Consider the following 55,264-nt stretch of genomic DNA (forward strand, 5'->3'; position numbering starts at 1 on the left):
TGCTTCGGCTAGGATGTCGCAGATCGGCCAGAAGCGGACATTGGGCAAATGCAAATACGCAACCAACTATCTCAACTTGAAAGCGAATGGCTAGCGGAGTTGCTTGCTGAGTCGAAGCGGGATCTGGTATTTCTCTTCAACATTGAAGCTGGAGATTTTGGCGGTCCTAAGAACTTGCCTGAGCGTGATCGGTTGATGCAGGTGGAGCGCATGATTCGGGCGCTCTTAAACTCCGGTTGCGTAGTTGGCTACGGCGATCCAAAAAAGTCCACTTGGAGCGCTGTGCCAGGGCTAGAGGTGGCTCATGTCGACCTTCCTGAGGCGATCATGAAACTGAGGCGACTGGAGCCGGAACAATACAAGTTCCTGACACTCACGTGCACTTGACTTGCACACCTTAGGTCAGCTTTGGGTCCGGAGGAGACGTCCGTCCACCAGCGCTAGCACCTAAGGACTGACGAACTCTTCTTCTGGCGGCCTAGATCTCGTTTGAGGCCTGGCACGCACCTATTTTCAGTTTGACGAAGTGCGACACGACAAGCCAGTGCACTGCAGCTGCAGGAAGCAATAGCGCGAGTAAGGCGTACGTCATCGCGTAATTCTTGTCTTGGAAGAGGTTGGCAATTGTCCAGGCGCATAGGTACAAAGGAATCGTCAGGACCAAAGTCTCCACGAAACTCACACATTTGATGTCGCTCATCAATCGGATGTCGCAGTGCCCACAACTCAAGGCCGATTGAAAATAGGCTCGAAGAGAACGGGCACCACAAACTGGGCAGGTAAGCATCTTCAAGATGACACCTTTTGGCGTTCAAGCAGTGCCGAACGTCTGCTTCTGGCCGATCTGCCACATCCTAGCCGAGGTCAAAACCGCAACGTCTTGCCAAGCAGTGTTCAGCGCTTGCGAGCTACACACCTGACCAGGAAGCGGTCTACCTGCCTTCGCAACAACCGGCACCAAGACCTCGGTCGGTCGCGCGAGTTCGTGAACTTCAGCTGACGCCCAGCGCTTGCCGCACAGCCGCCGCAATCAAGGGCCCGCAGCGCTCGATATCCGCCAGCGGCGCGTACCCGTAGCCGATCACCAGACCGCTCAAGTCACTGCGCGCAAGGCAGTAGGCCGACAGCGGCCGCACCGTGAGGCCTTGCTGCGCGAGGCGCTGCGCCAGCGCGTGGTCGTTCACGTCGGGCGGCAGGCGCAGACACAGGTGCAGGCCCTGTTCCGCGCCGCTGATGCTGGGGCCTTCGGGGGTGTCGCGCAGCACGGGTTTGAGCGCTTCCAGCAGGCACTGGCGGCGCTCGCCGTAGTTCTGGCGTGCGCGGCGCAGTGCACTGGCGAAGTGGCCCATCTCGATGAACTCGGCGAGCGCGGCCTGCACCGGCATCTGGCCCGGGCGGTTCAGGTCGTAGTGGGCCTGCTTGAACGCGGCCACGAGTGGCTTGGGCACCACGAGGTAGCCGATCTTCAGCCCCGGGTAGAGCACCTTGGAGAAGGTGCCCATGTAGAACACGCGGCCATCTGTATCGAGGCCTTCGAGGCTGGAGATCGGCGGGCCGCTGAAGCGGTACTCGCTGTCGTAGTCGTCTTCGAGCACCCAGGCGTCGTGCGCGCGGGCGGTGGCCAGCAGCTGGTGGCGCCGGGGCAGCGACATCACGGCGCCGGTGGGGTACTGGTGCGATGGCGTCACATAGATCAGGCGCGGCGGCTTCGCGTTGTCGGCCGTGCTCGGGTTGATGCCCTGCTCGTCCACCGCCACCGGGTGCAGCGACAGGCCGGTGGCCATGAAGGCTTTGACCGCACCCCAGTAGGCCGGGTCTTCCACCCACACGGTGTCGCCGTGATCGGCCAGCAGGCGGGCGCAGAGCTCGAGCGACTGCTGGGTGCCGGTGGTGATGACGACCTGGTCGGCCTCCAGGTGCACGCTGCGAAACACGCGCAAATAGTCGGCCACGGCCCGGCGCAGAGGTGCGTAGCCGCCGGAGTCGTTGTAGTCGAGCATGTCCGGGTAGGTCATGCGCCAATGCTTGTTCTGCAGGCGCTGCCAGAGCGTGACCGGGAAGGCGCTGAAGTCGGCGATGCCGGGTGTGAAGGGCTGCACCTCCAGTTCGGTGGCGCAGTAGGTGGTGGCCAGCGCCTGGCCGCGCGTTGACAGGCGCCGGGCCTGCGGGCTGGCTGCCTGGCCACCGCTGCTGCGGGCCGTGCGTCCCGGCGTGGCGCGTGGCACGTTGTCGTTGACATAGGTGCCGCTGCCTACGCGGCTGGCGAGGTAGCCCTCCACGCTGAGCTGGTTGATGGCGGCCACCACGGTGTTGCGGGAAAGGTCGAGATCTTGCGAGAGGTCCCGGCTGGAAGGCAGGCGCTCCCCCGCGCCGAGCTTGCCGTCGAGCATGGCGCGGCGGAGCGCCTCGTAGAGCTGCCGGTGCAGGGGCAGGGCTCCCTGTGCGCCGAGTCGGCTCATTTCGGCCAGGAGAAATTCGGAGAGCATGGGGAAGTGGCACCAGATGGTGGGTCGAATTGGCTCTCATTGTGATCCAATTGGCCCTCCACAATGAAGGCCATTGTCTGGAGTCATTCATGAACAAGCCGCCGCCTTGCATGGTCTGGCTGCCTGCGGATCACCGCCTGATGGGCGATCACGGGCATCAGATGCCCTTTTTGCTGCTGGGTGACAAATACGCCCGCGCGGTGAAGGTGGGGGCCCAGGCCCAGCCCGTGATGTTCCCGCTGGCCGACACGGGCCAGATCAGCGAGCTGCTCGCGCTGGTCGACGGGGTGATGCTGACCGGCTCGCCTTCCAACGTGCATCCCTCCCATTTCGATGAAGACGTGGCCGATCCCAGCCTGCCGCTGGATGCCGACCGCGATCTGCTGACGCTCGCCCTCGTGAAGGCCTGCGTGCACGAAGGCATCCCCTTGCTGGGCATCTGCCGCGGGTTCCAGGAAATCAACGTGGCGCTAGGCGGCACGCTGCACCAGCGGGTGCACGATGTGCCCGGCCTGATGGACCACCGCGAGCCCAAGACCGCGCCGCCCGACGAGCAGTACGCGCCGCGCCACAGCATCCGGCTGGTGCCGGGCAGCGTGTTCGAGGAATGGGCCGGTGGCCCCGAGGCCGAGGTGAATTCGCTGCACGGCCAGGGCATCAACCGGCTGGCGCCCGGGCTGGAGGCGCTGGCACACGCGCCCGATGGCGTGGTGGAGGCCTTTGGCGTGCGCGGCGCGCGCACGTTTGCCTACGCGGTGCAGTTCCATCCCGAATGGCGCTGCTGGGAAACGCCGTTTTATGCCGCGATTTTTGAAGCCTTCGGGCGCGCCTGCCGCCAGCGCACCAGCCAGCGCCTGCAGGCGGCCGACCTCGCCCGCAGCGTTGTGCAGCCCTGACATCCACCCCCCTACCCACACCGGAGACGGCACATGACAGCCCCCCCCAAGAAGACGATGAACTTCAACGACCTGGAGAACTGGCTCAACCAGCACCGGGTGACCGAGGTCGAGTGCCTGGTGCCCGACCTGACCGGCGTGGCGCGCGGCAAGATCCTGCCGCGCGAGAAGTTCACCGAGGACCGGGGGATGCGCCTGCCGCAGGCGATTGTGGCCATGGGCGTGACGGGCGAGTTTCCCGAGAGCGGGCCGTACTACGACGTGATCGAGCCGACCGACCGCGACATGCAGCTGCGCCCGGACCCGACCACGGTGCGCATCGTGCCCTGGGCCACCGACCCCACGGCGCAGGTGATCCACGACTGCTTCGACCACTCAGGCAAGCTGGTGCCCTTTGCGCCGCGCAGCGTGCTGCGCCATGTGTGCGAGCTGTTTGATGCCGAGGGCCTCGATCCCGTGGTGGCACCCGAGCTGGAGTTCTACCTGACGGCGCGCAACACCGACCCGAACACACTGCTGAAGCCGCCCATCGGCCGCAGCGGCCGCGCCGAGACCTCGCGCCAGGCCTACAGCATCGACGCGGTGAACGAGTTCGACCCGCTGTTCGAGGAGATCTACGACTACTGCGACAAGATGCAGCTCAACGTGGACACGCTGATCCACGAGGTGGGCGCGGGGCAGATGGAAATCAACTTCTTCCACGCCCACCCGCTGGGCCTGGCCGACGAGGTGTTCTTCTTCAAGCGCACGGTGCGCGAAGCCGCGCTGCGGCACGACATGTACGCCACCTTCATGGCCAAGCCCATTGCGGGCGAGCCGGGCTCGGCCATGCACGTGCACCAGAGCATCCTGGACAAGGCCACCGGCAAGAACATCTTCAGCAACGAAGACGGCACGCCGTCCGAATCGTTCTACCACTACATCGGCGGCATGCAGCGCTACATTCCGGCGGCCATGGTGCTGGTGGCGCCGTACGTGAACAGCTACCGCCGCCTTTCGCGCCACACCGCCGCGCCCATCAACATCGAATGGGGCCATGACAACCGCACGGTGGGCATTCGCTCGCCGATCTCCAGCCCTGCTGCGCGTCGGGTGGAGAACCGCGTGATCGGCGCCGACGCCAACCCCTACGTGGCCATGGCCATGACGCTGGCCTGCGGCTACCTGGGCCTGAAGAACAAGATCAAGCCCAAGCCCGAGATGAAGGGCGATGCCTACCTGGCGCCGTACTCGCTGCCGCGCAGCCTGGGCGAGGCGCTCGACTGGCTGCGCCGCGAACCCGACCTGCACGAGGTGCTGGGCAAGGAGTTCATCACCATCTACACCGAGATCAAGGAGCTGGAGTTCGACGAGTTCATGAAGGTGATCTCGCCCTGGGAACGCGAGCACCTCCTTCTGCATGTCTGAACACGCCATTCAAGTACGCACGCCATGAACACCTCCACCCTCATCGCTCCCCCCGCTCTGGTGCGCCGCGCCGAGCAGCACGACACCAAGGCCATCCAGGCGCTCGACAGCGCGCACTACCTGCACCCGTTCACCGACCACGGCGACCTGGCGACGCGCGGGGCTCGCGTGATCACACGGGCCGACAACATCTATGTGTGGGATTCGGAAGGCAAGCAGATCCTGGACGGCATGAGCGGTCTGTGGTGCGTGAACGCGGGCTACGGGCGCAAGGAGCTGGCCGACGCCGCCTACCAGCAGATGATGACGCTGCCGTTCTACAACAGCTTCTTCCAGACCACCAACGTGCCGGCGGTTCAGCTGGCCGCCAAGCTCGCGCAGATCGCGCCGAAGGTCGGCGGCAGAAAGTTCGAGCACGTGTTCTTCAGCTCCAGCGGCAGCGAGAGCAACGACACCAACGTGCGCATGGTGCGCCGCTACTGGGACCTCTTGGGCCAGCCGCAGCGCAAGGTGATCATCAGCCGGAACAACGCCTACCACGGCAGCACCATGGCCGGCGCCTCGCTGGGTGGCATGAGCGGCATGCACGCGCAGGGCGACCTGCCGATTCCCGACATCACGCACATCGAGCAGCCCTACTACTACGAACACGCGCAGCCGGGCGAAACCCCAGCGGCGTTCGGCGTGCGCGCTGCGCGCTGGCTGGAAGAAAAAATCCTCGCGGTGGGCGCCGGGCGGGTGGCCGCTTTCATTGCCGAGCCTGTGCAGGGCGCGGGTGGCGTGATCATTCCGCCCGAGACCTACTGGCCCGAGATCCAGCGCATCGTGGACAAGCACGGCATCCTGCTGATTTCGGACGAAGTCATCTGCGCCTTCGGCCGGCTGGGCCACTGGTTCGCCTACGAGAAGTTCGGCATGCGGCCCGATCTGGTGACCTTCGCCAAAGGCGTGACCAGCGGCTACATCCCCCTGGGCGGCGTGATGGTGGGCGACCGCGTGGCGAAGGTGCTGGTGGAGAAGGGCGGCGAGTTCAACCACGGCTACACCTACAGCGGCCACCCGGTGGCCTGCGCGGTGGCGCTGGCCAACATCGAACTCATGGAGCGGGAGAACCTGGTGGGCCGCGTGAAGGACGACACCGGCCCGTACCTCGCCGAGCGTTTCACCGAGCTGGCCGCCCACCCGCTCGTGGGCGCGGCCGAGACCTGCGGCTTCGTGGCCGGCCTGGTGCTGGTGAAGAACAAGGCCAGGCGCGAGATGTTCGACGAGGCACTGGGCGTGGGCATGAAGTGCCGCGCCCACTGTTTCAAGAACGGCCTGATCATGCGCGCCGTGGGCGACCGCATGATCATTGCGCCGCCGCTGGTGATGACCCGGGCTCAGATCGACGAGATGATGGAACTGATCCGGCGCTGCCTGGACGCCACCCTGGAGGAATTGCGCGCAGCAGGCCAGCTGGCTTGAATAGAATGGCCGCTGCAGCGCTCCGCCGGTCGCTTTTTCGTCCGCGCGTGCCCGCATTGGGTCTGAAAATTGCTAGTCTTGCGCATGCGTTTTCAGCCCCACCCGGTTGAGTTCAAACGGTCATTAACTTCCTTGGAGTGAGCAACACCATGAAAAAGCACGTCTTGGTTCTCGCGATGTCAGCCGTCCTGCTGGCCGCTTGCGGAAAGAAAGAAGAGCCGGCTTCCGCACCCGCCGCGCCAGCGCCGGTGGCCGCAGCCCCGGCCGCTCCCGCGCCGCCTCCCGGCCCGGTGATGGACGATGAAAAAGTCCTGAACGTCTACAACTGGCCCGACTACATCACCGAGACCCTGGTCGCCGACTTCGAGAAGGAATACGGCATCAAGGTGAACTACGACACCTTCGAGAACAACGAAGCGCTGCACGCCAAGCTGGTGGCCGGCAACTCGGGCTACGACATCGTGATCCCCACCGCCGGCTTCGCCAAGAAGCAGATTGATGGCGGGCTCTACCAGCCGATCGACAAGAGCAAGATCCCGAACTACGCCAACCTCGACACCGACTTCATGGCCAAGATCGCTGGCGTGGACCCGGAGAACAAGCACCTGGTGCCTTGGGCCTGGGGCTTCACCACCGTGGGCATCAACAAGCAGAAGGTTGAAAAGGCGCTGGGTGGCATGCCCATGCCTGAAAACGCCTGGGACCTCGTGTTCAAGCCTGAGTACTCCAGCAAGCTGCGTTCGTGCGGCATCGCCTACCTCGATTCGCCCAGCGAAATCCTGCCGGTGGCGCTGCACTACGTGGGCAAGCCGCCCTACAGCGAGAACCCGGAAGACTTCAAGCTCGCCGGTGAAATGCTGAAGAAGGTGCGCAAGGACGTGCGCCTGTTCTCCAGCACCATGATCGACGACATCGCTGGTGGCAAGGCCTGCGCGTTCATCGGCTGGTCGGGCGACATCAACATCGCTGGCGACCGCGTGAAGGAAACCGGCGGCAAGGACGAGATCATCCCGCTGCTGCCCACCGGCGGTGGCCTGGTGTTCATCGACACCATGGCAATCCCCAAGGATGCCAAGCACCCGAACAACGCGCACCTGTTCATGGACTTCTACCTTCGCGCGGCCAACGGCGCGGCCATGGCCAACGAGCTGAACTACCCCACCGGCAACAAGGCAGCGCTCGCCGACATCAAGGACGAAGTCAAGGGCAACAAGACCATCTTCCTGAGCCCGGAAGACACCGCTCGCCTGATCCCCACCGGCGGCTTCTCCAACGAGGCCTCGGGCGTGCTCAACGAGACCTACAACGCGTTCAAGCGCGGCAAGTAAGCAACGCATCCGATACCGATCGGGCGCACCAAGGGCTGTTCTTCCTCCGGGTCGAACAGCCCTTTTCATTGGGCAGGTGAAGCAAGAGAAACGGACTTCAAGATGGCAGATACATCGGGTTTCCTGGTGACCGAAAAACTGGTCAAACGGTTCGATGAGGCGGTGGCGGTGGACGAGGTGTCGCTCTCCATCGGCAAGGGCGAGATCTTTGCCTTGCTGGGCAGTTCGGGCTGCGGCAAATCGACCCTGCTGCGCATGCTGGCGGGCTTCGAGAAGCCCACATCGGGCCGCATCCTGCTCGGCGGGCAGGACGTGGCGGCCATGCCGCCCTACGAGCGGCCAGTGAACATGATGTTCCAGTCGTACGCGCTGTTCCCGCACCTCAACATCTGGGAGAACGTGGCCTTCGGGCTCAAGCGCGAAGGCCTTCCGAAAGCCGAAGTCCAGCAGCGCACGGATGAAATGCTCGGCCTCGTGCAGCTTACGCCGTACGCCCAGCGCAAGCCCCACCAGCTCTCGGGTGGGCAGCAGCAGCGCGTGGCGCTGGCGCGCAGCCTGGCCAAGCGACCCAAGATGTTGCTGCTCGACGAACCGCTGGGCGCGCTCGACAAGAAGCTGCGCGAGCAAACGCAATTCGAGCTGGTGAACATCATCGAGAAGGTGGGCGTGACGGTGGTGATGGTGACGCACGATCAGGAAGAGGCCATGACGATGGCCAGCCGCATCGCCATCATGAGCAAGGGCCGCGTGCTGCAGGTGGGCACGCCGGAGGAAATCTACGAGCACCCCACCAACCGCTTCGTCGCCGACTTCATCGGCAACGTCAACCTGTTCGAGGGCAAGTTGAGCGTGGACGAAGCCGACCGCTGCGCGGCATCCACGCCCATCGGCGAGATCCACGTGGGCCATGGCGTGAGCGGCACGCTGAACATGCCGGTGGCGATTGCCGTGCGGCCCGAGAAGCTGGAGATCAGCAAACAGCGGCCACCCGCCGATGCCGGCCCGAACGTGTTCACCGGCAAGGTCAAGGAAATCGCGTACTTCGGCTCGTACAACACCTACATCGTGGTGGCCAGCGACGGCTCCAAGGTGAAGATCACCGAAGCCAACACCTCGCGTCACGACCTGTCCGACATCACCTGGGAAGACAACGTGTTCTTCTGGTGGAGCGACAGCGCTGGCGTGGTGCTGAGGGATTGATCATGGCCGCACCCATTCCCATCCCCGGCAAACGCTTCGTCATCGGTGTGCCCTATGTGTGGCTGCTGGTGTTCTTCTTCCTGCCGTTTCTCATCCTGCTCTACATCAGCTTCGTGGACATGGGCGGCGACATCAGCCCGTTCAAGCCGATCTGGGATCCGGTCACCGGCATCCTGAGTCTGAAGTACGAGAACTACCTGGCGATCTTCCGGGTGGCCGAGGGCGAACCCTGGTTCCGCACGCTCTACATCGACGCCTACGTGCGATCGATCTTTTACGCGCTGTGCACCGCGGTGCTCTGCCTGGCCATCGGTTACCCGTTCGCCTACTTCATCGCCCGCTCGCCGGCCAGCGTGCGCCCCGCGCTGCTGCTCATGGTGATGCTGCCGTTCTGGACTTCGTTCCTGCTGCGCGTGTACGCCTGGAAGGGCATCCTGGCCGATCAGGGCGTGCTCAACCGGCTGATGATGTCCATCGGGTTGATCAACGAGCCCATTCCCATGCTGTACACCAATGTGTCCATGTTGATCGGCATGACGTATGTGTACCTGCCGTTCATGGTGCTGCCGCTTTACGCGAACCTGGTGAAGATGGACTTTCGCCTGCTCGAGGCCGCCTACGACCTGGGCACCACACCGTTCAAGGCGTTCTGGCTGGTCACCGTGCCGCTGTCCAAGGCCGGCATCATCGCCGGCTTCATGCTGGTGTTCATCCCCTGCGTGGGCGAGTTCGTGATTCCCTCGCTGCTGGGCGGGCCGGAGAACCTGATGATCGGGCGCGTGGTGTGGGACGAGATGTTCACCGCCAACGACTGGCCACGCGCCACCGCGCTCGCCGTGGTGATGATCGCGATCATCGTGATCCCGCTGGCGTTCTACTACCGCTCGGCCAGTGAACGCGCAGAAGGAGGCAAGGCATGAAACCCTTCCTGGAAAAACACTTCGGCAAGGCGTGGCTCGCGCTGGTGTTCGCCTTCCTGTACCTGCCGCTGCTGTTCATGATCGTGTTCTCGTTCAACAGCACCCGGCAGGACGCGCGCTTCACCGGCTTCTCCCTGCGCTGGTACGAGGCGCTCACGCGCGACACCAAGATCGTCGAAGGCTTCTGGCTCTCGCTCAAGGTGGCCACCATCACCGGCCTGCTCTCGGCCGTGCTCGCCACCTTTGCAGCCTTCGTGCTGGTGCGCTACCGGCGCTTCCTGGGCCGCACTATCTTCAGCGGCATGGTGAACGCGCCGCTGGTGATGCCCGAGGTGATCATCGGCCTGTCGCTGCTGCTGCTGGCGGTGGGTGCGCAGAACCTGTTCGGCTGGCCGCAGCGCGGCATGCTCACCATCATTCTCGGCCACACGCTGCTCGGCATGGCGTACGGCATGGTGGTGATCCAGTCGCGCCTGCTGGAGATGGACCGCTCCATTGAAGAAGCCGCCATGGACCTCGGCGCAAGGCCGCACCAGGTGTTCTTTCTCATCACGCTGCCCAACATCTTCCAGGCCCTGCTGGCGGCCTTTCTGCTCGCCTTCACGCTGTCGTTCGACGACGTGGTGATCTCCGAATTCCTCTCCGGCCCGGGCGTGAACACGCTGCCGCAGGTGATCTTCGGCTACGCCCGGCGCGGCATCAACCCCACCATCTACGCCGCGGCCACGCTGCTGATCGTGACGGTGACGATCGTGATCGTGAGCTACGCCATCTGGGTGGCGCGGGCGACGCGCAAACGCGAGCGCGAGATTGCGGCGGCGGCGAAGAGTTGACAGGGTGAGCCCGTTCGGGGTGCAAAACCCGACAGTTTCGGTAAAATTCGATACTCACACCCCGGACGCAGCATGAACAAGACCACAGCCCAACATCGCAAAATGCCAAGCCAGAAGGCGGTGTTGCGGGCGGTGGCCAGCTCCACCGCCGTGGAGACTGGCCGTAGCGTCGAGCAACTGGAGCAGCGGTTGCAGCAACCGACCGGGCGTTTCCCTCACATCAAGCTGGCCCGCTGAGGCTCGCGTCACCAGCGGCCATGGCCTCGGCCACAAACTGGCGCATGGGGCCGTAGTCCCCCGAGAACCCCGCGTGGATGGCGCCGATGTAAGCCGCCTTTTGCTGCTCCCAACTGCTGTAGTCCAATGGCTCGTGGCCGGCTTGCACAGCCATGACATCGGCGAGCAAGCGAGACAAGCGTCCATTGCCTTCGCGGAACGGGTGAATCACGATCAGTTCCACATGGGTGACTGCAATCGCATTCACCATTTCGTCGGGCGCAAGATTTCCGCATGGCGTCCACGGCCTCAAGAATTTCCGCTCAAATTCATCCAGCAAGCCCGGTAGCAGCCTGGCGGCGGCGAACTGGAAGCCACCCTTGCCCAGGTTGACCGAACGAGTCAGCCCCGCCCAGGGATACACATTGCCCAGCCACAGGTGGTGCCAGTGTTTGAGGTCCGCCACCGTCAGAGCGCGGTCCTGCAGATTCTGAAGCAGCACCTCGTCATACAGTTCGCCCAGCAGCCGCAGTTCCAGCTCATCCATGTCGTCAGGCGAGGTGATACCCACAAAGTTGCGCAACACCTGCTCGTTCGAGCCGGGTTCGAATTCGCCCTCGGCCCCGGCGATCTGGTAGCGGTTGTTCATTGGCAGTGAGGAGGTGGCTAGGTTCTGGCGATGCGACTGTGCGTTGAATCTTTTTTGAGTATCGCCGCTTGTGGGCCTCCGTTTTGCTTGGATCGAGCGCGTGAAAACCCCGACTGGATCGATGCCGGCTGGATAAAGTGGCTTTGGAACGGGCAATGCTTCGGGCGTAGCATGAGGCCACTTGTTCATCCCCTACGCTCGGGACCACCAGCATGACCACCCTCTCGCCCCAGGCCTCATCCCTCACCTTCGACGGCCGCGCCTTCATCAACGGCGAGCGCATTGCCGCGCGCGACGGCCAGACCTTTGACTGTCTCTCGCCGGTGGACGGCCGGTTGTTGACGGCGGTGGCGCGTTGCGGGGAAGCGGATATCGACGCCGCCGTGATGGCCGCACGTGCCGCCTTCGAGGACCACCGCTGGAGCGGCATGGCGCCAGCGCAGCGCAAGCGGGTGATGATCAAGTTTGCCGAGCAGCTCATTGCCCACGCCGATGAGCTGGCACTGACCGAGACGCTGGACATGGGCAAGCCTATCCGGTACGCCAAGAGTGTGGACGTGAACAGCGCGGCCAACTGCATTCGCTGGTATGGCGAGGCGGTGGACAAGGTGTACGACGAGATCGCGCCCACGGGCCGCAACGCGCTGGCGCTGATCACGCGCGAGCCGGTGGGTGTGGTGGGCGTGATCGTGCCTTGGAACTACCCCATGATCATGGCGGCGTGGAAGATCGCGCCGGCGCTGGCGGCTGGCAACTCGGTGGTGTTGAAGCCGAGCGAAAAGAGCCCGCTGACCGCGCTGCGCCTGGCCGAGCTGGCGCTGGCCGCCGGCATTCCGCCTGGCGTGTTCAACGTGGTGCCGGGCTATGGCCCCGAGGCGGGCTCACCGCTGGCGCTGCACATGGACGTGGACTGCATCGCCTTCACGGGTTCTACGCGCGTGGGCAAGCAGATTCACGTGATGGCCGGGCAGAGCAACCTGAAGCGCGCCTGGACCGAGCTGGGCGGCAAGTCGCCCAACATCGTGTTCGCCGATTGCCCCGATCTGGACAAGGCGGTGGAAGCCGCAGTGGGCAGCATCTTCTTCAACCAGGGCGAGAGCTGCAACGCGCCTTCGCGCCTGTTCGTGGAGGCGTCGATCAAGGACGCTTTTCTGGAAAAGGCGCTCAAGCTGGTGCCGCAGTACCAGCCGGGTAACCCGCTGGACAAAGGCACGGTGATGGGCGCCATCGTCGACCAGGTACAGAAGGACAACGTGATGCGCTACATCGGCCTGGGCAAGAGCGAAGGCGCGACGCTGCTGGCCGGTGGTGAATCGACGGAGCCGGTGAAGGGGGGGCACTACGTTCTGCCCACCATCTTCGACGGCGTGACGCCGCAGATGACGATTGCGCGCGAAGAGATTTTTGGCCCGGTGCTCTCGGTGCTGTCGTTCACCGATGCGGCCGACGTGGTGAAGCAGGCCAACAGCAGCGTGTATGGCCTGCAGGCGGCGGTGTGGACGCGCGACATCAACAAGGCGCATGGTGTGGCGCGTGCGCTGCGGGCCGGTACGGTGCATGTGAACCAGTACGACGAAGACGACATCACCGTGCCTTTCGGTGGCTTCAAGCAGAGCGGCGTGGGGCGCGACAAGTCGCTGCACGCGTTTGACAAGTACACCGAGACGAAAACAACCTGGATCCGGATTGACAGTCCTGTTTAAGGAGACCGACATGAACGCACCGCAAAAGTCCGAGCAACTGAACGCACCGCACACCAACGCCGCCTGGCACGCGCGCCGGCTCGCCGCTACGCCGCGGGGTGTGGGCGTGATGGGTGATTTCTTCATCGAGCGGGCGAAGAACGCGGAGTTCTGGGACATCGAGGGCCGCCGCTTCATCGACTTCGCGGGCGGCATCGCGGTGCTCAACACCGGCCACGTGCACCCCAGGGTGCAGGCCGCCATCGCGGCGCAATTGCAGCGCTTCACGCACAGCTGCTACCAGGTGGTGCCGTACACCGAATACGTGGCGCTGGCCGAGCGCATCAACGAGCTGGTGCCGATCGACGGGCCGGTGAAGACGGCGTTTTTCTCCACCGGTGCGGAGGCGATCGAGAACGCGATGAAGATCGCGCGCAGCAGCACTGGTCGCAGCGGCGTCATCGCCTTCGGTGGTGCGTTCCACGGTCGCAGCATGTTCTCGGTGGCGCTCACTGGCAAGGTGCAGCCCTACAAAGCGGGCTTCGGCCCGTTCCCGCCCGAGATCTACCACGTGCCGTTTCCCTGCCATTGCAGTTCGCTCGACGACACGAAGCGCGCCATGGAGCAGCTCTTCAAGTGCGACATCGAGCCCTCGCGCGTGGCGGCCATTGTGTTCGAGCCGGTGCAGGGCGAAGGTGGTTTCAATGTGATCCAGCCAGCGGCCGTGAAGTGGCTGCGCGAGCTGTGCGACCAGCACGGCATTCTGCTGGTGGCGGACGAGGTGCAAACCGGCTTTGCGCGCACGGGGAAGATGTTTGCGCTGGAGCATTTCGGCGTGAGCCCCGACCTGATGACCATGGCCAAGAGCATGGCCGGCGGCACCACGCTCTCGGCCGTGAGCGGCAAGGCCGCCATCATGGACGGCCCTGCGCCGGGCGGCCTGGGCGGCACCTATGCGGGCAACCCGCTGGCCATTGCGGCGTCGCACGCGGTGCTGGACGTGATGCTGGAAGAGAAGTTGCCCGAGCGCGCGCAGCTGCTGGGCGATCGCCTCATCGCCCACCTGAACGCGGCCAAGGCCAAATACCACCGCATCGGCGACGTGCGCGGCCTGGGCGCCATGGTGGCCTGCGAGTTCAACGACCCCACCACCGGCTCGCCCGATGCCGACATCACCAAGCGTGTGCAGGCAGCGGCCCTCAAGCGCGGCCTGCTGCTGCTGACCTGCGGCGTCTACGCCAATGTGATCCGTTTCCTGTTCCCGCTGACGATCGAGGACGCGGTGTTCGACGAGGCGCTGACGGTGCTGGACGCGGCCATGGCCGAGGTGCTGGCTTGAGCCGGGCGCCGCTGCTGGAGGAGCGCATCGCCGCGCTGCGCGCGCAGGGCATTCATTCGGTGCTTGCCACTTTCACCGATCTGCTGGGCGTGCCCAAAGGCAAGCTGGTGCCGCTCTCGGGTCTGGCGGGCGCTGTGGAGCACGGTGCGGGGTTTTCCGGGCCCAGCATTGCGGGCACCGGACTGCCTCGCATGGGCGCGCGCAGCGAGTACATGGGGCGTGTGCGGCCCGAGAGTCTGCGCCCGCTGCCCTTCATGCCGGGCGTGGCGCATGCGGTGTGCGATGGCTTTGCCGGTGGCGAACCGCTGGACACCTGCCCGCGCCAGGTGCTGCTACGCCAGGTGGCGCGCCTGAAGGCGCTGGGCTGGACGCTGTGGGTCGGCATCGAGCCCGAGTTCTTTCTGCTGCGGCGCGAGGCACAAGAGAATGGGCACGGTCGCTGGCGGGTGGCCGACGCGGATGACCGGCTGGCCAAACCTTCGTACGACCTGTCGGCCATCGGCCGCAACTTCGGCTTTCTCGACGCCATGCGCCAGACGCTGGACGCACTGGGCTTCGAGCTCCAGCAGACGGACCACGAGGACGCGAGTGGCCAGTACGAGATCAACTACCGGCACGACGACGCGCTGGCTGCGGCCGACCGCTACCAGCTCTTCAAACTCGCCACGCAGACAGTGGCGCAGCAGCACGGGCTGGTGTTCTCCACCATGCCCAAGCCGCTGGCGCATGCGCCGGGCAGTGGCCTGCACTTTCACCTGAGCCTCACCGACGCGAACGACAGGCCGCTGATGGCCGACTCTTCAGGCACGCTCGGCCTGAGCCAGATCGGCCAGCAGTTTGCCGCTGGCTTGCTCCACCACGCCGATGCGCTGGCCGCCCTGTGCGCGCCCACCGTGAACAGCTACAAGCGCCTGGCGGCAAGCGCCAGCGCTTCAGGCACCACCTGGTCGCCGGTGTGGAAAGCCGTCGGCGACAACAACCGCACCTGCCTCGTGCGCACCGTGGCCGGGCGTCTCGAATGGCGCCTGCCCGATCCCTCGTGCAACGTCTACGCCGCCATCGCGGCCACGCTGGCCGCCGGGCTTTCGGGCATCGAGCAAGCGCTGCCGATGCCGACACCGTGCGAGCACGACTTGTACGAGCGCCATGCGCGCGGTGAAACCATGCCGCCCCGGCTTCCACGCGACCTGCATGCCGCGCTCGATGCGCTGCAGGGCGATGCTGCCCTGCGCGAAGCGATTGGCGCGGGTTTTTGCGAACAGTTCCTGACCCTCAAGCGCGCCGAATGGGACAGCTGGAGCCAGCAGGTCGGCGACTGGGAATTGGACCGCTACGCCGACGCTGGATAATCGGCCCCGTTGAACCCGCCCAACTCCGCCCTCAAGACCTGGACCAAGACCGCCGATCGGCCCCTGCGCAGCCTGCGCAAGTCGATGAGCATCTGGCTGTTCGCCCATTTCGTGGGCGTGCCGGTGCCTTGGCGCGCGGTGCGCCAGACCGATGGTGTGGCGCTGCTCGCCTACGAGCATGAGAGGCTGCGCGCACTGGCGGCGGCCGATGAACACGTGCCGCCCGTGCTGGCCTTCGATGGCCAGGCGCTCACCACGGGCGATGTGGGTGACACGCTGGACCACCAGTTGCACCGCCTGCCCGAGACCGAGTGGCTTACGCTGATGTGCGCTGCCAGCGCCGACCTGGCGGCCTTTCACGCGCGTGGGCAGTGGCACGGCGGCGCGCAGATCCGCAACATCACCTGGGACGGTGAGCGCTTCGCCCGGCTCGATTTCGAGGAACGCCTGCAACCCGGCATGGCACTGGCCACCGTGCAGGTCTACGACATGCTGCAGTTGCTGCTGTCGCTGGCGCGCTACCTGCAGCCGCTGGGGCCGGGCGCGGTGCAGGCCGTGCTGCAGGCCTACGACGACGCGGCGCCCGAGGGGCACGCCCTGCGCGCCTACATCGCCCACTTGCTGCCGCGCCTGCAGCGGGTGTCGCGGCTGGCAGCGTGGTCAACCCGGCTCGACGGTTCGCGCGAACTGGTGCGGTTGCGGACGGTGCTTGAAGGCATGGCCGCCTTCGTGAACCCGAGCCAGCAGCTCAGGTCCTGAAACCCGGATCCAGCCGCTCGGCCTTGCGAAGCAGCGCGGGCCAGGCCAGCTGGGCGCCCTGACCCGCGGTGGCCACGCGCATCACGTCGGCCATGCCCGCGATGATGGCGGGGTTCACCTGAGTGAGCTCGCCACCACCGGCCTGTGCGTCGATCTGGATGCGGCAGGTGTTCTCCAGCGTGTACATGTGCAGGAACGCATCGGCAATGGTGCGGCCCAAGGTGAGCATGCCGTGGTTGCGCAGCACGAGGTAGTTGGCGCTGCCCAGATCGGCCTGCAGCCGCACCTTTTCTTCGGTCCGCAGCGCAACGCCTTCGTAGTCGTGGTACGCCAGCGAATGCAGCACAAAGGTGCTCTGCTGGCTGATGGGGAGGATGCCGGCCTTCTGCGCGCTCACGCCCACCCCCGCACGGGTGTGCGTGTGCAGCACACAACCGGCTTCGGGCCGCGCCTCGTGTACCGCGCTGTGGATCACGAAGCCGGCCGGGTTCACGGGGAAGGGCGAGTCGTGCAGCTTGTTGCAGGCCATGTCGACCTTGACCAGGCTGCTTGCCGTGATCTCGTCGAACATGAGGCCGTAGGGGTTGATGAGGAACTGGTGCTCACCGCCAGTCACGCTGTCGGGCAGCTTGGCGCTGATGTGGGTGAAGACCAGATCGCTCCAGCCGTAGGCCGCCACCAGCCGGTAGCAGGCGGCGAGGTCGCAGCGCAGCGCCCATTCTTCGGCGCTGACCACTTCTCTGAGGGACGGGATGTGCATGGTGTGTCTCCTGTGCCGCGTGGGGCCAGGGTGGCGGGCGGCTGGCACCAATGTAGGCGCAAGCCGCGAGCTTGTGTTGTCGCTGCGAGGACAGCGCGACCTATGGCACGCGTGTGAGCGTCCAGTTGCCGCCGGGCACGTTGCCCGCGCCACTGTGCGTGCCCGACATGGTCTGGCCACCTGGGGCGATGGTGCCGGTGAAGGTGGCCTGGCCGCTCAGGTTGAAGCCCAGGCCAAACTGGATCTGGCTGCCATTGATCGTTCCCTGGGCCTGTCCGGTTTGGCCGAAGGCGGCTCCGGAGCCCAGCACCTGGTTGCCGCAGAAGCGCAGCTGCGCGGTGAGACCGGATGTGAACGGGCCACCGGTGGCGGTGCCCGACCAGTTGACCAGCGGGCAAGGCACGGCCGCGCCGATCTCCAGAGGAAACACGCCCAGGCCGGGGAACCGTGTTTCGACGAAGGCGTGGAACTCACTCACCGACCCCGGGCCGGGCGCCACGAAGGGAAACACGAACTCGGTGGCGCCCACGGCGGCGGTCTGGCTGGCGATGTCCACCGTGGTTCCGCCGGTGCGGCGCACCAGCAGCACACGTTGCACGTTGTACGGACCGACGCCAGGCCCGAAGTTCACGGTGTCGGGTGTCAGGTTGACGCGGAAGTCGATCGCTTCGCCGCTGACGAAGTCCGCATTGTTCGAACTCACGGTGCCCTTGGGCGTTGAAGCGAGCGGCAGGCTCTGCTGCACGGCCACGGCCGATGCCACGGCGGGAAGTCCGAGCAGGTTCAGCACGCTGTCGAGGTCGCTGGCCAGTCCCGCGTTGAATTCGAGGCTGACCTTGTAGTCGGAGACGTAGGCGGTGTCGAGGATCTGCGCCGTCTGCAGCGCCAGACTGGTAGCCAGCTTGGCGCCCACCTTGGCCTGCACCGCGCTGAACTGCAGCGACTGGAGGAATGGGTTGCCAATGGCCAGTTCAACGAACGCAAAGCCGTCGAGCGAAGGCTCCAGCCGCAGGTCGCCCAGGCTGGGTGCGTTGAACGTGGGTGTGGTGGTGTTGGTGAAGTTGTTGATCTCTGCGTTGAAGCCGCAGGCAACGCTGGCCGGGCACACCAGGCCGGCCTGTGCGAGGGCGCGGGTGGTGTTGGCCACGCCGATGCCGATGTCGGCCACCGCGACCCGGCCACCGATCTCGAAGCCGAAGCCCACGGGCAAGACCCCACCGACAAAGAAGGAGATCGCACCTCCCACTGGAAGCTTGAAGGAGAACACGCGGGTCTTGCAGGTCACCTTGCCTTCGAACGCAGCGGTCGCGGTGATCGAGCCCCTCAGATCGACCTGAGGTTCCGCCAGCAACACCACGCGCTGCTCACCCTCGCCCAGGCTCAGGTCGAGCGAAGGCTTGATCGCCAGCGAGAACACAGGCGGTGCCGACATGGTGATGGGCAAGGGAACTTCGGGGGACGTACCCGTGAAGCTGGTTTCGCAGCCTTCGTTGAAGGCGAACGTGCCCACGGGCGTGGCGGCCTGCGGCTGCAGCCTGCCGGCCGGCGGCGCAAGCGGCGCGGCGCGTGGCGTGAACACGAAGCGGTCGCCGGTTTGCGCCACGGCGTAAGCCGCAGCGATGTCGGGCGCCAGATCGGCCAGGCTGGGCACCGTTTCCAGTCGCTCTTCGATGCGCAGCCCGGGCAGCAGCTCGGTGAGCGGCACCAGCACGAACGTGACCTCGAAGCCATCGGGCACGGGCTGCACGGCCTGCACCTCGCCCGCCACAGCGCGCGAACCGGTGCTGAAGAAGCGCTCCCCCACCACAGGGGCCACGCGCGCCGCCAGCGTGACGCGGTAGGTGTTGGTGTCACTGGGCGCGGCCGTGGGGTCGGTGTCCACCGGGTTGCTCAGCACATCCACATCGTCCACCAGCCTCACGCCGGGCGCGGGCGCCGCCACCAGGCCGAGCAGCGGCGCCGAGCGCACGCCTTCGGCCGTGGCCACGATCTGCGCCGAGCCGCTGGCGGACGCCGCGCGCACCAGACCGTTGCCGTCCACTGCCAACGCAGCGGTGCGCGAGGACGACCAGCTGATGGCCCGATCGATGCGCTCACCGCGGGCGTTGAACGCGATGGCCTGGAGTTGCCGCGTCTGGCCGGTGGTGCCCAGCAGCAGTCCGGTCTGCACGATTTCCACGCGCGCCACGCTGTCCTGGCCGGTGTCACCGGCGTCGCCGCCGCCACCACACGAGGCGATGAGACCGAGTGCGCACACCACAATCCACCAGCGGGCGCGCCGCCAGCACGACATGAAAACGAAATGGACAGGGTGTTGAAGTGCAGCGTTCATGCGGGCTCCGGCGGCGTGGGGTTTTTGTTGGCGGCACCCGGTTTTTGCCACTATCCTGAAAAAAGCGACATGCCCAAATTGGGCAGACGCCTCTTCACCCCAGGGAGTTGCGATGCAGATTCGCCTGCTCGATCACGCCGATGTGCGCGCCTGTCTGGAGCGCTGGCCGCTGCCGGGCGTGGAGAGCGAGCTGGCGCTTCGTGTGGTCTCGCGTGGTGTGGCCGAACACCGCTTGCGCGGCGCGCTGATCCGCGATCCCGCCACGGGGCAGGTGTTGGGTTATGGGGTGTCGGGTTTTTCGCGCAGCGCCTTCACCGAGCGCATGCTCGAAGGCGAAGCGCCGCTGGTGGCGAGCCATCTGCATGCCGAAGCGGCGGGCACGCAGATTTACCTGAGGCCTGATGAGCTGAGCGCCGCGCAGCGCCAGGGCGACCTGCAGCTGGTGGTGCTGGCGTATCAGCAGCACACCTTTGCGGTGGAAGACCCGCGCTCACACGAGCTGCTGGATGCCGGCCACGCCGCTTACCGCCTGCTTCACGAAGGCTATGCGCTGCGCGGCGTGTGGCAGGAAGGGCACGAGAGCGATGCGCCCTGGATGCATGCGGGAGGCTATCTGTCCAAACGCCGCTATGCACCCACGGCGCAGGGCCAGCGTGTGCTCTACGGCACGCTGCGGCACGAGATCGGTCCGTCCTGGCCGAGCCACACGGTGAGCTTTCTGTTTCGAGAGCACACGCACCGCCTGCACCTGAGTCGCATGCAGCGCCGCGTGGCCGAGCTCGCGTTGTGGCACCTGAGCGATGAACAGGTGGCGCAGCGCCTGTCGATTTCCACCGCCACGGTGCGCCGGCATTGGCGCGGGATTTTCGAGCGCCTGGAAGACAGCCATGCGCACCTGATGGATGCGCACGCTTCGGCCGAGCCCGGGCTGCGGCGCGGCCCGGAGAAGCGGGGACGCGTGCTGGAGTTCCTGCGGGTCAATCTGCACGAGGTGCGGCCCTGAACAGGACACGCCAAAGGCGGAACGGTGGGAGAATCGCAGGCTGCCCGGTACCCTCCACGCCGGGCTTCTGAAGCGATCTCCACCATGTTGTACCCCCAGGAATTCGATGTCATCGTCGTTGGCGGTGGCCACGCCGGCACCGAGGCCGCGCTGGCCGCTGCGCGCATGGGCTGCACCACGCTGCTGCTCACGCACAACATCGAGACACTGGGGCAGATGAGCTGCAACCCCAGCATCGGCGGCATTGGCAAGGGCCACCTGGTGAAAGAAGTGGACGCACTGGGCGGCGCCATGGCGCTGGCCACCGACGAAGGCGGCATTCAGTTCCGCATCCTCAACAGCTCCAAGGGGCCGGCGGTGCGCGCCACGCGGGCGCAGGCCGACCGCGTTCTGTACAAGGCGGCGATCCGCCGCACCCTGGAAAACCAGCCCAACCTGTGGCTCTTTCAGCAGGCGGTGGACGACCTGATGATTGAAGGTGACCGTGTGACGGGGGCTGTGACGCAAGTGGGCGTACGCTTCCGTGGGCGTACCGTGGTGTTGACGGCCGGTACGTTCCTTGACGGCAAGATCCATGTGGGCCTGAACAACTACGCCGCCGGCCGGGCGGGCGACCCGCCTGCGATTTCGCTCTCGGCGCGTTTGAAAGAGCTGAAACTACCGCAGGGCCGGTTGAAAACCGGCACGCCACCCCGCCTGGATGGACGCAGCATCGACTACACGAGGTGCACCGAACAGCCCGGCGACGGCGTGCCCGGCGGCATGAATGCCGACAAGCCGGTGCCCGTGTTCAGCTTCATGGGCAACACCGCCATGCACCCGCGCCAGGTGCCATGCTGGATCACGCACACCAACGAGCGCACGCACGAGATCATCCGCTCCGGCTTCGACCGCAGCCCCATGTTCACCGGCAAGATCGAGGGCGTGGGCCCGCGTTATTGCCCCAGCGTGGAAGACAAGGTCAACCGCTTTGCCGACAAGGACAGCCACCAGATTTTCCTGGAGCCCGAGGGGCTGACCACCAACGAGGTGTACCCCAACGGCATCTCCACCAGCCTGCCGTTCGATATTCAGCTCGCGCTGGTGCGCAGCATGCCGGGGCTGGAGAACGCTCACATTCTGCGGCCGGGCTACGCGATCGAATACGACTACTTCGACCCGCGCTCCCTCAAGAACAGCTTCGAGACCAAGCAGATTGCCGGCCTGTTTTTCGCCGGGCAGATCAACGGCACGACGGGATATGAGGAGGCGGCAGCGCAGGGCTTGTTTGCCGGCATCAACGCGGCGCTCCAGTGTCGCGAAGAGGGCGCCTGGCTGCCGCGACGCGACGAAGCTTACCTGGGCGTGCTCGTGGACGACCTTGTCACGCAGGGCGTGACCGAGCCTTACCGCATGTTCACCAGCCGGGCCGAGTTCCGCCTGCAGCTGCGTGAAGACAACGCCGACATGCGCCTGACCGAAGCCGGGCGTCGCCTGGGGCTGGTCGGGGATGCGCAGTGGGATGCTTTCTGCCGCAAGCGGGACGCGGTTTCACGTGAAACCGAACGCTTGAAGGCGACCTGGGTGAATCCGCGCAACCTTCCGGTGGAAGACAGCGAGCGCGTCTTGGGCAAGGCCATCGAGCACGAACACAACCTGTTCGACCTGCTGCGCCGCCCGGGCGTGGCTTATTCGGCGATCGTGGGCATGGATGGGGGCAAGTACGCCACGCCGGGTGTTTCACGTGAAACATTGGCCGAGTTGCTGGAGCCGGTGGTGGAGCAGGTGGAAATTGCGGCCAAGTACGCGGGTTACATCGACCGCCAGAAGAGCGAGGTGGAGCGTGCAGCCCACTACGAAGGCTTGAAGCTGCCGGCCGATCTGGACTATTTGCAGGTGACGGCGCTTTCTTTCGAGGCCCGCCAGAAGCTGGCCAAGCACCGCCCCGAAACGCTGGGCCAGGCTTCGCGCATTTCCGGCATCACACCCGCGAGCATCTCGCTGTTGTTGATTCATTTGAAAAAGGGCGGCTTCAAAGGGTTTGCCACGCTGCCAGTGGCTGCCGAACTGGCGTCATGAGCGAGCCGCGCGCCACCCTGCAGGCGGGGCTGCAGTCGCTCCAGCTCGAACTCGATTCGCACCAGGTGGACCTGATGCTCGACTTCCTCGCCTTGCTCCAGAAGTGGAACAAGGTCTACAACCTCACGGCCGTGCGTGACCCGGCCGAGATGATGACGCACCACCTGCTCGACAGCCTGGCGGTGGTGAGACCCTTGTTGAAGCAGGTCGGTGCGCGCCCCATCAAGCTGCTCGACGTCGGTTCCGGCGGCGGCTTGCCCGGGGTGGTGATCGCCATCGCTTGCCCTCAGATCGATGTGACTTGCGTGGACACGGTGGCCAAAAAGGCCGCCTTCATCCAGCAGGCCGCCGCTACGCTCAAGCTGCCCAACCTGCATGGGCTGCACGCCCGGGTGGAAACGCTCAATGCCTTGTCCGGGCCGGCCTACGACGTGGTTGCCGCGCGGGCTTTTGCCTCGTTGCTGGATTTCAGCCGGTGGTCGCGCGAGGCGCTGGGCCCGGGCGGTATCTGGATGGCCATGAAGGGCAAGCACCCGGGAGATGAGCTGGAAACCCTCTCCACGGAGGGTGGGGCGGTGGATGTGTTTCACGTGGAACAGTTGCACGTGCCCGGCCTCGGGGCCGAGCGTTGCATCGTCTGGATGCGTCCTGGCCCCCGTTCTGTGGCCTGAGCATCACAGCGCGCGCAAAGCGGCGCGAGTCGGCAAATCCGTCACGTAAACTCGACCCTCCACTTCCCGGGGGTCTTTCATGTTCGGCATTGCGGATTACGGCGCGTTCGTCGCGGCCATCATCGTTTTTCTGCTCATTCCCGGGCCGGGCAACCTGGCCCTGATTACCTCCACCAGCAAGGGAGGTGTGCGTGGCGGCATGGCGGCCACCTTCGGCGTGATCGCGGGTGATCAAGTCCTGATGTGGCTGGCCGTGGCCGGCGTGGCCGCTTTGTTGACGGCCTATCCCGCTGCGTTTGACGCGGTGCAGTGGCTGGGCGCAGCCTATCTGGCCTGGCTGGGATGGAAGATGCTCACCGCCAAACCAGGCGACGCACCGGTGCTGAACATCCGCCCCCGCCAGTACTTCCAGCAAGCGGCACTCATCACGCTGCTCAATCCCAAGGCCATCGTGTTCTACATGGCTTTCTTCCCTTTGTTCGTGGATCCGGCCCGTCACCAGGGGCTGATCACCTTCGGCGCCATGGCCGCCACGGTGGCTGTGCTCACTTTTCTGTATGGCCTCACCGCTGTGCTGCTCACGCACTTCCTGGCCGAACGCATGCGCGCCAACCCGAAGATCGGCCGGGCGCTCGAGAAATTGGCTGGCCTGTTTCTGATCGGTTTTGGCATCAAGCTGGCCATCTCGAAATAAGCAATGGCCAAAATATTCTGCGTGGCGAATCAAAAGGGTGGGGTTGGCAAGACCACCACCACCGTCAACCTCGCGGCTGGGTTGGCCAAGGTGGGGCAGCGGGTCCTGATGGTCGACCTCGACCCGCAGGGCAACGCCACCATGGGATCGGGCGTGGACAAACGCAGCATGGCGCTCTCCGTGTACGACGTGCTGCTGGAATCGGCTTCCATCAATGAAGCGGCTGTGTTTTCTGACAAATGCGGCTACCACGTGCTCGGCGCCAACCGCGAGCTGGCGGGGGCCGAGGTGGAGCTGGTCGAGGTGGAGCGGCGCGAGAAGCGCCTGAAAACCGCCCTGGCCGAGGTGGCCGACCAGTTCGATTTCATCCTGATTGACTGCCCGCCGTCTCTGAGCATGCTCACGCTCAATGGCTTGTGTGCCGCCCACGGTGTGATCGTGCCCATGCAATGCGAGTATTTCGCGCTCGAAGGGCTGACCGACCTGGTCAACACCATCAAGCAGGTGCACGCCAACCTGAATCCCGATCTGGCCATCATCGGTCTGTTGCGCGTCATGTTCGACCCCCGCATCACCCTGCAGCAGCAGGTGAGCGAGCAGCTCAAATCGCACTTCGGCGGCAAGGTTTTCGACACCGTGATTCCCCGCAACGTGCGCCTGGCCGAGGCGCCCAGCTACGGCTTGCCGGGCGTTATCTTTGATCCGTCCGCGCGCGGCAGCCTGGCCTTTGTGGCCTTCGCGCAGGAAATGGTCGAGCGCATCCAGAAGCTCTGAACCGGGCTGTTTCACGTGAAACCTCACAACGTCCTGATACTTCCCGGCTGGCAGAACAGCGGCCCCTTGCACTGGCAAACTCGATGGGAAGCCGTGCATGGCTACCGCCGGGTGGACCAGCACGACTGGATGAGCCCGAAGCGCGGCGACTGGATCGCACGGCTCGAGGACGTGCTGCTCGGCTGCGACGAGCCGGCGGTGCTCGTGGCCCACAGTCTGGGTTGTCTGCACACCGCGGCCTGGGCCTCCCATTCGAAAAACACCAGCCGGGTCAAGGCCGCGCTGCTGGTGGCGCCGGGCGATGCCGAGCGCGAAGACATGCGCCCGGTGTTGCCCACCTGGTCGCCCATCCCCATGCAGCGCCTGCCATTTCCCAGCGTGCTGGTGGGCAGCCAGAACGATCCCTACTGCAGTTTTGAACGCGCGGAAGCCCTGGCCATGGCCTGGGGATCGCGCTTTGTCGATCTTGGCGAAGCGGGCCACATCAACGCCGAGTCCGGCCTGGGCGACTGGCCGCAAGGCCACGCCGTGCTGGTCGAACTCATGAACCTCTGAATTCTGGAAAGCGGAACGACCCATGGTCACCAAAAAACCCAAGGGCCTCGGCCGCGGACTCGAAGCCCTGCTGGGCCCCAAAGTGTTCGAAGGCGCGCCGGCCGATGCTGGCAGCCAGTTGCCTTCCAGCCTGAAACTGGACCAGCTCGTGGCCGGCATGTACCAGCCGCGCACCCGCATGGACGAGGGCGCGCTCTACGAGCTGGCCGAAAGCATCAAGGCGCAGGGCGTGATGCAGCCGATCCTGGTTCGCCAGCTGGGGACCGGCCCCAACGCTGGCAAGTACGAGATCATCGCGGGCGAACGGCGCTTCCGGGCCTCGCGCCTCGCGGGTCTGGACAGCGTGCCGGTGCTGGTGCGCGACGTGCCCGACGAGTCCGCTGCCGCCATGTCCCTGATCGAAAACATCCAGCGCGAAGACCTCAATCCGCTGGAAGAAGCCCACGGCCTGCAACGCTTGGTGAAAGAGTTTGGACTCACTCACGAACAGGCGGCTCAGGCGGTCGGCCGATCGCGCAGTGCCGCCAGCAACCTGCTGCGCCTGCTGCAATTGGCCGAGCCGGTGCAGACGATGTTGATGGCCGGTGACCTGGACATGGGCCACGCGCGCGCGCTGCTGGCTCTGGACAAAGCCAACCAGATTACAGCGGGCAACCAGATCGCGGCGCGCAAGATGTCCGTGCGCGAGGCCGAGAGTCTGGTGAAAAAGCTTAGCGCCGAGTTTGCGCTGGCGCCGCAGAAGCTCAAGAAAGAAAAGTCGCGCGACATCCGCCGCGTGGAAGAGGAGCTGGCCGACCTGCTCACGGCCGAGGTCGAGGTGCGCGTGAAGAAGCGCGTGAAGCGCCATGGGCGCCTCGAAGACATGGGCGAGATCGCTATTCAGTTCGGTTCGCTGGAAGCGCTGAATGGCTTGATCGACCGCTTGCGCGGCAGCCAACCCTGAAGCGGCGCGGCGCGCTGCGTCAGAGAGCCGGCCCGTGGCTCATCTTGGGGCCGCTCCCTGCAACCGCCGTGGGAGAAGGGCTCGCCAGTTCGCTTGAGCGATGGTGTGCGGCCTGAATGCCGGCCTTGAATCCTTCAAAAACACCGCGCGCATCCATGGTTTCCAGGGCAGCGTGGGTGGTGCCGTTTGGTGAGCGCACTTGCGCAATCAGCTCGTCCATCGACAGGGCGCTGTTGCGCGCGAGCTCTGCCGAGCCGGCCATGGTCTGCACCGCCAGTCGCAAGGCTTGATCGGGGTCCAGGCCGAGCCTCTCCCCTTGCTCCCGCATCGCTTTCAGCATCTGGAACATGTAGGCTGGTCCCGAGCCGGATATCGCGGTCACCGCATGCATTTGCGCTTCATGCTCCACCCATTCCACCGGACCAAGCGTCTTCATGACCTCCTCCGCCAGCGCCCGGTCCTCTGCTGAGACGGTGGACGGCGCATACATGCCCGTGATGGCTTGCCCGATGGCCGCTGCCTGATTGGGCATGGCCCTGACCACAAGGCCGCTGCCCATCTGACGGGAAAGCGAGTCTGTGGAGGTGCCCGCCATCACGCTCATGTGCAGGGTGGAACGATGAAAGACCCCAGCTTCATTCGCTTGAACGGCGGCGAGCGGGAAGGTGTTGGGCTTGACTGCCCAGATGGCGGCATCGAGCGGCGTTTGAGCATGTGCCCGCAGCGCCCTCGTCGATTCGAAAACCCGTACCCCATGTTTCTCTTGCATGCGAGAGCGTGCTTCCGCGAAAGGATCGACGATCATGATCTGATCGGCAGACAGGCCTCGGTCTTTCAACCCGGGAATCATCGCGCTGGCCATGTTGCCGCCACCCATAAAGGCGAAGTTCAAGGAGGGAAGTGAGCGGGGCATGCGGTGGACTTTCGATGGGTTGAGGACTTGAAAAAGTCTATGCGGGGCGACTTGAAGAAACCATCGGTCTCGATGGAGCATCATCAAATATCCGGACAGATGAATTTCGGCCGAACCTTTCTGAGAAAACCGCCATGAACACCTTGAACTCCCACCTGCTCACACGCCGCCCGCTGCTGGGCGCCCTGGCCGCTGGCCTGCTGCTGTCGGCCTGCGCTACTCCGCCGGCCGATGCGCCCCTCACCGTGACCGGCAGCGCCCGTTTCGAAGGCCAGGTGGCCCTGCCGCCCACCGCCGTGCTCGAGGTGTCGGTGGCCGACGTGTCGCGTGCCGACGCGCGCGCCACCACGCTGGCCCAAGTCAAGGTCCCGGCCAACGGCCCGCAACCCTTGCGCTTCAGCGTGCCGGTGGATCGAAAGCTGGTGCAGGAGCGCGGCAGCTACTCGGTGCGTGCCGAAATCCTGGTGGAGGGCAAGGCCCTGTATGTGACCGACAGCGCCTACCTCGTGCTCGGCCATTCGGGCAACACCCAGGCGGATGTGCTGCTGCGCCCGGTGGACACGCGCGCGCAACCGGCATCACCCCGCATTGAGAACGTGCGCTGGGCGCTGGTGGCGCTCGACGGCCAGGCGCTGCCGCCTCAGGCGCCAGCGGCCACCCCGTATTTCGTGCTCAACGCCGACGGCAAACGCGTCACGGGTTCCGGTGGCTGCAATGCCCTGCTGGGCACCTACACGCTGAACGGGCAGGCGCTGCAGATGCTGCGAGGCCCGCGCCGCGAACTGCAAGTGTGCGCCACCGACATGGAGCGCGAACGCGCCTTCATGTTTGCCTTGGCCACCACCGAACAATGGGCCATGGAGGGCACGCGGCTGCGGTTGCTGGACCGGCTGGGTGCGCAGGTGGCGCTTTTTGAAGCGCGCCCCTTGCCCTGAGAAAGCTCAGAGCGAAAAGATCTTCCCCGGGTTCATGATGTTGTCGGGGTCGAGCGCGCGCTTGATGGTGCGCATCATGTCCACCGCGCCGCTGCCGGCTTCGGTGAGCAGAAAGTCCATCTTGTGCAGGCCCACGCCGTGCTCGCCGGTGCAGGTGCCTTCCAGGCTGAGGGCGCGCGCCACCAGCTGGTGGTTGAGCTGTTCGGCCAGCGTGTGTTCTTCGGGCTTGTCGGGGTCGATCAAATAGCCGAAGTGGAAGTTGCCGTCGCCCACGTGGCCGACGAGAAAGTAGGGCAGGCCGGCGGCGTCGGCTTCGCTCACGGAATCGAGCAGGCAGTCGGCCAGGCGGCTGATGGGCACGCAGGTGTCGGTCGAAATGGCGCGGCAGCCGGGCTTGCTCTGGATGGCGGCAAAGTAGGCGTTGTGCCGCGCGGTCCAAAGGCGCGTGCGCTCTTCCGGTGTGGTGGCCCATTCGAAGGCGTTGCCGCCGAACTCGGTAGCGATCTCCTGCACCGTTTCGGCCTGTTCCTTCACGCTCGCGGGTGAGCCGTGAAATTCCATGAGCAACATGTTTTCTTCGCGCAGGCCGAGCTTGCTGTGGGCGTTGACCATGCGCACGGTGTTGTGGTCGATCAGCTCGCAGCGTGCGATCGGCACACCGAGCTGGATCACCTGGATCACGGTGCGCACGGCGGCCTCGATGCTGGGGAACGAGCAGGTGGCGGCCGAGATGGCTTCGGGCAGCGGGTAGAGCTTGAGCGTGACCTCGGTGATCACACCCAGTGTGCCTTCACTGCCCACCATCAGGCGCGTGAGGTCGTAGCCGGCGCTGCTCTTTTTCGCGCGCGTGCCGGTGCGGATTACCTCGCCGCTGGCCGTGACCACTTCGAGCGCCAGCACGTTCTCGCGCATGGTGCCGTAGCGCACCGCGTTCGTGCCCGAAGCGCGCGTGGCCGACATGCCGCCGATGGAGGCGTCGGCGCCGGGATCGATGGGGAAGAACAGACCCTCGCTCTTCACGGCCTCGTTCACCGCCTTGCGCGTCACGCCGGGCTGCACCGTCACGGTGAGGTCTTCCGCGTTGATGGCCAGTACGCTGTTCATGCGGCTCACGTCGATGCTGATGCCGCCCTCCACGGCCAGCAGGTGGCCTTCGAGCGAGGAACCCACACCAAACGGGATCACCGGCATGCGGTGCTGCGCGGCCAGCTTCACCGCATCGGCCACGTCCTGCGTGCTCTGCGCAAACACCACTGCGGCTGGCGGCGGCACCTGATACACCGACTCGTCGCGGCCATGCTGCTCGCGCACCACCAGGGCGGTGGAGCACTGGGCGCCGAAGCGGGCCTGCAAGGCTTCGATGAATCCGGCGGGGATGGTGCGCTGGTGGACGTCGGGCACCAGATGGGCGTGGGCGGTCGGGGCGTTCATGTTGGCTTGTCTCCGGTCGGTCGCTGTGGGGATCGGCCGACCAGTTTAAGCCTTGCTGCATGGAAAGTGCGGCCCGTTCGCCGCCCCGCACTCAGGCGCCGGGTCTTCGCTGCAGCAGGCGCGGTGCCTCGGTGCCGGCGGCTTTGGACGGCCCGGTGGAATGCGTGGATGCCTGTCCCGTGATGCGAGAGAGCGTGGCGTTGGGCAAGGCGGCCACGCCGGCCAGGCCCAGCGTGCAAGCCGCGATCAGCTGCACGCTGCGGGCCTCGAAGTCGGCAATTTTCAGACGGGACCGGGACATCGGTGATCTCCTTGTGGGCAAACAGGCGCCCATTACCGCCCGGATCGGCCAGCCGCGCCAGCCCTTTTGCCCGCCGTTGCCTGCGTGACATTCCATCAGCCCCATTCACATTTCCCAGCGTGTTGTTACTGGCCGGTTTGGTCAAGGCGCTGTCGCACAATCGGCGTTCAGCATTCCCTCCCTTCAAGGATCTCCATGGGCAACCGACTCACCCAGATCGCTACCCGCACCGGCGACGCCGGCACCACCGGCCTTGGCGACAACACCCGCGTCTCCAAGAACAGCCTGCGCGTGCACGCCATGGGCGATGTGGACGAACTCAATTCGAACATCGGCGTGCTGCTCTGCGAAGACATGGCCGATGACGTGCGCACCCTGCTGGTCGAGATCCAGCACCAGCTCTTCAACCTTGGCGGCGAGCTGTCCATCCCCGGCTACGAGCTGCTCAAGCCCGAGGCCGTGCTGGCGCTCGACGAGGCGCTGGCCACCTACAACGAAACCTTGCCGCGCCTGCAGGAATTCATCCTGCCCGCTGGCACGCGCGCGGCCAGCCAGGCGCACGTGTGTCGCACGGTGGCGCGCCGCGCCGAACGCGCCGTGGTGGCGCTGGGCAACGAAGAAGCGCTGAAGGAAACGCCGCGCCAGTACCTCAACCGCCTGAGCGATCTGATGTTTGTGCTGGCGCGGGTGCTGAACCGCATGAACGGTGGCGACGACGTGTACTGGAAGAGCGAGCGCATGGCCCGGGCCGATGCCTCATGAGGTCCGTGCACGCGTGGGGTGGGGTGCTCGCGCTCGCCACAGGCCTGGCGTGCGCGCAGGGCGGCAAGCCGCCCAAGGCCGAAAAAAAGAGCCAACCCCAGGAGGTGTCCCTGAGCTGCGAGGCGGTCTACCTGCCGGCCCGCACCACCTGGACGCGGCTGGTCCGCATTGGCTACGACCAGCAACGCGTGCGCACGGTGCAGATCGATGGCGTGCCGGTCTACACCTTCAACGTGCGCGACACCGTGATCCTCACCTCCACCGACAACGAGCGCATCCAGATCGACACGGCAGCGCAGACCTGGAGCAGCGATTTTCGCGGTGCGGCCACCTCGCAGGGCCGTTGCGAGCGGCGTTGATCAGCGCGGTGCCAGCACCGCCATCGTGATGCGCGACACGCAGGTCAACTCGCCCGCGTCGTTGGTCAGGTCGATCTGCCAGACCTGCGTGGTGCGCCCGATGTGCACTGGCCGCGTGACACCGGTCACCCAGCCGCTGGTGGCGCCTTTCAAATGGTTGGCGTTGATGTCCAGCCCCACCGCGCGGTGGCCTTCGGGGCAACTGTAGGCCGCACCGCACGACCCCAGCGTTTCCGCCAGCACCACACTCACGCCGCCGTGCAGCAGGCCGTAAGGCTGCTTCGTGCGGGTGTCCACCGGCACACGCGCGGTGATGAAATCGTCGCCGACTTCCAGGAACTCGATGCCCAGGTGACGCACGGCGGTGTCTTCGTGCATGCGGGTGAGTTCGTCGACCGAAATGGGTTTTTTCCAGATGCTCAATGGGTTCTCCTTGGGGCGATGCACGCCACTATAGGACGCGGCATGCGCCTACAGACGACACTGTGTCGCTCGCGCACCATGGCGCCTGGAGCACACCCACCCATGAAACCCGCACACCGCCGTTGGGCCGTTGCCGCAGCCAGCCTTGCAGCGCTGCTGGCCGCGGCATGCCTGGCGTTGCTGGCGCTGGTGCCTTCCGACGAAGAGCTCGCGCGCCGGGTGGAGGCGGAGTTCGAGGCGCGCATGGGTCAGAAACTGGTGGTGGGCGCGGTGCAATGGCGCTTGCTGGGTGGGGCCTCGGTCGAGGTGCGGGACGCGCAAACCGTTCAGCCCGAGCCCATCAAGGTGCGCCGCGTGGTGATCCACCCCGAACTCCTGCCCTTGCTGCGCCGCCAGCTGGTGATCAACCGGCTGGAGGTGGATGGCGCCGAGGTGCCACGCAGCGCCCTGGCGGCGTACCGCGGCAAGGAGCGGGCGTCCGGGGGCAGCCTGCTGCTGCGCAAGCTCTCGTTCAACGATGTCACCTACACCTCTTTCAGCGGCATTCCCGTGGTGTATGCCGGCGAACTGGACTTTGACGACGACCGCACGCCGCAGCGTGTGCAGATTCGACGACCCGACGTGGAACAGACCACCTCGCTGGAGGCCAAGCGCGACGGAACCGCAGAGGGGGGTGCCCACATCTACCAGCTGCAGGTGCAGGCCGCGGGCGGTTCGGCAGAAGGGCAGGCCCGGCTGTTGACCACGCCCGAGGGCCGCATGAGCCTTCAGGGCGAACTCGCGCCGCGCAATGTGGAGGTGGAATCGTTGCTCAAGGCCTTCAACCGCCGCTCGCCCATCAGCGGCTTCGCTTCCGGCCAGACCGAACTTCGCGCCGACGGCGAGAGCTACGCCGAACTCTTCCGCTCGCTGCACACGCGCAGCGTGGTCGAGGTGGAGCGCGCGAAAATTTTGCGCTTCAACATGGAAAAGGCGGTCAAGTCGCTGGGCGAAGACCGCACGGGCGAAACGGCGCTGGAGCGCCTCACGGGCGTGGTCGACACGCAGAACACCGCACAGGGCATGAAGACCGAGTTCACGCAGGTGAAAGCCGTGTCGGGGCCCTACACCGCGTACGGCGAGGCCACGCTCTACCGCCGCCAGATCAATGCCGAGGGCAAGGTCGAGACGGGCGGCGGTGTGGTTGAGGTGCCGTTCACAGTGAAAGGGCCCACCCGTCAGCCAGAGTTCGGCATCGCATGGGGCGCCATTGCCGGCGCGGTGGCCGGCACGGCGGTGTTGCCCGGCATCGGCACCGTGCTGGGCGCCAAGATTGGTGGCGCATTGAGCGCGCCCACCAAGCCGCAGGCCGAGCCGAAGGCGCCCTGAGGCGAGCTTCAGCTCTTGCGGCGGTTCAGCAATGCGTACAGGATGATTGCGCCGAAGGTCGCGGTGCCGATGCCACCCAGCGCGAAGCTGCCGAACTTCAGCGTGTAGTCGCCGGTACCCAGGATCAGTGTGATGGCCGCCACCAGCAGGTTCTTGTTGTCGGAAAAGTCCACCCGGTTCTCGACCCAGATGCGCGCGCCGGCCACGGCGATGAGGCCGAACACCACGATGGACACACCGCCCATGACTGCCAGTGGAATGGCCTGGATCAGCGCGCCGAACTTGGGGCTGAAGCCGAGCACGACGGCCACGCACGCGGCCACCACGAACATGGCGGTGGAGTAGATTTTGGTGGCTGCCATCACGCCGATGTTTTCGGCGTAGGTGGTCACGCCCGTGCCGCCCGATGCGCCACTCACCATGGTGGCCACACCGTCGCCGATGAAGGCTTTGCCGAGGTAGGGATTGAGGTCGCGCCCGGTCATGGCGCTCACGGCCTTGATGTGGCCCAGGTTTTCCGCCACCAGGATCAGCGCCACCGGCGCGATCAGCAGCATGGCCTGCGCTTCGAACACCGGCGCGGCGAACTTCGGCAGGCCGAACAGCGGCGCACTGGCCAGCGCGGAGAGGTCGATCGGCTTGCCCAGACCGAGGCCGTTGGTGAGCAACGCGTAGATCAGGCTGGCCACGATCAGGCCCACGAGAATCAGCAGGCGCTGCGTCATGCCGCGCGTGTACACGGCCACCAGGCCGACGCTCACGAAGGTCACGGCCTGCATCCACGCATCGAAGCCGGTGGGCGCCATGTTCTTGATCGGAATGGCCGCCAGGTTCAGGCCGATCACGGCCACCACGGCGCCGGTCACCACCGGTGGCATGAAGCGCTCGATCCAGTGCACGGCCACGTCGTTCTCCACCTCCTCGACCTCCATGCCCTTGATGGGCGTGGTGCGCGTGTGGCGCACGTTGGTCAGGTGCACGATGAAGCCGATGAGCGTGTAGATGGCACCGCAGGCGATGATGCCGCCCAGCGCCACTCCCAGGTTGGCGTTGAGCCCCGGGCCGGTGTAGCCGCTGGCGGCAATCACCACGCCGATGAACGCAAAGCTCGAACCCAGGTAGCTCGGCACCTTGCCGCCGGTGATGACGAAGAAGATCAGCGTGCCGATGCCGCTCATGAGGATGGCGACATTGGGGTCAAACCCCATCAGCAGCGGCGCCAGCACGGTGGCCCCGAACATGGCAATCACGTGCTGCACGCCCATCACGGCGGTCTGTGGCCAGGGCAGGCGCTCGTCGGGGGCGATCACGCCGCCCTGGTCGAGCGTGGAAGCCGGTTTCATCGTCCAGTTGAGCAGGCTCATGGCATCTCCTTGTTGTTGGGGGGCCGGGCGCGCCTCTTCGCGCCGGCTGGCATTGTGCCCGGCATGGGCGTTGTGCGCACGCCGCAGGCGTGCCGCGCGGCCTTGGCTGACGAACGAGATTCTGGGTATCCTGCGTGCGACTTTCCAATCAACTACTTGCTCAACACGGGAGGCACCCTTGAACCTTCGAAGTCTGGCCGCCGTTCTGGCCCTGACCCTTTCCGGCTGCGCCATCACGCAGAACGTCACGCCCGTTGGCTTGACCCAGGGCGCCCACGATCTCTGCCTTGTTCGCAACAGCCAGGTCGTGCAGGAGGAATTTCATGATGTTTACCTGCGCGTCCTGGAGAAGAAGGGCTTCAAGGTGCGCAGCCTTCCGGACAACGCGGCTGTCACCTCATGCCCCCTCGTTGCGACGTACGAGGCCATCTACCGCTGGGACCTGGCCATCTACCTGGCTCGCGCAGACCTTCGCGTCTTTGCTGACGGTAAGGAGGTGGGGCGTGCGGTCTACGACTCGTTGTCGGGTGGCGCCAACATGAACAAGTTCATCCGCACGGAGCCCAAGCTGACCGAACTGGTTGAACAGCTCTTTCCGAAGCTCAGGGCATACCTGCGCACGCACCCGAGGCCTCAGGCGGCCTGACCTGCCTGAGTGGTCTGCGGGCTTCAGCCGATCGCGGGCAGCACTTCGCCACGGCTTTCGCCAAACCCGATCCGGGCCGCCCCCGGCTTCTCGCACCAGCCGCGCAGGATCACCGTGTCACCGTCTTCCAGGAAGCGGCGCGTTGCACCGATGCCGGGCAGCGGCACGTCGCGCGTGCCACCCGCGCTGAGTTCCACGATGGCGCCGGCTTCGCCCGGCGTGGGGCCGGAGATGGTGCCCGTGCCCAGCAGGTCGCCGGGCTGCAGGTTGCAGCCGCCCACGGTGTGCTGCGCCAGCATCTGCGCGATGGTCCAGTACTGGTGGCGAAAGCTGGTGGCCGAGAGCCGGTCTGGCGCCACACCGCGTGTGCGGTGCTCGTTCGATTCCAGCTGAACTTCCAGTTGCACGTCCACCGCGCCATGCGCGCTGTTGGCGGCGCTCGCCAGGTAGGCCAGTGGTTGCGGTTCGTCGGCCGGGTGCGCGAACGGCCCGCGGTAGGGCGCGAGCGCTTCCAGGGTCACGATCCACGGCGAGACCGTGGTGCAGAAGTTCTTGCCGAGGAAGGGGCCGAGCGGGTTCATCTCCCAGAACTGGTGGTCGCGCGCTGACCAGTCGTTGAGCAGGCACATGCCGAAAATGTGGTCTTCGGCTTCGGCGATGGGAATGGGTGCGCCCATGGCATTGCCGGGGCCGATGTAGAAGCCCATCTCCAGTTCGTAATCGAGCCGGCGGCAGGGGCCGTACACCGGTGCGCTCGCGCCCGGCGCCATGGCCTGGCCCATGGGGCGCTTGAAGGGCGTGCCGCTGATCACCACGCTGGAGGCGCGACCGTGGTACGCGATCGGCAACCACTGGAAGTTGGGCGTGAGCGGGTCGTCCGGCCGGATCACGCGGCCCACGTTGCGCGCGTGGTGGATGGAGGTGTAGAAGTCGGTGTAGTCACCAATGCGCGTGGGCACGCGGTATTCGGCTTCGGCCTGCGGCACGAGGCTCGCGCGCAGCGCGTTCACGCCCGGGCCGCTCGCGCCGGCCTTGAGCAGGTCGAACAGCGCGTGGCGCAGCGCGCGCCAGGCGGGCGGGCCCATGGCCAGAAATTCATTGAGGGCGTCGCCCGTGCAGGCATTCACCGCCTGTGCCGCCGCGCCCGACACCGCGTTGTCGCGCGCAATGGCCGCCAGGTCGATCACCTGGTCGCCAATGGCCACGCCAGCGCGAAACGCTTCGCCGGGTGCCTTGCGTCGGAACACGCCGAAGGGCAGGTTCTGGATCGGGAAGTCGGTGCCCGCTGCGTTGGCGGATTCCAGCCAGCTGCGGGCGCTGGCGTCGTGCGTGTGGTTGAGTTCCATGGTGTTCAGGCGGCCGTGGCTTGCAATGCGTCGTCGAAGATGGCCACAGCACGGGTCCAACCCGCCGAGGCGCCGCGGATCTTGTGCGGGAAACACGAGATGAAGAAGCCGTCGGCCGGCAGCGCTTCGAGGTTGTGCAGCTTCTCGATGTGGCAATAGCCGATGTCGCGCCCGGCCTTGTGGCCTTCCCAGATCAGCGAAGCGTCTTTGGTCTCGCCGTACTTCTGCGCGGTGTGCACGAAGGGCGCGTCCCAGCTCCAGGCGTCGGTGCCGGTCAGGCGCACGCCACGCTCCAGCAAATACATGGTGGCCTCGTAGCCCATGCCGCAGCCGGCCGACACGTAGTCGTTATGGCCGTAGCGCGAACCGGCGCGCGTGTTCACCACCACGATCTCCAGCGGCTTGATGGTGTGGCCGATGCGCTTCAACTCCGCCTCCACATCGGCGGCCGTGACCACGTAGCCATCCGCGAAGTGGCGAAAGTCCAGCTTCACGCCAGGCTGGAAGCACCAGTCCAGCGGCACGTCGTGGATGGCGATCGCCGGCTTCTTCTCGCCCAGCGCGTTGTCCATGGTGGAGTGGAAGTGGTAGGGCGCATCGAGGTGCGTGCCGTTGTGGGTGGAGAGCTGCACCAGCTCCACGGCCCAGCCTTCGCCGTCGGGCAGGTCTTCTTTTTTCAGACCGGGGAAAAAGGGCTCGATCTGCTCGAAGGTGTTGTCGTGCGTGAAGTACTGGATCTTGGGCGCGAAGGCCGGCGGATCGCTCAGCACGTCGTTTTCCAGGTAGATGGACAGGTCGACCAGTTTTCGGGGCATGGTGTTCTCCGTTGGGGGTGAGGGGTGTGGTGTCAGGGACGCTGCCAGCGCAGCAAGGATCTTTCGGCGAGCGCCAGCATCACGTTGCTGGCAAAGCCCATGGCGCCGAGCAGCACGATGCCGGCGAACAGCTCGCTGGCCTGGAACGAGCGCGCCGCCAGCAGGATGGCCTGGCCCAGCCCGGGTTGCGAGGCGATCATCTCGCCCACCACCGACACGATGAGCGAGACCGTCATGGACAGCCGCATGCCGGCCAGGATGTCGGGCATGGCGTTCGGCAGGCCGATCTTGAGCACGAAAGCGAGGTGACTCAGCTCCAGCGAGCGCGACACTTCGCGCAATTGCTTGTGCACGTTCGCCAGGCCGTGCAGTGTGGCCAGCAGCACCGGCCACATGGCGCCGAACGCCACCACCGCCAGCACCATGCCGCCCGACAGGCCAAACAGCGCAATCGCCAGCGGCATCACGGCAGACGCCGGCAGCGGGCGGATGAATTCGAGCGTGGGGGCGATCCATTCGCGCGCGCGCTCGGAGCTGCCGATGAGCGCGCCCAGCGCAATGCCCAGCGCGCTTGCCAGCACCCAGCCGCTGAACATGCGGCTGAGCGTGGCCCAGGTGTACGCGGCCAGGTCGCCACCCGCCAGGCCCTGAACCAGACTCGCCAGCGTGGCCTGCGGCGTGGGCAGAAAGGCCCGGTTGACCCAGCCGCTGGTGCTGGCCGCCCACCACAGGCCGATGAAGCCAGCGAGCACGAGCGCAGAGCCGGCCGCGCTGCCGAAAGCGTTGAGGGTGCGCAGGGTGGTCTTCATGCGGCTTGCTCCCCCATGGCGCGCGCCACGCGGCGCTGCAACGCGAGCGCGCCGACGTTGATGACATAACCCACCACGCCGATCCACGCCAGCCAGGCCAGCATGAGCGCCGGGTCCAGGCTTTGCTGCGCGATCATCATGGCGTAGCCCATGCCGTGCGGGTTGGCCGCGATCTCCACCGTCACCGCCACCACCAGCGCAATCGCCACGCCCAGCCGCAGCGCCACAAAGAGGCGCGGCACGATGGCCGGGCCGATGATCCAGGCGAAGCGTTGCCAGGCGTTGAGCTGCAGCGCGCGCGACACCTCGAGCAGACGCGGCTCCACCTGCTGCACCGCCGCCTGCGTGAGCACCAGCATGGGCCACAGGCAGGCGAAAGCCACCACGCTGAGCTCCATGCGCAGGCCAAAGCCGAACACCAGCATGGCCAGCGGGATCAACGCCACCGAAGGAATGGGGCGCGCCACCTCCACGCTGAGAAAACCGAGTTGTGCCGCGCGGCGCGACAGGCCCAGCAGTGTGCCGAGCAGCAGGCCCCCGAGCGCGCCGATCAACAGGCCCAGCGCAGCGGTGCCGAGCGTGAACGCCGTGGCCTCGAACAGCGAACCGTCGGTGAGGGCGCCCCAGAAGGCGCGCACGGCCGCGCTCGGCGGCGCGATGGCGTCGCTGCCCTGGCCAGTGGTGCGCGCCCAGAGTTCCAGCGCGCCGATCAGCAGCGCCGGGAACGCGAGGGATTTCAGCTTCATCTCAATGGCCGAGGTAGTGGTAGAGCTCGCGGCGCAGGCGCAGGAACTCCGGGTGTTCCTTGGTGCTGAGCTGGTCGCGTGGCTGCGGCAGCGGCACGTCGATCAACGCGGCCACGCTGGGCAGTTCGGGCGTGGGGTTGCTGCGCAGCGCGATCACGCGGTCGCCCAGGTACAGCGCTTCTTCCAGGTCGTGCGTGACGAACATGACGGTCAAACCCTCTTCGCGCACCAGGCGGGCCAGTTCGTCCTGCAGCGTTTCGCGCGTCATCGCATCGAGCGCGCCGAAGGGCTCGTCCATCAGCATCACGTCGGGCCGCTGCGCGAGGCAGCGCGCGATCTGCACACGCTGCTGCATGCCGCCAGAGAGCTGGGCCGGAAACTTCTCTGCGTGCGCGCCGAGCCCCACGGTCTTCAGCACATGCGCGATGCGTCCCGGCCGCTCCGCCGCTGGCACGCTGGCGGCCTCCAGCGCCAGCGCCACGTTGGCCTGCACGGTGCGCCAGGGCAGCAGGGCACGCCCGTAGTCCTGGAACACAAAGGCCACTTCGCGGCTCGGGCCGGTGATGGCCGCGCCCTTGCGCTGCACGCTGCCGTGGCTCGGCGCGACGAACCCGGCGGCGGCGCGCAGCAGCGTGGTCTTGCCGCAGCCCGAGGGGCCGATCACGCAGACGAACTCGCCGCGTCGCACCGAGAGCTCCACCGGCGAAAGAATCTGCCGGCCGCCGAGCTCGATGGCCACGCGGTCGAAATGCAGGACGGTGTCGGTCATGTTCAAGGGGGCGCTGGCGTGGGGTGAGGCGTGCCTCACTTGGCGATGAGCCGGGTCACGTCGGGCAGGGTCTTGAGCATGTCCTGGTCCTTCATGAGGTTGACCCAGTAGGTGAGCTGTTTCTCGGTCACCACCGGGCCGGGCGGCGAGATCTGCACCTTGGCAATCACCTCGGGCGGCAGCTTGATGTATTTTCCGATGGCCGCACGCACCGCGTCGTTGTTCTTCGGCTGCGCCATGAAGGCGGCGGCTTCCTGAATGGATTCGCGGAACGAGCGCGCGGCCGCCGGGTTCTTCGCCACCCAGTCGCGCCGCGCGGTGTGGATGATGGTGGGCTGGTTCTCGGGCAGGAAGGTCGAGTAGTACGAGGCCACATAGCCGATGCCGCTGTCGGTGATGCGGCTCATGAACGGGTCGGCGCTCACCACGGCATCGACCGAGCCACCGCGCAGCAGGTCGCCGTGCTGCGGGAAAGAGGCCTCGACGAAATTCACGCTCTTGAAGTCCACACCCTGCGTCTTGAGCCAGCCGCGAAACGTGACGTGCAGGAACGCGCCCAGGCCGGGCACGCCGATTTTCTTGCCCACGCAGTCCTTCGCGTTGCGGATGCCGCTGCCGGCCTTGGCCACGAGGCCGAAGCCGGTGATGGTCTTGGACGTGACGCCGCCGCCGGCCACCACCACGTGGTCCAGGCCGCCGTCCACCGACTGCAGGAACACGCTGGGCGTGGGGCCGCCGATCTGCAGCGAGTCGGCCTGCACGGCGGCCGGAATGGTGGAGTTGATCGGGATGAACTTCAGCTCCACATCGAGCGCGCGCTTCTTGAAGTAGCCGTTCTCGGCGGCGACGAACACCGAGGCGAAATCGGTCACGGCGGTGTAGCCGAACACGATCTTCGTGCTGGCCTGCGCGAAGGCCGGCAGGGCCAGGGTGGCGGGAACGGAGGCCAGGGCGGCCAGGGCGGTGCGACGTTTCATGCTTGTCTCCTTCTGGGTGGGGTGGGCTGACTCTTCTGGGCTGAAATGGGCATGGCGGCGCGCAGGCCGCCGACGATGAAGCGCACCAGTCGCTCGGCGGCGGCCGGGTCGCTGGCTTTGTTGAGATCGTGCGAGAGGCGTTCGATGCGGTCGTCCACCAGGTGGTGCAGCAGTGCGCCCAGCGCAAACTGGTAACCCCAGGCCACATCGGCCCGGCTGCCCTGCGGCAGGGCGTGGTGCAGCGCGTCGATGAAGCGGTGCGCCATGGGGTCGAAGAACTCGCGCAACACGCGGTCGGCCTCTTCGCTGTTGTAGGCGAGTTCGCGCCCCACCAGCTGCGCGTAGTACTGACCCTCGGGGCTGGAGCGCATGCGGATCACCGGCTGCACGAAGGCTTCGACAATGCGCGTAAGCGTGAGCGGATCGGCCGGGTCGCGGGAGGCCACTTCCAGCGCCTGCAGGCGCTCGTCGATGGTCTGGCTCCAGTGCGCGAACACCGCGTGGAACAGGTCCTGCTTCGGCCCGTAGTAATAAGCCACCAGCGCCAGCGGCACGCCGGCCTCTTCCGCAATCTGCCGGATGGTGACTGCGTGGTAGCCACGCTGCGCGAACAGCTTTTCCGCCGCGAGCAGGATGGCCTGCTGGCGGTCGGGTCGGGGCGGTGCTTCGCCCTTGCGGCGGGCAGCCGCTGGCGCGGTTTTGGTGGCGGGCATGGCGGTATTGAACGCTTGATCAATTTTGTTGAACACGCGTACAAACCCTAGGCGCGGGGCGTTCAAGCGCGAACTAAGCTCGGCCCATGACCGCGCCCTACGTGCCCCAGATCCGCCTCTACCAGCAATGGCTGGCCGAACACCGTGGCCTGCGCTTTGACAGCTACGACGCGCTGTGGCGGTGGTCCACCACCGAGCTCGACGCCTTCTGGCAAAGCATCTGGGACTACTTTGAATTGCAGTCACCCACACCGCACACGGCGGTGCTGGCCAGGAACGTGATGCCGGGCGCAAGCTGGTTCCCGGGTGCCAAGGCGAACTATGCGCAGCAGGTCATGCGCCACGTGCAGGCCGCGCACGCCGCTGGTTTTGCGGCGGTGGTGGCCCGCAATGAAAAGGGCCGTCGAACGGAACTGAGCTGGCCCGAGCTGCAGCGCCAGGTGGCGTCTCTCGCGTTGCACCTGCAGGCCCAGGGGGTGCAACCGGGCGACCGCGTGGCCGCCTACCTGCCCAACATTCCCGAGGCCATGGTGGCCTTCCTTGCCACCGTGAGCATCGGTGGCGTGTGGAGCATCTGCGCACCCGACATGGGCACCAACGCCGTGCTCGACCGCTTCCGCCAGATCGAGCCGGTGGTGCTCATTGCCTGCGACGGCGTGACCTACGGCGGGCGCGATTTCGACCGGCTGGCGGTGGTGGCTGAGTTGCGCGCGGCGCTGCCCACCGTGCGCCACGTGCTGCTGCACACCAACCTGGCCGAAGGCGACGCCGACCGCGCCAACGTCCTGGAACGCGCCGCACCCTGCGCGAGTTTTGAGCAGGCCACCGCGCGCGACGACGCCACGGTGCGGGCCTTCGAGCCGCTGTGGCTGCCGTTCGATCACCCGTTGTGGATCGTCTATTCCAGCGGCACCACCGGCCTTCCCAAGCCCATCGTGCATGGCCACGGTGGCACGCTCATCGTGGGCCTGGCGCTGAAGATATTGCACAACGACATCGGCTGCAGCTACGCGCCCAACAGCTGGGGCGAGCGCTACCACTGGTACAGCTCCACCGGCTGGGTGATGTGGAACGCGCAGACCAGTGGCCTGCTCAACGGCACCACCTGCGTGATCTTTGATGGCAACCCCGGCGGCAGCAAGGAACGCCCGGACTGGACCACGCTCTGGCGCTTTGCCGCCGAGGAGGGCGTGACCTTCTTCGGCGCGGGCGCAGCGTTCTTCGCCAACTGTCTCAAGGCCGGTGTGGACCTGTCCACCTGCGGCAACCTCTCGGCCGTGCGGGCGCTCGGCACCACAGGATCGCCGCTGTCGGAGGATTCGCAGCGCTGGGGCACGGAGCAGTTCGCCCGCATCGCGTCGAGTCCTGCCCAGAAAGACATCTGGTGGTGCAACATCAGTGGCGGCACCGACTTCGCCGGCGCCTTCATTGGCGGCAACCGCGAGCTCCCGCAAACGCCGGGGCGCATGCAGTGCCGCCTGCTCGGCTGCGCGGTCGAGGCCTGGAACGAACAGGGCCAGCCGGTCATCGACGAAGTGGGTGAGCTCGTCTGCGCACAACCCATCCCGTCGATGCCGCTGTACTTCGTGGGCGATGTCGACCACCGCCGGTTGATCGGCAGCTACTTCGACACCTACCCGCCCGGCCAGGGCCGCCGGCCCGGCGGCGGTGATCTCGATGCAAGTGCGGGCGCGGTCTGGCGCCATGGCGACTGGCTGCGCATCCACCCGGACGGCTCCTGCGTCATCTACGGCCGCTCCGACGCCACCATCAACCGCCATGGCCTGCGCATGGGCACGAGCGAGCTCTACAGCGCGGTCGAAGCGCTGCCGGAGGTGATGGACTCGATGGTGGTGGACCTCGAATACCTGGGCCGCGAGAGTTACATGCCGCTCTTCGTGGTGCTGCGCGAAGGCCACGCGCTCGACGCCGCCACGCGAGGCCGCATTGTCGACAGCATCAAGAATGCACTCTCCCCGCGCTTCGTGCCCAACGATGTGTTTCAGGTCGCCGAGATCCCGCGCACCCTCTCGGGCAAGAAACAGGAGCTGCCGATCAAGAAACTGCTGCTCGGCCAGCCGCTGGAGAAGGTGATCAACCGCGAAGCCATGGCCAACCCGGGCTGCCTCGACTGGTACGTGGCCTTCGCGGCGGATCGCGAGCGCCCCGGTTCGCGCCCGTGACCGGCACTGCCGGCAGTCGCGCCCGCGACTGATTCGCACCGCAACCAAGGGGCGGCCCGCTGTTCAGCGGCGCACGCATTGTTTACGTTTCCGGTTTCCCCACCGAACCGGAGACAAGCCATGCGCCACACAGATGCTTCCCTCAATCGCCGCCAGGTGTTGACCGCCGCCGCGGCTGCCGTTGCCTTGCCCACGCTGCTGCCCACCGGCGCGCTGGCGCAAGACAAATTCCCCTCGCGCCCGGTCACCCTGATTGCGCCCTGGCCCGCCGGTGGCAGCAGCGATGGCGTGCTGCGAGCGCTTGCCCAGAGCGCCAGCAAGACGCTCGGCGTGCCGGTGGTGGTGGAGAACAAGCCCGGTGTGGGTGGCACGCTGGGCGCCAGCGCCATGATGCAGGCACGCCCGGATGGCTACACCGTGACGCAGTTGCCGCTGGGCATCTACCGCCTGCCCCACATGCAGACCATGCCCTTCGATCCGGTGAAAGACCTCACCCACATCGTCTGCCTGACGGGCTACACCTTCGGCATTGCCTGCACGGCCGACGCGCCGTTCAAGACGCTCAAGGAAATGGTCGCCTACGCCAAGGCCAACCCCGGCAAACTCGAATACGGTCACACCGGCACCGGCACCACGCCGCACCTCGCGATCGAGGAATTCAGCGAGAAGGCCGGCATCCAGCTCAACCCGATTCCCTACAAGGGTTCAGCCGAAATCATGCAGGCCATTCTGGGTGGCCACATCCGCATGATGAGCGGCACCACCGAGTTCGCGCCGCATGTGTTCAGCGGCAAGCTGCGGCTGCTCGCCACGCTGGGGAGCCAGCGCAACAAGGCGTTTCCCGATGTGCCCACGGTCAAGGAAAGCGGCTGGGACACCATCACCGAATCGCCCTTCGGCATCGGTGGGCCCAAGGGCATGGACCCGGCGGTGGTGAAGGTGTTGCACGACGCCTTCAAGGCCACGCTCGACGACCCGGAAGTGAAGGCCACCTTCGACAAGTTCTACCAGCCCACGGTTTACATGAACACCGCCGACTACACGGCCTATGCGGTGCGCACGTTTGCGGCGGAGAAGGCGACGATCGAGCGACTGGGACTCAGCAAGAAGAGCTGAGTGAAAAAATCCCGTTCGCCCTGAGCCTGTCGAAGGGCTCGCCAGACAGTCTCAGCGCCGCGACACCAGCACGATGCCCGCAGCCACGCCGATCAGCGCCACCACCAGCTGCGGCGTGAGCGGCTCGCCCAGCAACACGATGCCGAACACCAGCGCGAACACCGGTGTAAGAAAGGTGAAGGTCGACATCTGTGTGGCCGGGTAGTGGCGCAGCATCCACATCCAGGTGAGGTAGCTGGCGAACGCACCCACCACCGTTTGCAGGATCACCGAGCCCCAGGCCAGACCGGAGTAGTCGAAGCCCCAGGTCTCGCCCAGCGCGATGGACAGCAGCGGTGCCACCAGCGCGGTGACGGCCAGCTGGTAGAAGAGGGTTTTTTCGGCGCTGGCGCTGGTGAGCCGCGTGGCCCGGATGGTGAGGGTGGTCAGGCCCCAGAGCACACCGGCGGCCAGTCCCATCAGATCGCCGCGCCACTGGCCCGTCACCGGAGAGCTGTGCAGGAAACCTTCGCTGAAGGCAATGGCCACGGCCGAAAACGCAATCACCAGGCCGACCCACTGGATGCGGCGCAGGCGCTCGCCGGGCACCACGCGCGGCAGCAGGATCGCCACCACGAAGGGGCTGGTGTAGAGGAACACGGTGAGGCGCGAAGCGCTGGTGTGCATCAGGCCAAGGTAGATGAAGCAGAACTCACCTGCGAACAGCAGCCCGGCGAGCACACCGGCGCGCAAGGTGCCGTCGCGCTGAAACAGCGGCACGCCGCGCAGGGCGCACCAGGCCCACAGCAAAGCAGTGGCGCCCCACATGCGGATGGACGCCTGCCACAGAGGCGGAATCTCCTGCACCGCGAACTTGATGAGGATCTGCTGAAAGCCCCAGAAGGCGCAGCAGACGATGAGCAGGGTGATGGCGAGCGCGTCGAGATGCGTCTTGCGTTGGGCGGGGGCGGTCATGGAGAAGGATTGTCGGTGCTCAGCCGGATTGCGCCAGACGGCGCAGCTGCTCCTTGAGCCGACGCACCTCGGTGGCGCTCAGGCCGGCGAGCACCTTGGTCTCGTGGGCCTTTGCCTGCGAGATCAGAGGCGCCACTTTTCTCTGCCCGGCGGGCGTGATGGCCACCAGCGTGCGGCGCTGGTCGGCCGGGTCGTCCCGCAGCGTCACCCAGCCTTGTGCGGCCAGGCGCTGCACGAGCTTGGTCACCGTAGGTTGCAGGCTCAGCACGTCCTGCGTGAGCTGGCCCACGCTGATGGGAGCCTGCGACTCCAGCACCGCCAGCACCCGCCACTCCAGCGATCCCAGACCTGCCTCGCGAACGATGTCGTCGAAGTCCTTGAACAGTGTGTGATTCGCCTGGCCCAGCAAGTACCCAAGGTACTCGTCCACGAAACCGGTGCCCCCACGCTCCACCGCTGCGCGGGTCGCTGCCCCCCGAGGAGGCTGGGCCCGCCTTGGGAGCGGCCCGGCGGCTGGCCCGGTTTTGCTCACAAAGGATGTTCGGCGTAGAAGCGCCCGCCGTGGAAGAGAAGTGGCGACGCGTTGGCCCGGTAGCTGCAGCGCTCCACTTCGCCCACGAAGATCACGTGGTCGCCCTCGGCGTACTGGCTGCGGTTGAAGCATTCGAAGCTGGCGGCTGCGCCGTCGAGCAGGGGCGCGCCGCTTTGGCCGGTGCTGAAGCCCACGCCGGTCCAGCGGTCGGAGCCGCGCGTGGCGAAGCGCTCGGCCAGCGCCTGCTGGTCGGCGGCGAGCACATTGATGGCGTAGTGCCGACCATTGGAAAACACCGCCAGTGAGCCGGCGGCCTGGCCCAGGCTCCAGAGCACCAAGGGCGGGTTCAGCGAAACCGAATTGAACGAATTGGCCGTGAGGCCCACCAGCTCGCCGGCGGCGGTGCGCGCGGTGACGATGGTCACGCCCGTGGCGAACATGCCCAGCGAGGCGCGGAACTCGGGTACCGAGAAATCAGGAGGCCGGGCCTGCAGGCCGGCGGAGCGGGCGGGTGACATGGTTGGAATTTATATGAAAATTCATGAATAATGGCAACACCGCCGTTAAAAAAGGAGACTCCATGCTGCAGGAGCGGATCGAACCCGCCTGGATCGACGCCTTCGAAACCGTGCTGCGCCGCTGCGCGCTTCAAGCGGACGACACCGTGGCCATTCTCGGCGAAACCCAGAGCCGAACGGTGCTGCTGGAGCTCGCCCGGCTCGCCGCGAGCCGCCTGGGCGTGCGGATATTCACACTCGTCGTGCCATCTGTGTTCAGCGCGCACGAACCGGTGTCTCGTTCCACCGGTGCCAGCCCGGCGATCCAGCAGCTCGCGCCAGTCATTGCGGCGCTCGCGGGCTGCACGCTGGTGGTGGATTGCACGGTGGAAGGCCTCATGCATGCACCCGAACTGCCGGCCATCCTCAAGGGCAACGGCAGCACGCAGCCGCGCATTGTGTATGTGAGCAACGAACACCCCGAGGCACTGGCCCGCCTGCTGCCCGACGACGCCACCGAGGCGCGCGTGAAGAACCATGTGAAACGCGTGCGCGCCGCCACCGCCATGCGCGTCACTTCCGCAGCGGGCACCGATCTTTCCATTTCACTTCAGGGTGCGGTGGTGGGCGGCAACTGGGGCACCACCACCCGGCCCGGCACGCTGACCCACTGGCCGGGCGGCCTGGTGCTGGCCTTCCCGGCGGCCGGCAGTGTTCATGGCACGCTGGTGCTGGCCGAGGGCGATGTGAACCTCACCTTCAAGCGCTACATCGAGCGTTCGATCACGCTCACCATCGAGAACGACCACGTCACCCGCATCGACGGAAACGGTGTGGACGCCGAGCTGCTGCGGAGCCACTATGCGGCGTGGAATGAGAAAGCAGCCTATGCCGTGAGCCACGTCGGCTACGGGCTCAATGAGTCTGCGCGCTGGGACAACATGGCGCTCTACGACAAGCGAGATTTCAACGGCACCGAGCTGCGGGCGTTCGCCGGCAACTTCCTCTACAGCACGGGAGCCAACGAAGTCGCGGGACGCCACACCCGCGGGCATTTCGACTTCCCTCTGCGCGCCTGCACCGTGGCCCTGGATGGCGCCACGGTGATCGACGCTGGCAAGGTGGTCGCATGACCGTGCCGAACTTCACCATTCTGGGCAGTGGCCCCACCGTGCTCATGCTGCACGGCATCGGCGGTGGCCACCTGGCTTTCTCACCCCAGGTGGAGGCACTGGCCAATGCGGGCTTTCGCGGCGTGGCCTGGGACATGCCGGGATATGGCCGCAGCGCACCCATCGAGCCCTACACCTTCAAGGGCCTCGCACAAAGCTGCGTGGACCTCATCGACGCGCTGCAGTGCGAACACGTGGCCCTGCTCGGGCACAGCATGGGCGGCATGGTGGCGCAGGAAGTGGTGGCGCGCCGGCCCGACCGCGTCAACCGGTTGGTGCTGTGCGGCACGTCGGCAGCGTTCGGCAAGCGCACCGACGGCCGCAGCGCCGATGCCTGGGCGCGCGAGTTCGTGGCGCAGCGCACCGCGCCCCTGGACGCCGGCAAAACCATGGCCGACGTGGCGCAAAAACTCGTGCCGCAGATGGTGGGCCCCGGCGCCTTGCCCGAAGGCCTGCGCCTGGCCGAGCACTGCATGTCCCATGTGCCCTCGGCCACCTACCGCCGCGCGCTGGATTGCCTGGTCACCTTCGACCGCCAGCAGGCGCTCGGCGACATCCGTGTGCCCGCGTTGCTCGTGGGTGGTGAATTCGACCGTGTGGCCTCTCCCGCCGTCATGAAGCAGATGGCGCAGGCGATCCCGCGCTCGCGCTATGCCGAGATCGCCGGCATCGGTCACCTCATGAACCTGGAAGCGCCGGATGAATTCGATGCGCTGCTCATCGACTTCCTGCGCGAACCCCTGCCCGTGGCAACTCCGGGCACCCACTGAACTCTGGAGACGCCATGAACATGCCCTTGCCTGCCGCCGCCATCACCGGTCTGGACTTCACACCCGCCGTGGGCGACCTGCCCTTCACGCCGCTGCAGCGCGAGTTGCTGGCCAGCGCCCATGCCCTGGGGCGCGACCGGTTTGCCGCGCGCGCCGCGCAGTGGGACCGCGAGGCCAGCTTTCCCTTTGCCAACTACGAGGATCTGCGTGAGGCCGGGTTCCTCAAGCTTTGTGTGCCCACCTCGCACGGCGGCCTGGGTGCCGACTACACCACCTACATGATGGTCGCGGCCGAGATCGGCCGGTTCTGCGGTGCCACTGCGCTCACCTGGAACATGCACATCTGCAGCACCATGTGGACCGGCGTGCTGGCCGACGGCATTCCCATGACCGACGCCCAGCGCGCCGAGCACATGGCGCGCCGCGAACTGCATTTCCGCCGCATCGTGGACGATGGCGCGATCTACGCCCAGCCCTTCAGCGAAGGCAGCGCCGCCGCTGCCGGGCGCGCGCCCTTCGGCACCACGGCGAAGAAGGTTGAAGGCGGCTGGCTCGTCAACGGCCGCAAGATCTTCGCCAGCCTCTCCGGCGCGGCCGACTACTACGGCATCCTGTGCACGGAAGACAAGGGCGACGACCATCCCGACGCGCGCGACACGCTCTACATCAGCGTGCCCGCCACCAGCGAAGGTTTCTCCATCAGCGGCGAGTGGGACCCGCTGGGCATGCGCGGCACGGTCAGCCGCAACCTGGCGTTCAAGGACGTCTTCGTCCGCGACGACGAACAGCTCATGCCGCGCGGCATCTACTTCAAGGGCGCGCAGACCTGGCCGGCCATGTTCTTCACGCTCTCGCCCACCTACCTCGGCCTGGCCAACGCCGCCTACGATTTCACCGTGCAGTACCTGCGCGGCGAAGTGCCTGGCGAGCCACCGGTCAAGCGGCGGCAGTATCCGACCAAGCAGATCGCGGTGGCGCAGATGCGCATCCAGCTCGAGAACATGAAGAGCATCTTTGCGCGCGCCATCCAGGAAGCCCGGCCCAACCCGTCCAAGGACGAAAAGCTGCGCCTGTATGCCGCGCACTACAGCGTGATGGAAGGCGCCAACGACATCGCTCGCCTGGCCATTCGCACCTGCGGCGGCCAGAGCATGATGAAACACCTGCCGCTGGAACGCATGTACCGCGACAGCCGTTGCGGCGCACTCATGCTGCCCTGGACGGCCGAACTCATTCTTGATCGCATGGGCCGCGAAACCTTGTACGAGGCCGGCGAGCACGATGAATGAGTGCGTTCGCCTGGGGACGCTGGCGGCGCTTCTGGGGTGGAGCGCCGTGAGCGCTGATGCCGCCCCGCGCGGCATGGGTGTGCCACCGCCCGCTCAAGAAGCGTCGCCCTGCGAGGCCTTCGTGGCGCGCCTGCCCAATCTTCTTCGCCCCTTGTGCAAGGCCGCTGAACTGAAGCCCACGGAAGGCCGCTCCGTGCAGGGCCGCACGCTCTACGCGCGCGACGTGGTCGGGCCCGATTCGCGGCTGCGCGTGCTGGTGGTGGGTGCCATGCACGGCGACGAGCTGTCGTCGGCCTCGGTGGCCTTGCACTGGATCCAGCACGCCGTGCAGACGCCGGCCAACGCCCACTGGCGTTTCCTGCCCGCGCTCAATCCCGATGGGCTGCTGGCCCGGCCGGCACGGCGCACCAACGCGCGCGGTGTTGACCTCAACCGCAACTTCCCCACGCCGAACTGGAAGCGCGACGCCAAGGTGTATTGGGAGCAGCGCACCCGCAAGGACCCGCGCCGCTGGCCCGGGCCCAGCCCGCTGTCGGAGCCCGAATCGCGGTTCCTGCACGAAGAAATGGCGCGCTTCCAGCCGCACCTCATCGTCAGCATCCACGCGCCCTACGGCGTGCTCGACTTCGACGGCCCGGGCGTGCCGCCGCCACAGCTGGGGCGGCTTTACCTGGACCAGGTGGGCATTTTCCCCGGCAGCCTGGGCAACTACGGCGGCGTGCACCAGGGCATGCCGGTGGTCACGGTGGAACTGCCCAACGCCTTTCGCACCCCGCTTGACGCCGAGATGCGCCAGATGTGGATGGATCTGCTGCGCTGGATGGGCGAGCGCATTGCGCCCACGGTGACGCCGAGTGCGCCGTTCCGGCCAAACCGGCCGGGCTGAAGCCGCATCAGCCCCGCTCGGCCTGCAGCCGCGTGGCCACAGCGCTGGCCGTAGACCCGGCGCGCGAGCCCATGCCGTAGAAGCCGAAGTTCATGGCCGGCTGCTCGCCGCAGATGAGTTCGGCCATGGCCTTGCCCGAACCCGCGCCGTGCGTCCAGCCCAGCGTGCCGTGGCCAGCGTTCACCCAGAGGCGGCGCAGCTTGGTTCGGCCAATCAAAGGAATGTTGGTTGGCGTGGCCGGGCGCAGGCCGCACCAGAACTGCGGGTCGCCACCTTCTTCGGGCGTGCGCGTGTCGGCCACGCCGGGAAACACCTGCTCGATGCGGCGCACCAGCATTTCGCAGCGCTTGCGCGCCAGCGGCGTGTTGAGCGACAAGTCGAATCCGCCCAGCTCGATGGTGCCGGCCACGCGCAGGTGGTCGCCCAGGCGTGAAATCGCGCACTTCATCTGGTCGTCGATCATGCTCACGTTCGGCGCATGCCGCGGACGCATCAGCGGCAATGTGGCGCTGTAACCCTTGCCGGGGTAGATCGGCACGTTCACGCCGACCGACTTGAGCAGAGGCGTGGTGTAGGAGCCGCAGGCCACCACGAAAGCGTCGGCCTTGAGCACGCTGGCCATGCCGGTGGAGCGGTCGCGCACGCGCACCTGGCGCACCTCGCGGCCGTCGCTCTCGAGGCGTTCGATGTCGTGACCGAACAGCAACCGGGCGCCGCGCTGGCCGCACAGCGCCGCCAGCTTCTGGGTGAACACCCTGGCATCGCCCGACTCGTCGGTTTTTGTGTAGGTGCCGCCGACGATGCGATCGCCAAACGACTTCAGCGCGGGTTCGATTGCCAGCAGCTCGTCACGCGAGACCACGCTGCGCTGCACGCCAAAACGCTGCATCACCGCCGCCGCGCTCGCTGCGCCGTCGAACGACTTCTGGTCGGTGTAGTAGTGCGCAATACCGCGCTCGAGCCGGTCGTATTCGATGCCGGTCTCGTTCACCACGTCTTTGAGGGCTGCGTGGCTGTAGGCGCCCAGCGCCACGAGTTGCGCCACGTTGCGCACAAAGGCCGCGTCGTTGCATTCGGCCAGGAACTGCAGGCCCCAGCGCCATTGAGCCCAGTCCAGCTGAGGGCGGAACAACAGCGGGGATTCGTCGGAAAACATCCACTTCAGGGTCTTGAGCGGCGCCTCGCGGTTGGCCCAGGGTTCGCAGTAGCTCACCGAAATCTGGGCCGCGTTGGCAAAACTGGTCTCCAGCGCCGCGTCGTCCTGCCGGTCCACCAGCGTGACCTCGTGACCCCGCTGCAACAGATGCCAGGCGGTGCTGACCCCGATGATGCCCGCGCCCAATACCGTGACTTGCATGGCCTGCTCCACAAAATGAATGAATTTGGTGCGCAGTATGGGAAAAACCCGGCTGTAAGTGAAGCGAAATTAAACTAAAATTTCTAACATCAGAACGGCTAATAAAGTGACATGAGCACATTTGACCCCGACGCCCTGGAATGCCTGGCCGCCATCATTGAGGAGGGGGGGTTCGAGCGGGCTGCGCAACGGCTCTCCATCACCCAGTCGGCTGTCTCCCAGCGGTTGCGTGCACTCGAGGCCCAGGTGGGCACGGTGTTGATCGTGCGCAGCCGACCCCTCAAACCCACGGCGGCCGGCCAGCTCATGCTCAAGCACGCCAAGATGATGCGTCTGCTGCGTGCCGATCTCGAGAAAGATCTGAAGGAACTCGCGCCCAGTTCCACCGGGGGTGGACGGGAAGAAGAGCGCATCTCGGTCGCCATCAACGCGGACAGCATCGCCACCTGGGCGTTGCCGGCCTTGCACGAGCTGGCCCGCAACGGTCTGCCGATCGAAATCATCACGGACGACCAGGAATTCACGCACGAGTGGCTGCGTGAAGGACAGGTGCTGGGTTGCGTGACCTCGCTGGGCCAGGCCTTGCGCGGCTGCCGCATGGAAGCCTTGGGCACCATGGATTACGTCGCCGTGGCCCACGCCGATTACGCCGCCGAGCACTGCCCCAAGGGCTTGAACGCGCACAACTTCCACAAGGTGCCGTTCGTTGCGTTCAACCGCAAAGACAACCTGCAACACAGCTTCGTGACGAAAGCCTTCGGTTTGCCCCGGGTCATGCTCAAACAGCTCTTCGTGCCATCCAGCGAGGGCCAGGTGCGAGCCGTGCTGGGCGGCTGGGGGGTGAGCGTGCTCCCCGAACTTCGGGTACGTGACCAGTTGGCCAGCGGTGAGCTGGTCAACCTCGCGCCTCGCCACCAGCTCGGCGTGGCCTTGTACTGGCACTGCTGGAACCTCGCTTCCGAGGTGCTGGATGGCCTCAGCGCCGCGCTGCGGGTCGCCGCCGCGGAGAACCTGCGACCCGCCGTGGCCGCGACGGCCTGACTCTGGGCGACAGGTCTTTAAAGTGACCGGTCAGTAGTAAAGTCGACGCATCCGTCAAACTGAGGCAGAATTCCCTGCCCATCACAAGGATGTCCATGACCAGTGCAGTCCTCAAGTCGCCCGCAGAAGCGCCCCCCAAACGCAGCTTTCGCGCCCAGATGCACCTCGCCCGCGAAGACGCCATCGTTTCCGCCGTGAATCGCCTGCTGGCCGAAAAAGGCTTCGAGGCCATGACGGTCGACGAGGTGGCGGCCGAAGTGGGCATCGCCAAGGCCAGCCTCTACAAGCATTTCCCCAGCAAGGAAGACCTGGCGGCGGCGGCCATGGTTCGAGTGATGGACCGCGCCCGCGCCTTTCTCGACTCCCTGCAGAGCGGAAACGCTAACGCTCGCCCCATCGATCAACTGCGGGCGGTGGCGCGCTGGACGCTGGAGGTGCAACTGGCGGGCGAGATGCCCTCGCTCCCCAGCGAAAACTCCAGCCTTCGTGCATCGCTCACCACCAACAAGGCGTACGTGGACGGGCTCATGGATGTGAGTGATCGCCTCGGCGCCTGGATCACCGCCGCGCAGGCCGACGGCAGCCTGAACAACTCACTGCCGCCAATTGCCGTGCTTTACACGCTCTATGCGCGCGCCTGCGATCCGGTGCTGGGTTTCCTCAAGAGCCACGGGCAATACAGCAGTGAGCAGATCATCGACATGGTGCTCAGCACCTGCTTCGAGGGCCTTCAGGCCCGCTGAACGAAGCGCTTGCTTCAGCGCACCAGCAGCACGGGCACACCGCAGTGCGCGAGCACCTGCGTGGCCACCGAACCCATGACCAGATTGCCCAGCGATCCGTGGCCGTGGGAACCCATCATCAGCATGTCGAACTTGCCGGCATCGGCCACCTTGGCAATCTGCTCGCCAGGCGCGCCGACCTTGTGCAAGACCTTTGGTTCGATGCCATGGCGTTTGAGAAATTTCACGGTGGGCGCGGTGACCTTGCCCGCTTCATCTGCGTAGTACTCGTTGGCCACGTCGGCGCCCACCGCAGCGCGCGCGCGCGGAGGCAATGGCGTCTGAACCGTCAGCAGCGTGAAGTCGTTGGAAGGGCCGAACAGTTCGTCGTGCGTGGCCAGATAAGCCAGCATCTTCTTGGTGTAGGCGCTGCCGTCGACAGCAAGCAGAATTTTCATGAAGGTCTCCTGATCAAGATGGGTCAGGGTGCAGTGTAAGACCTGAGTTGCAGTGAACTTTGCGCTGGCTCAAGGGGAAGTCTCGAATCGGGCACGGCAATCAATTGGCGTGCCAGAAAACCTGCCTGTTCGTTCTTGTCGCTGTAGCCCAGCGGGTTGGCCACGATGCGGCAGCGCCCCACCTGCACGTCGGTGGGGCAGTGCAGGTGGCCATGCAGCCAGAGGTCGGCGCGCGGCAGCCAGGCGTCGAGCGCGTTGCAGAAACCGGCCGTGCCCGGACTCTGGCCGTAGCGTGGATCCATGCTGTGCAGCGTCGGGGCGAAATGCGTGACCACCACGGTGGTGCCATCGAAGTCCTCCGCCAGGGCTTCGTGCAGCCACCGCTGGCACTCGAGCGCCAGTTCGCGCATGGCCTCGGCATCGAACAGGCGCTTGTTGCGCCGACTCGCCATCTTCGACAGGTAGTGATTGGCCGCGCGGAAAGCTTTCTGGCGGTCGCCGAGTGCGTCGTAGTCGCTCCACAAAGTGGTTCCCACGAACCTCACGCCCTCCAGCACCAGGGTCTCGCGCTCCAGCCAGCACAGCCCCAGGCGTTCGCAGGTTCGTCGCAAATCGACATGCGCTTCGTCCACATCGAGAGCGTCGTATTCGTGGTTGCCCGGGACGAAAAGCACGGGCACCGGCCAATCTGCGAAGCGGCTCAAGCCCCAGTCAGGCTCGTTCATGGTGCTGCCGTCGCGGCGCATCTGGTAGGAGCCCACGTCGCCGGCGAGCACCAGCAAGTCGGCGCCGGGCGCGGGTTCGGGCTGGAAGTCGGGGTTGGCCTCGAGGTGCAGATCGCTGAGCAACTGGATGTTCATGCGGGCATTGTGAATCAGGGCTTTTGCAATGGTCGCTGGCGGGAACGCCGCGGCGCGGGTGCGTCGGTTGAACGCGTGGCGCGGAATCCGACCGCCGACGCGCGCTCAACCGCCTGGCGCAGCCAACGGTGCGCGCTGTTGTGCGTGGCGTTGCGGTGCCACAGCGAATCCACGTGCACGGCCGGCACCGCCAGCGGAAGATCGCACAGGGCCAGTTCGTGTTCCATGCCAGTGGCTCCCACGAAATGGCGCGGCAGCACGGTCAGCAGGTCGGTGGTGGCGACCACGCGCCCCGCCGTGAAAAACTGGTTCACGGTGAGCACCACGCGACGCTGTCGCGACAGGGCGGCCAGTGCCTCGTCCACAAAGCCGAAGGGACGGCCCGAGAAACTCACCAGCAGGTGGCGCGCCTCGCAGTAGGCGTCCAGGCTC

56 protein-coding genes (1 of these 56 only partly in view) are annotated in these 55,264 nt (G+C 66.1%); 33 read left to right on the plus strand and 23 right to left on the minus strand.

The genetic code is table 11. The annotated features are described in order from the left end of the window. Positions 1-48: 48 nt before the first annotated feature. Positions 49-387 carry a hypothetical protein gene (locus CAP37_RS19955; RefSeq protein ID WP_086126354.1) on the plus strand — a complete coding sequence of 113 codons (339 nt, stop codon included), beginning with the start codon at positions 49-51 and terminating at the stop codon, positions 385-387. Between the two features lie 605 nt (positions 388-992). Here the strand turns inward: CAP37_RS19955 and CAP37_RS19965 are convergent. After that, positions 993-2,486, minus strand: coding sequence for a PLP-dependent aminotransferase family protein (locus CAP37_RS19965; RefSeq protein ID WP_086126360.1), 1,494 nt, complete (start codon positions 2,484-2,486; stop codon positions 993-995). Between the two features lie 89 nt (positions 2,487-2,575). On the opposite strand from CAP37_RS19965, the gene CAP37_RS19970 reads away from it, so the two are divergent. The 8 genes from CAP37_RS19970 to CAP37_RS21780 all read left to right on the plus strand — a co-directional run bounded on the left by CAP37_RS19970 (position 2,576) and on the right by CAP37_RS21780 (position 10,771). Then, entirely contained in the window at positions 2,576-3,382 is an 807-nt protein-coding gene (locus CAP37_RS19970; protein ID WP_086126363.1) for a gamma-glutamyl-gamma-aminobutyrate hydrolase family protein, read from the plus strand. Positions 3,383-3,415: 33 nt separating this feature from the next. Next, entirely contained in the window at positions 3,416-4,789 is a 1,374-nt protein-coding gene (locus CAP37_RS19975; RefSeq protein WP_086126365.1) for a glutamine synthetase family protein, read from the plus strand. 24 nt (positions 4,790-4,813) lie between these two features. Then, positions 4,814-6,253, plus strand: a complete 1,440-nt coding sequence (locus tag CAP37_RS19980; RefSeq protein ID WP_086126367.1) for an aspartate aminotransferase family protein — start codon at positions 4,814-4,816, stop codon at positions 6,251-6,253. Between the two features lie 149 nt (positions 6,254-6,402). After that, on the plus strand, positions 6,403-7,581 hold the full coding sequence (locus CAP37_RS19985; RefSeq protein ID WP_086127153.1) for an extracellular solute-binding protein: 1,179 nt from the start codon (positions 6,403-6,405) through the stop codon (positions 7,579-7,581). A gap of 102 nt (positions 7,582-7,683) precedes the next feature. Further along, positions 7,684-8,781, plus strand: a complete 1,098-nt coding sequence (locus CAP37_RS19990) for an ABC transporter ATP-binding protein (protein ID WP_086126369.1) — start codon at positions 7,684-7,686, stop codon at positions 8,779-8,781. A gap of 2 nt (positions 8,782-8,783) precedes the next feature. After that, on the plus strand, positions 8,784-9,701 hold the full coding sequence (locus CAP37_RS19995) for an ABC transporter permease (RefSeq protein WP_086126371.1): 918 nt from the start codon (positions 8,784-8,786) through the stop codon (positions 9,699-9,701). After that, a complete protein-coding gene (locus tag CAP37_RS20000) occupies positions 9,698-10,534 on the plus strand; it encodes an ABC transporter permease (protein ID WP_086126373.1) in 837 nt (278 codons plus the stop codon). The genes CAP37_RS19995 and CAP37_RS20000 overlap by 4 nt, the downstream gene beginning before the upstream one ends. A 72-nt stretch (positions 10,535-10,606) precedes the next feature. Beyond that, positions 10,607-10,771 carry a hypothetical protein gene (locus CAP37_RS21780; RefSeq protein WP_179190298.1) on the plus strand — a complete coding sequence of 55 codons (165 nt, stop codon included), beginning with the start codon at positions 10,607-10,609 and terminating at the stop codon, positions 10,769-10,771. On the opposite strand, the gene CAP37_RS20005 is transcribed toward CAP37_RS21780, so the two are convergent. After that, entirely contained in the window at positions 10,755-11,588 is an 834-nt protein-coding gene (locus tag CAP37_RS20005; protein WP_256927067.1) for a Fic family protein, read from the minus strand. The two genes, CAP37_RS21780 and CAP37_RS20005, sit on opposite strands and share 17 nt — an antisense overlap. A 23-nt stretch (positions 11,589-11,611) precedes the next feature. Here CAP37_RS20005 and CAP37_RS20010 point away from each other — a divergent pair, with 23 nt between their 5' ends. The 4 genes from CAP37_RS20010 to CAP37_RS20025 are packed head-to-tail and all read left to right on the plus strand — an operon-like array spanning position 11,612 to position 16,528. After that, the gene (locus CAP37_RS20010; RefSeq protein ID WP_086126379.1) at positions 11,612-13,102 is read left to right on the plus strand and encodes an aldehyde dehydrogenase; all 1,491 of its coding nucleotides are present in this window, start codon (positions 11,612-11,614) and stop codon (positions 13,100-13,102) included. 10 nt (positions 13,103-13,112) lie between these two features. Beyond that, positions 13,113-14,420 carry a 4-aminobutyrate--2-oxoglutarate transaminase gene (gene gabT, locus CAP37_RS20015; protein ID WP_086126381.1) on the plus strand — a complete coding sequence of 436 codons (1,308 nt, stop codon included), beginning with the start codon at positions 13,113-13,115 and terminating at the stop codon, positions 14,418-14,420. Continuing rightward, complete coding sequence (locus CAP37_RS20020; protein WP_086126384.1) at positions 14,417-15,769, plus strand: type III glutamate--ammonia ligase; 1,353 nt, start codon at positions 14,417-14,419, stop codon at positions 15,767-15,769. The genes gabT and CAP37_RS20020 overlap by 4 nt, the downstream gene beginning before the upstream one ends. Before the next feature lie 9 nt (positions 15,770-15,778). Then, the gene (locus CAP37_RS20025; protein WP_086126387.1) at positions 15,779-16,528 is read left to right on the plus strand and encodes a hypothetical protein; all 750 of its coding nucleotides are present in this window, start codon (positions 15,779-15,781) and stop codon (positions 16,526-16,528) included. On the opposite strand, the gene CAP37_RS20030 is transcribed toward CAP37_RS20025, so the two are convergent. Together CAP37_RS20030 and CAP37_RS20035 are read right to left on the minus strand one after the other, a co-directional pair. Continuing rightward, entirely contained in the window at positions 16,518-17,288 is a 771-nt protein-coding gene (locus CAP37_RS20030) for a class II aldolase/adducin family protein (protein WP_086126390.1), read from the minus strand. The two genes, CAP37_RS20025 and CAP37_RS20030, sit on opposite strands and share 11 nt — an antisense overlap. Positions 17,289-17,388: 100 nt before the next feature. Then, complete coding sequence (locus CAP37_RS20035) at positions 17,389-19,620, minus strand: hypothetical protein (protein ID WP_143435993.1); 2,232 nt, start codon at positions 19,618-19,620, stop codon at positions 17,389-17,391. A gap of 112 nt (positions 19,621-19,732) precedes the next feature. Here CAP37_RS20035 and CAP37_RS20040 point away from each other — a divergent pair, with 112 nt between their 5' ends. The 7 genes from CAP37_RS20040 (at position 19,733) to CAP37_RS20070 (ending at position 26,318) form a co-directional block, all read left to right on the plus strand. Continuing rightward, positions 19,733-20,623: a helix-turn-helix transcriptional regulator gene (locus CAP37_RS20040; protein ID WP_086126396.1), complete on the plus strand. Its 891-nt coding sequence runs from the start codon at positions 19,733-19,735 to the stop codon at positions 20,621-20,623. Positions 20,624-20,707: 84 nt separating this feature from the next. After that, positions 20,708-22,681, plus strand: coding sequence for a tRNA uridine-5-carboxymethylaminomethyl(34) synthesis enzyme MnmG (gene mnmG / locus CAP37_RS20045; RefSeq protein WP_086126399.1), 1,974 nt, complete (start codon positions 20,708-20,710; stop codon positions 22,679-22,681). Continuing rightward, complete coding sequence (rsmG, locus tag CAP37_RS20050) at positions 22,678-23,352, plus strand: 16S rRNA (guanine(527)-N(7))-methyltransferase RsmG (protein ID WP_086126403.1); 675 nt, start codon at positions 22,678-22,680, stop codon at positions 23,350-23,352. The genes mnmG and rsmG overlap by 4 nt, the downstream gene beginning before the upstream one ends. A 79-nt stretch (positions 23,353-23,431) precedes the next feature. Then, a complete protein-coding gene (locus CAP37_RS20055; RefSeq protein ID WP_086126406.1) occupies positions 23,432-24,046 on the plus strand; it encodes a LysE family transporter in 615 nt (204 codons plus the stop codon). Between the two features lie 3 nt (positions 24,047-24,049). Further along, positions 24,050-24,820: a ParA family protein gene (locus CAP37_RS20060; RefSeq protein ID WP_086126410.1), complete on the plus strand. Its 771-nt coding sequence runs from the start codon at positions 24,050-24,052 to the stop codon at positions 24,818-24,820. A gap of 15 nt (positions 24,821-24,835) precedes the next feature. Then, positions 24,836-25,375 (plus strand): alpha/beta hydrolase, encoded by a 540-nt coding sequence (locus CAP37_RS20065; protein WP_086126413.1) that lies wholly within the window; start codon positions 24,836-24,838, stop codon positions 25,373-25,375. Positions 25,376-25,397: 22 nt separating this feature from the next. After that, positions 25,398-26,318, plus strand: coding sequence for a ParB/RepB/Spo0J family partition protein (locus tag CAP37_RS20070; RefSeq protein WP_086126416.1), 921 nt, complete (start codon positions 25,398-25,400; stop codon positions 26,316-26,318). Between the two features lie 19 nt (positions 26,319-26,337). Here CAP37_RS20070 and proC read toward each other — a convergent pair whose 3' ends face one another. Next, a complete protein-coding gene (gene proC, locus CAP37_RS20075) occupies positions 26,338-27,210 on the minus strand; it encodes a pyrroline-5-carboxylate reductase (RefSeq protein WP_179190299.1) in 873 nt (290 codons plus the stop codon). A 155-nt stretch (positions 27,211-27,365) separates the two neighbouring features. Between proC and CAP37_RS20080 the strand changes: the two genes are divergently transcribed. Next, complete coding sequence (locus CAP37_RS20080) at positions 27,366-28,166, plus strand: YbaY family lipoprotein (protein ID WP_086126422.1); 801 nt, start codon at positions 27,366-27,368, stop codon at positions 28,164-28,166. Positions 28,167-28,172: 6 nt separating this feature from the next. Here CAP37_RS20080 and CAP37_RS20085 read toward each other — a convergent pair whose 3' ends face one another. Both CAP37_RS20085 and CAP37_RS20090 read right to left on the minus strand, forming a co-directional pair. Next, positions 28,173-29,597, minus strand: a complete 1,425-nt coding sequence (locus CAP37_RS20085; RefSeq protein WP_086126425.1) for an FAD-binding oxidoreductase — start codon at positions 29,595-29,597, stop codon at positions 28,173-28,175. A gap of 91 nt (positions 29,598-29,688) precedes the next feature. After that, entirely contained in the window at positions 29,689-29,898 is a 210-nt protein-coding gene (locus tag CAP37_RS20090) for a hypothetical protein (protein ID WP_086126428.1), read from the minus strand. A gap of 195 nt (positions 29,899-30,093) precedes the next feature. Here CAP37_RS20090 and CAP37_RS20095 point away from each other — a divergent pair, with 195 nt between their 5' ends. Both CAP37_RS20095 and CAP37_RS20100 read left to right on the plus strand, forming a co-directional pair. Further along, entirely contained in the window at positions 30,094-30,660 is a 567-nt protein-coding gene (locus CAP37_RS20095) for a cob(I)yrinic acid a,c-diamide adenosyltransferase (RefSeq protein WP_086126430.1), read from the plus strand. Then, positions 30,657-31,019, plus strand: a complete 363-nt coding sequence (locus CAP37_RS20100; RefSeq protein WP_086126432.1) for a hypothetical protein — start codon at positions 30,657-30,659, stop codon at positions 31,017-31,019. The genes CAP37_RS20095 and CAP37_RS20100 overlap by 4 nt, the downstream gene beginning before the upstream one ends. Here CAP37_RS20100 and CAP37_RS20105 read toward each other — a convergent pair whose 3' ends face one another. Next, positions 31,020-31,442 (minus strand): hotdog fold thioesterase, encoded by a 423-nt coding sequence (locus CAP37_RS20105; protein ID WP_086126434.1) that lies wholly within the window; start codon positions 31,440-31,442, stop codon positions 31,020-31,022. A 102-nt stretch (positions 31,443-31,544) separates the two neighbouring features. On the opposite strand from CAP37_RS20105, the gene CAP37_RS20110 reads away from it, so the two are divergent. Continuing rightward, complete coding sequence (locus CAP37_RS20110; RefSeq protein ID WP_179190300.1) at positions 31,545-32,810, plus strand: AsmA-like C-terminal region-containing protein; 1,266 nt, start codon at positions 31,545-31,547, stop codon at positions 32,808-32,810. An 8-nt stretch (positions 32,811-32,818) separates the two neighbouring features. Here CAP37_RS20110 and CAP37_RS20115 read toward each other — a convergent pair whose 3' ends face one another. Then, entirely contained in the window at positions 32,819-34,174 is a 1,356-nt protein-coding gene (locus CAP37_RS20115) for a solute carrier family 23 protein (protein ID WP_086126440.1), read from the minus strand. A gap of 178 nt (positions 34,175-34,352) precedes the next feature. Here CAP37_RS20115 and CAP37_RS20120 point away from each other — a divergent pair, with 178 nt between their 5' ends. Continuing rightward, positions 34,353-34,820 carry an Sbal_3080 family lipoprotein gene (locus CAP37_RS20120; protein WP_086126443.1) on the plus strand — a complete coding sequence of 156 codons (468 nt, stop codon included), beginning with the start codon at positions 34,353-34,355 and terminating at the stop codon, positions 34,818-34,820. A gap of 23 nt (positions 34,821-34,843) precedes the next feature. Here the strand turns inward: CAP37_RS20120 and fahA are convergent, their stop codons facing one another. The 7 genes from fahA to CAP37_RS20155 are packed head-to-tail and all read right to left on the minus strand — an operon-like array spanning position 34,844 to position 40,995. Continuing rightward, the gene (gene fahA / locus CAP37_RS20125; RefSeq protein WP_086126446.1) at positions 34,844-36,166 is read right to left on the minus strand and encodes a fumarylacetoacetase; all 1,323 of its coding nucleotides are present in this window, start codon (positions 36,164-36,166) and stop codon (positions 34,844-34,846) included. 5 nt (positions 36,167-36,171) lie between these two features. Next, positions 36,172-36,981 (minus strand): cyclase family protein, encoded by an 810-nt coding sequence (locus tag CAP37_RS20130; protein ID WP_086126449.1) that lies wholly within the window; start codon positions 36,979-36,981, stop codon positions 36,172-36,174. 32 nt (positions 36,982-37,013) lie between these two features. Next, on the minus strand, positions 37,014-37,790 hold the full coding sequence (locus CAP37_RS20135) for an ABC transporter permease (protein ID WP_086126452.1): 777 nt from the start codon (positions 37,788-37,790) through the stop codon (positions 37,014-37,016). Then, positions 37,787-38,536, minus strand: a complete 750-nt coding sequence (locus tag CAP37_RS20140) for an ABC transporter permease (RefSeq protein ID WP_086126455.1) — start codon at positions 38,534-38,536, stop codon at positions 37,787-37,789. The genes CAP37_RS20135 and CAP37_RS20140 overlap by 4 nt, the downstream gene beginning before the upstream one ends. Position 38,537: 1 nt before the next feature. Then, positions 38,538-39,305: an ABC transporter ATP-binding protein gene (locus CAP37_RS20145; RefSeq protein WP_086126458.1), complete on the minus strand. Its 768-nt coding sequence runs from the start codon at positions 39,303-39,305 to the stop codon at positions 38,538-38,540. Positions 39,306-39,340: 35 nt separating this feature from the next. Then, the gene (locus CAP37_RS20150) at positions 39,341-40,282 is read right to left on the minus strand and encodes an ABC transporter substrate-binding protein (protein ID WP_086126461.1); all 942 of its coding nucleotides are present in this window, start codon (positions 40,280-40,282) and stop codon (positions 39,341-39,343) included. Continuing rightward, positions 40,279-40,995, minus strand: coding sequence for a TetR/AcrR family transcriptional regulator (locus tag CAP37_RS20155; protein WP_086127156.1), 717 nt, complete (start codon positions 40,993-40,995; stop codon positions 40,279-40,281). The genes CAP37_RS20150 and CAP37_RS20155 overlap by 4 nt, the downstream gene beginning before the upstream one ends. 86 nt (positions 40,996-41,081) lie before the next feature. Here CAP37_RS20155 and CAP37_RS20160 point away from each other — a divergent pair, with 86 nt between their 5' ends. Together CAP37_RS20160 and CAP37_RS20165 are read left to right on the plus strand one after the other, a co-directional pair. Next, positions 41,082-43,178 carry an acetoacetate--CoA ligase gene (locus tag CAP37_RS20160; RefSeq protein WP_086126464.1) on the plus strand — a complete coding sequence of 699 codons (2,097 nt, stop codon included), beginning with the start codon at positions 41,082-41,084 and terminating at the stop codon, positions 43,176-43,178. Positions 43,179-43,298: 120 nt separating this feature from the next. Further along, on the plus strand, positions 43,299-44,294 hold the full coding sequence (locus CAP37_RS20165; RefSeq protein ID WP_086126467.1) for a tripartite tricarboxylate transporter substrate binding protein: 996 nt from the start codon (positions 43,299-43,301) through the stop codon (positions 44,292-44,294). Between the two features lie 51 nt (positions 44,295-44,345). Here the strand turns inward: CAP37_RS20165 and CAP37_RS20170 are convergent, their stop codons facing one another. The 3 genes from CAP37_RS20170 to CAP37_RS20180 all read right to left on the minus strand — a co-directional run bounded on the left by CAP37_RS20170 (position 44,346) and on the right by CAP37_RS20180 (position 46,298). Beyond that, positions 44,346-45,248 carry a DMT family transporter gene (locus CAP37_RS20170; RefSeq protein WP_086126470.1) on the minus strand — a complete coding sequence of 301 codons (903 nt, stop codon included), beginning with the start codon at positions 45,246-45,248 and terminating at the stop codon, positions 44,346-44,348. Positions 45,249-45,267: 19 nt separating this feature from the next. Continuing rightward, complete coding sequence (locus tag CAP37_RS20175; RefSeq protein WP_256927069.1) at positions 45,268-45,678, minus strand: MarR family winged helix-turn-helix transcriptional regulator; 411 nt, start codon at positions 45,676-45,678, stop codon at positions 45,268-45,270. Between the two features lie 98 nt (positions 45,679-45,776). Beyond that, complete coding sequence (locus CAP37_RS20180) at positions 45,777-46,298, minus strand: flavin reductase family protein (RefSeq protein WP_086126475.1); 522 nt, start codon at positions 46,296-46,298, stop codon at positions 45,777-45,779. Between the two features lie 62 nt (positions 46,299-46,360). Between CAP37_RS20180 and CAP37_RS20185 the strand changes: the two genes are divergently transcribed. Genes CAP37_RS20185 through CAP37_RS20200 form a run of 4 tightly spaced genes read left to right on the plus strand, consistent with a single transcriptional unit; the run spans position 46,361 to position 50,394 of the window. Then, a complete protein-coding gene (locus CAP37_RS20185) occupies positions 46,361-47,410 on the plus strand; it encodes a peptidase M29 (protein WP_086126478.1) in 1,050 nt (349 codons plus the stop codon). Beyond that, on the plus strand, positions 47,407-48,219 hold the full coding sequence (locus CAP37_RS20190) for an alpha/beta fold hydrolase (RefSeq protein ID WP_086126481.1): 813 nt from the start codon (positions 47,407-47,409) through the stop codon (positions 48,217-48,219). Before CAP37_RS20185 ends, CAP37_RS20190 begins: the two co-directional genes overlap by 4 nt. A 20-nt stretch (positions 48,220-48,239) precedes the next feature. Further along, complete coding sequence (locus CAP37_RS20195; RefSeq protein WP_086127158.1) at positions 48,240-49,508, plus strand: acyl-CoA dehydrogenase; 1,269 nt, start codon at positions 48,240-48,242, stop codon at positions 49,506-49,508. Then, the gene (locus CAP37_RS20200; RefSeq protein ID WP_086126483.1) at positions 49,501-50,394 is read left to right on the plus strand and encodes a M14 family zinc carboxypeptidase; all 894 of its coding nucleotides are present in this window, start codon (positions 49,501-49,503) and stop codon (positions 50,392-50,394) included. The genes CAP37_RS20195 and CAP37_RS20200 overlap by 8 nt, the downstream gene beginning before the upstream one ends. A gap of 7 nt (positions 50,395-50,401) precedes the next feature. On the opposite strand, the gene CAP37_RS20205 is transcribed toward CAP37_RS20200, so the two are convergent. Continuing rightward, entirely contained in the window at positions 50,402-51,751 is a 1,350-nt protein-coding gene (locus CAP37_RS20205; protein ID WP_086126486.1) for a D-amino acid dehydrogenase, read from the minus strand. Positions 51,752-51,862: 111 nt separating this feature from the next. Between CAP37_RS20205 and CAP37_RS20210 the strand changes: the two genes are divergently transcribed. Then, positions 51,863-52,792, plus strand: coding sequence for a LysR family transcriptional regulator ArgP (locus CAP37_RS20210; protein ID WP_086126489.1), 930 nt, complete (start codon positions 51,863-51,865; stop codon positions 52,790-52,792). A 95-nt stretch (positions 52,793-52,887) separates the two neighbouring features. Then, entirely contained in the window at positions 52,888-53,535 is a 648-nt protein-coding gene (locus tag CAP37_RS20215; protein ID WP_256927071.1) for a TetR/AcrR family transcriptional regulator, read from the plus strand. 14 nt (positions 53,536-53,549) lie between these two features. Here the strand turns inward: CAP37_RS20215 and CAP37_RS20220 are convergent, their stop codons facing one another. The 3 genes in view from CAP37_RS20220 to CAP37_RS20230 are tightly spaced (at most 23 nt apart) and all read right to left on the minus strand, a layout consistent with a single transcriptional unit that may run on beyond the window. Then, positions 53,550-53,972 (minus strand): universal stress protein, encoded by a 423-nt coding sequence (locus CAP37_RS20220; protein ID WP_086126491.1) that lies wholly within the window; start codon positions 53,970-53,972, stop codon positions 53,550-53,552. Between the two features lie 23 nt (positions 53,973-53,995). Beyond that, entirely contained in the window at positions 53,996-54,832 is an 837-nt protein-coding gene (locus CAP37_RS20225) for a metallophosphoesterase (RefSeq protein WP_086126493.1), read from the minus strand. A 14-nt stretch (positions 54,833-54,846) separates the two neighbouring features. Then, positions 54,847-55,264: the 3' end of a LysR family transcriptional regulator gene (locus tag CAP37_RS20230; RefSeq protein WP_086127164.1), read on the minus strand. The gene runs 599 nt beyond the window's last position; only the last 418 of its 1,017 coding nucleotides appear in the window; its start codon lies off the right edge, out of view; it ends in the stop codon at positions 54,847-54,849.

Source organism: Hydrogenophaga sp. IBVHS1, assembly GCF_002127265.1.
Taxonomy (GTDB): domain Bacteria; phylum Pseudomonadota; class Gammaproteobacteria; order Burkholderiales; family Burkholderiaceae_C; genus Hydrogenophaga.

Bases quoted from the DNA above. Each gene is read 5' to 3' on its own strand.
- CAP37_RS19955 (WP_086126354.1), top strand. From the start codon at position 49: ATGCAAATACGCAACCAACTATCTCAACTTGAAAGCGAATGGCTAGCG.
- CAP37_RS19965 (WP_086126360.1), bottom strand. From the start codon at position 2,486: ATGCTCTCCGAATTTCTCCTGGCCGAAATGAGCCGACTCGGCGCACAG.
- CAP37_RS19970 (WP_086126363.1), top strand. From the start codon at position 2,576: ATGAACAAGCCGCCGCCTTGCATGGTCTGGCTGCCTGCGGATCACCGC.
- CAP37_RS19975 (WP_086126365.1), top strand. From the start codon at position 3,416: ATGACAGCCCCCCCCAAGAAGACGATGAACTTCAACGACCTGGAGAAC.
- CAP37_RS19980 (WP_086126367.1), top strand. From the start codon at position 4,814: ATGAACACCTCCACCCTCATCGCTCCCCCCGCTCTGGTGCGCCGCGCC.
- CAP37_RS19985 (WP_086127153.1), top strand. From the start codon at position 6,403: ATGAAAAAGCACGTCTTGGTTCTCGCGATGTCAGCCGTCCTGCTGGCC.
- CAP37_RS19990 (WP_086126369.1), top strand. From the start codon at position 7,684: ATGGCAGATACATCGGGTTTCCTGGTGACCGAAAAACTGGTCAAACGG.
- CAP37_RS19995 (WP_086126371.1), top strand. From the start codon at position 8,784: ATGGCCGCACCCATTCCCATCCCCGGCAAACGCTTCGTCATCGGTGTG.
- CAP37_RS20000 (WP_086126373.1), top strand. From the start codon at position 9,698: ATGAAACCCTTCCTGGAAAAACACTTCGGCAAGGCGTGGCTCGCGCTG.
- CAP37_RS21780 (WP_179190298.1), top strand. From the start codon at position 10,607: ATGAACAAGACCACAGCCCAACATCGCAAAATGCCAAGCCAGAAGGCG.
- CAP37_RS20005 (WP_256927067.1), bottom strand. From the start codon at position 11,588: ATGAACAAGTGGCCTCATGCTACGCCCGAAGCATTGCCCGTTCCAAAG.
- CAP37_RS20010 (WP_086126379.1), top strand. From the start codon at position 11,612: ATGACCACCCTCTCGCCCCAGGCCTCATCCCTCACCTTCGACGGCCGC.
- gabT (WP_086126381.1), top strand. From the start codon at position 13,113: ATGAACGCACCGCAAAAGTCCGAGCAACTGAACGCACCGCACACCAAC.
- CAP37_RS20030 (WP_086126390.1), bottom strand. From the start codon at position 17,288: ATGCACATCCCGTCCCTCAGAGAAGTGGTCAGCGCCGAAGAATGGGCG.
- CAP37_RS20035 (WP_143435993.1), bottom strand. From the start codon at position 19,620: ATGAACGCTGCACTTCAACACCCTGTCCATTTCGTTTTCATGTCGTGC.
- CAP37_RS20040 (WP_086126396.1), top strand. From the start codon at position 19,733: ATGCAGATTCGCCTGCTCGATCACGCCGATGTGCGCGCCTGTCTGGAG.
- mnmG (WP_086126399.1), top strand. From the start codon at position 20,708: ATGTTGTACCCCCAGGAATTCGATGTCATCGTCGTTGGCGGTGGCCAC.
- rsmG (WP_086126403.1), top strand. From the start codon at position 22,678: ATGAGCGAGCCGCGCGCCACCCTGCAGGCGGGGCTGCAGTCGCTCCAG.
- CAP37_RS20055 (WP_086126406.1), top strand. From the start codon at position 23,432: ATGTTCGGCATTGCGGATTACGGCGCGTTCGTCGCGGCCATCATCGTT.
- CAP37_RS20060 (WP_086126410.1), top strand. From the start codon at position 24,050: ATGGCCAAAATATTCTGCGTGGCGAATCAAAAGGGTGGGGTTGGCAAG.
- CAP37_RS20070 (WP_086126416.1), top strand. From the start codon at position 25,398: ATGGTCACCAAAAAACCCAAGGGCCTCGGCCGCGGACTCGAAGCCCTG.
- CAP37_RS20080 (WP_086126422.1), top strand. From the start codon at position 27,366: ATGAACACCTTGAACTCCCACCTGCTCACACGCCGCCCGCTGCTGGGC.
- CAP37_RS20085 (WP_086126425.1), bottom strand. From the start codon at position 29,597: ATGAACGCCCCGACCGCCCACGCCCATCTGGTGCCCGACGTCCACCAG.
- CAP37_RS20090 (WP_086126428.1), bottom strand. From the start codon at position 29,898: ATGTCCCGGTCCCGTCTGAAAATTGCCGACTTCGAGGCCCGCAGCGTG.
- CAP37_RS20095 (WP_086126430.1), top strand. From the start codon at position 30,094: ATGGGCAACCGACTCACCCAGATCGCTACCCGCACCGGCGACGCCGGC.
- CAP37_RS20100 (WP_086126432.1), top strand. From the start codon at position 30,657: ATGAGGTCCGTGCACGCGTGGGGTGGGGTGCTCGCGCTCGCCACAGGC.
- CAP37_RS20110 (WP_179190300.1), top strand. From the start codon at position 31,545: ATGAAACCCGCACACCGCCGTTGGGCCGTTGCCGCAGCCAGCCTTGCA.
- CAP37_RS20115 (WP_086126440.1), bottom strand. From the start codon at position 34,174: ATGAGCCTGCTCAACTGGACGATGAAACCGGCTTCCACGCTCGACCAG.
- fahA (WP_086126446.1), bottom strand. From the start codon at position 36,166: ATGGAACTCAACCACACGCACGACGCCAGCGCCCGCAGCTGGCTGGAA.
- CAP37_RS20130 (WP_086126449.1), bottom strand. From the start codon at position 36,981: ATGCCCCGAAAACTGGTCGACCTGTCCATCTACCTGGAAAACGACGTG.
- CAP37_RS20135 (WP_086126452.1), bottom strand. From the start codon at position 37,790: ATGAAGACCACCCTGCGCACCCTCAACGCTTTCGGCAGCGCGGCCGGC.
- CAP37_RS20140 (WP_086126455.1), bottom strand. From the start codon at position 38,536: ATGAAGCTGAAATCCCTCGCGTTCCCGGCGCTGCTGATCGGCGCGCTG.
- CAP37_RS20145 (WP_086126458.1), bottom strand. From the start codon at position 39,305: ATGACCGACACCGTCCTGCATTTCGACCGCGTGGCCATCGAGCTCGGC.
- CAP37_RS20150 (WP_086126461.1), bottom strand. From the start codon at position 40,282: ATGAAACGTCGCACCGCCCTGGCCGCCCTGGCCTCCGTTCCCGCCACC.
- CAP37_RS20155 (WP_086127156.1), bottom strand. From the start codon at position 40,995: ATGCCCGCCACCAAAACCGCGCCAGCGGCTGCCCGCCGCAAGGGCGAA.
- CAP37_RS20160 (WP_086126464.1), top strand. From the start codon at position 41,082: ATGACCGCGCCCTACGTGCCCCAGATCCGCCTCTACCAGCAATGGCTG.
- CAP37_RS20165 (WP_086126467.1), top strand. From the start codon at position 43,299: ATGCGCCACACAGATGCTTCCCTCAATCGCCGCCAGGTGTTGACCGCC.
- CAP37_RS20170 (WP_086126470.1), bottom strand. From the start codon at position 45,248: ATGACCGCCCCCGCCCAACGCAAGACGCATCTCGACGCGCTCGCCATC.
- CAP37_RS20180 (WP_086126475.1), bottom strand. From the start codon at position 46,298: ATGTCACCCGCCCGCTCCGCCGGCCTGCAGGCCCGGCCTCCTGATTTC.
- CAP37_RS20185 (WP_086126478.1), top strand. From the start codon at position 46,361: ATGCTGCAGGAGCGGATCGAACCCGCCTGGATCGACGCCTTCGAAACC.
- CAP37_RS20190 (WP_086126481.1), top strand. From the start codon at position 47,407: ATGACCGTGCCGAACTTCACCATTCTGGGCAGTGGCCCCACCGTGCTC.
- CAP37_RS20195 (WP_086127158.1), top strand. From the start codon at position 48,240: ATGCCCTTGCCTGCCGCCGCCATCACCGGTCTGGACTTCACACCCGCC.
- CAP37_RS20200 (WP_086126483.1), top strand. From the start codon at position 49,501: ATGAATGAGTGCGTTCGCCTGGGGACGCTGGCGGCGCTTCTGGGGTGG.
- CAP37_RS20205 (WP_086126486.1), bottom strand. From the start codon at position 51,751: ATGCAAGTCACGGTATTGGGCGCGGGCATCATCGGGGTCAGCACCGCC.
- CAP37_RS20210 (WP_086126489.1), top strand. From the start codon at position 51,863: ATGAGCACATTTGACCCCGACGCCCTGGAATGCCTGGCCGCCATCATT.
- CAP37_RS20215 (WP_256927071.1), top strand. From the start codon at position 52,888: ATGACCAGTGCAGTCCTCAAGTCGCCCGCAGAAGCGCCCCCCAAACGC.
- CAP37_RS20220 (WP_086126491.1), bottom strand. From the start codon at position 53,972: ATGAAAATTCTGCTTGCTGTCGACGGCAGCGCCTACACCAAGAAGATG.
- CAP37_RS20225 (WP_086126493.1), bottom strand. From the start codon at position 54,832: ATGAACATCCAGTTGCTCAGCGATCTGCACCTCGAGGCCAACCCCGAC.